This is a genomic window from Yersinia sp. KBS0713, assembly GCF_005937895.2.
GTDB classification, from domain to species: Bacteria; Pseudomonadota; Gammaproteobacteria; order Enterobacterales; family Enterobacteriaceae; genus Yersinia; species Yersinia bercovieri.
Window position 1 is genome coordinate 4081265 of record NZ_CP042173.1, and the last position, 57671, is coordinate 4138935.

Sequence of the window (57671 nt, forward strand, 5' to 3'; positions counted from 1 at the left end):
TTGGCTACGATACTTTTGGCGACTACTCTGAAACCACTGCGTTAGTCTATTTTAGATACTTGTTGGATGGGAAATAATCATGCAAGAGAATAACTATCTTTCAGAACAACAGGATTATTACCGCCAGCGCCAGCATCAATCAGGGTGGCAAAATGTGGTACAAGTCCTATTCTTAGGCATTCAGGCCAATGCTGAAAATGCAGATGCCAGAGCTTTTCTTCACAGCATGGGGGCTAAACTGGCGCAGCAACAGCCATTGCCCCTCAGCCAGACTGTGGGCGAACTTGAAGATAACATTAATCACCTATGGGCCAGCTACCACTGGGGATTTGTGCATATTGATGCCAATGAACAAGAGATAAGATTAACTCACTGTGCCTGGCCAGACACGGATAATAGTGGCGAAAAGAGACAGTGGAAAATAGCCTTTGCCACATTTTTAGCCGGTATTTATAGCGAGTGGCTGAGTCAACAAGGAGGACACCCTGAAGTTAATGCCCAGTGGCTCGATAATGAGATCGAAGGCCCGCTGGTCTTCCGTTACAAGAGTGGTATTTAAGGAAAATCATGCTAATCAAGAGAACAACGAGGCTTGTTTTTACCATCGGTGTCTTATTCGGCCTGCTATTTTCGGCAGCGGTACAGGCACAGGACCCCGGTTGGGAGCAATTCAAAAGTCGTTTTCTTAAATCCGATGGCCGCATTGTAGATAGCGGGAACCACGATGTTAGCCATACCGAAGGGCAAGGTTTTGGTATGCTGCTTGCCGTATTTAATGATGATAAGCCTACATTTGATGAATTATTGGGTTGGACAAATAGGACACTCTATAATGAGGATACCGGGTTATTCTCATGGCGATATGAGCCGAACGCGAAAGTAAAAGTGGCGGATAAAAATAATGCGACGGACGGCGATCTCCTTATTGCCTGGGCGCTATTGTTGGCCGGAGATAAATGGAAAAATAACGACTATATTGCTCAATCTAATCAGATTCAGAGTGCGATTATTAAACATACGGTTATTAGTTTTGCTGGCTACCATATTATGTTACCGGGCGCGAATAGTTTTAATCATACCAGTTATGTTGTCGTGAACCCCTCTTATTATATATTTCCGGCCTGGCAAGCATTCTATCAATATAGTCACTTAAAAATATGGCAAGATCTAAATAATGACGCAATAAAGCAACTATCGGCAATGAAACTTGGGAAAGTTAATCTCCCAACCGATTGGGTCGCATTACAATCTGACGGCAGTTTTGCCCCCGCTAATGGCTGGCCTGCCCGTTTTAGTTTTGATGCCATACGTATTCCACTCTATCTCAGTTGGGGGGAAAATAATAACAGTGCCTTGGCACCTTTTATCCGCTATTGGCAAGGGTTCGCACGGCTGACAACACCCGCCTGGGTGAATGTTGTGACCGGTGCCACCGCCGAGTATCCGCTCACACCAGGTATGCTCGCAATTCGTGATCTGACATTCGGTAATCTGGGTCAATTGACCACCACACTACTGCCAGAGGAGGACTATTACTCATCTTGCTTGCGCCTACTCTCTTGGTGGGCAGCAAAACAGCAGTAAGCGAATAGATTTTTATTGGTAACGCCGATGCCGTGGCGTGACAGCCAGCAGCTCCCGGCAGAATCGCTCCAGGATAGCTGGCAATCACTGTTACAAAAGAGACTTCCCCGCAATAAGCGCCTGTTATATTTACACATTCCCTTCTGCGCCACTCACTGCACCTTCTGCGGCTTCTATCAGAACCCGCTGCAACCCGAGAGTACTGCACGCTATACCGATTACCTGCTGCGTGAACTGAGCATGGAGGCGAACAGCCCGCTGCTGCAAAGCGAGGCCCATGGTCTGGTAATCCGCGCGGACGTCGCACTCCACCTGAGCCAGATGGCTGAGGACACCGCCACATATCATCAGATCTATGCTCTAGTGGAGCCTGGATTAGTGCGTAAATTAAAAATCAATTAACAATAAATATTTCTTGATGTAACATCCACCAATGATTGATAATAATTATCATACTGATACTGATTATCATTACCCTGCTGGTTATATGGACAAACAGTTGAATAAAACGCCAATGCTGAATGACGAAGCTGCTGTCGAGCATCCGACGGCAAGTAAGCCCCTGTCCGTCACCAGCGAGCAACTGCTGGGGGAGCATGGAGTGGCCTTTATCGTCCATCAGGGTGAAAGCTACCAACTGCGCCAGACCAAAGCAGGGAAACTGATACTGACAAAATAATTCGTACACATTATCCAAAGTCACGGACGTGACAGCAAAGCAGCAAGTGCCGCTAACAGCGCTGTAACGTCAAGGATGGAGGGTATAATGCAAGCCACCCAGATGAGTCAATCAAGGCAGCCAGCATCTATCTATTTGTTTTTGCATATAAAATTTTGCATAAAAAATACGGAGAATTGCCGACATGCCTCGTTCCACTTCCGACCGTTTCCGCTGGTCCCCCCTCAGTTTGGCAATCGCTTGCACCCTGCCTTTTGCTGCTCAAGCCGCTGAGACAACAACAGCGCAAACTGCTGACACCACCACAGCTCAAACCACCGCCGCTAAAACCAGTAGCAAAAAGCACAGCACCGACACCATGGTGGTGACAGCAACCGGTAACGAACGTAGCAGTTTTGAAGCACCGATGATGGTGACAGTGATTGAAGGCAACACGCCAACCAGCGAAACTGCCACCAGCGCTGCGGATATGCTGCACAATATTCCAGGGCTGACGGTCACCGGCAGTGGGCGCGTTAATGGTCAGGATGTCACACTGCGCGGCTACGGCAAAAATGGCGTACTGACACTGGTCGATGGCATTCGTCAGGGCACGGATACCGGCCACCTGAACTCCACCTTCCTCGATCCAGCGCTGGTTAAACGCGTTGAAGTGGTACGTGGCCCATCCGCTCTGCTGTACGGCAGTGGTGCATTGGGTGGGGTAATAGCCTATGAGACCATCGATGCCGCTGATCTGCTACTCCCCGGCCAAAACAGCGGTTACCGCGTTTACAGCTCCGCCGCCACCGGCGATCACAGCTTTGGTCTGGGTGCCAGTGCCTATGGCCGCACCGATGATGTCGACGGCATTCTCTCCTTCGGGAGTCGCGATATCGGCAATATCCGTCAGAGCGACGGCTTTAATGCTCCCAATGATGAAACCATCAGCAATGTGATGGCAAAAGGCACCTGGCGCATTGACCAGATTCAATCGTTAAGCGCTAACCTGCGCTACTACAACAACAGCGCACTTGAGCCAAAAAACCCGCAAACCAGCGCAGCATCTAGCAGCAATGTCATGACAGATCGTTCAACGATTCAACGTGATGTCCAACTCAAATACAACATTCAGCCACTGGATCAAGAGTGGCTAAATGCCACGGCGCAAGTTTACTACTCCGAAGTGGAGATCAATGCACGGCCACGAGGCTCAGCAGAAGAGGGTCGCGAACAGACCACCAAAGGCGGGAAGCTGGAAAACCGCACCCGTCTCTTCACCGACAGTTTTGCGTCACACCTGCTGACTTACGGTACTGAGGCCTATAAACAGGAGCAGACACCAAGTGGGGCAACCGAAAGCTTCCCGCAGGCAGATATTCGCTTCAGCTCCGGCTGGCTGCAAGATGAGATAACTCTGCGCGACCTGCCGGTCTCTATTTTGGCGGGTACTCGTTATGACAACTATAAAGGCAGCAGCGAAGGTTACGCCGATGTTGAAGCCGATAAGTGGTCATCACGTGGCGCAATCAGCATTACGCCAACCGACTGGTTAATGCTGTTCGGCTCCTATGCGCAGGCGTTCCGTGCTCCGACCATGGGCGAGATGTACAACGACTCAAAACACTTCTCGATGAATATCATGGGTAACACCCTGACTAACTATTGGGTCCCCAATCCGAACCTGAAACCAGAAACCAACGAAACACAAGAGTACGGTTTTGGCCTGCGCTTTAACGACCTGTTGATGGCCGAGGATGACCTGCAATTCAAAGCCAGCTACTTCGATACCAATGCTAAAGACTATATCGATACCGGTGTCACCATGGACTTTGGGTTCGGGCCGGGTGGTCTGTATTGCAAAACCTGCTCAACCTACTCAACCAATATTGATCGGGCAAAAATCTGGGGTTGGGATGCCACCATGAGCTACCAAACTCAGTGGGTTAACTTGGGTCTGGCCTATAACCGCACCCGTGGTAAAAACCAAAATACCAATGAATGGCTGGACTCCATTAATCCAGATACCGTCACCGGCACTATCGACGTTCCTGTGGCTAGCAGTGGTTTCGCTGTGGGCTGGATTGGGACATTTGCTGATCGCTCTAGCCGAGTTTCCAGCACTGGCTCCCCGCAAGCCGGTTATGGCGTCAATGATTTCTATGTCAGCTATAAAGGCCAGGAGCAGTTGAAAGGCGTGACCACCACCGTGATGCTAGGTAACGCCTTTGACAAAGAGTATTACGCACCACAAGGCGTGCCACAGGATGGCCGCAATGCAAAACTTTTCGTGAGCTATCAGTGGTAACTCATTGGAATAAAAAATAGTCTTAAAATTAACCCGGCACACCCAAAAATAGTATTGCCGGGTTATGATTTAGAATCGTCACCTGCATATAAAAAATCAATAGAATGAGGAACTTATAATGAGCACATCAATATACGAGCAATACTTACAAGCCAAAGCAGATAACCCAGGCAAGTACGCACGCGATTTAGCCACGCTGATGGATATTTCTGAGGCTGAACTGACCCACAGCCGTGTCGGACACGATGCCAAGCGTTTACAGGCAGATGCCCGCACACTGCTGGCGGCATTGGAAGCGGTCGGTGAAGTCAAAGCCATCACCCGCAACACCTATGCCGTGCATGAGCAAATGGGCCGTTACGAGAACCAGCATCTGAATGGTCATGCCGGTTTGATCCTCAATCCACGTGATTTGGATCTGCGTCTGTTCCTCAATCAGTGGGCTAGCGTATTCACCCTGACAGAAGAGACCCGTCACGGTGTCCGCCACAGTATTCAGTTCTTCGACCATCAAGGCGATGCGTTACACAAAGTGTATGTCACTGAACAAACCGACATGCCAGCATGGGAAGCACTACTGGCGAAATTCGTCAGCGCTGAAAACCCAGCACTGCAGCTAGAACCTCTCAGCCCCGCTGAAGTCACCGCACCTACCGCCGATGATGCCACGGTAGATGCCGAATGGCGCGCCATGACCGACGTGCACCAGTTCTTCCAGTTGCTCAAACGCAATAACCTGACCCGTCAGCAAGCATTCCGCGCCGTAGGTGATGATCTCGCTTACCGCGTTGACAACAGCTCACTGACACAACTGCTCAATATTGCCCTGCAAGATCAGAACGAAATCATGATTTTTGTCGGCAACCGTGGCTGCGTACAAATCTTCACTGGTGTGATTGAGAAAGTCACCCCACATCAAGAGTGGATTAATGTGTTCAACAAGCGGTTTACACTGCATCTGATTGAAACCGCCATTGCTGAAAGCTGGATCACCCGTAAGCCAACCAAAGATGGTTTTGTCACCAGTTTAGAGCTGTTTGCCGAAGATGGCACCCAACTCGCTCAGCTTTATGGTCAACGCACTGAAGGGCAACCAGAGCAAAATCAATGGCGTGAGCAGATTGCTCTTCTGATCAATAAGGATATTGCCGCATGAGACTAAGGCTACTGTCACTCCCTTTCATTCTGTCGCTGAGCGCCTGTATTCTGCCGCTAAATACGTTAGCTGCAAATTCGTCGGCTGCGAATACGTCGGCCGCAGAACGTATTGTCACCATTGGTGGTGATGTAACAGAGATAGCCTACGCACTGGGTGCCGGTGGCGAGATTGTGGCCCGTGACAGTACCAGTCTACAACCGCAGGCAGTGCAGAAGCTGCCTGATGTCGGTTACATGCGAATGCTCAATGCCGAAGGCATTCTGGCGATGAAGCCAACCATGCTGCTGGTCAGCGAACTGGCGCAGCCCTCACTGGCGCTGAAACAGGTTGCTGATAGTGGTGTGAAGGTGGTCACCATACCGGGAAAAACGACGCCAGAAAGTGTGACGACGAAGATTAGCGCGGTCGCGGCGGCACTTCATCAGTCAGAGCAAGGGCAACAACTGATTAAAGACTATCAGCAACGGTTAGCCACAGTGAGCAGCACGCCACTGCCGGTCAAAGTGCTGTTTGTCATGAGCCACGGGGGGCTAACCCCAATGGCCGCGGGTCAAAATACCGCCGCAGATGCCATGATCCGTGCTGCCGGTGGCAGTAACGCGATGCAGGGCTTCAGTCGTTATCGTCCACTATCTCAGGAAGGTGTTATCGCCAGTGCACCCGACTTATTACTGATCACCAGTGATGGTGTAAGAGCCTTGGGAGGTAGTGAGGGGATCTGGAAATTACCCGGTATGGCACTGACGCCAGCCGGTAAGCATAAGCGGTTGTTGGTCGTTGATGACATGGCGCTACTCGGTTTTGGTCTGGAAACACCACAAGTGCTGGCGCAACTGCGCAAGGGCATGGAACAAGCACAATGAATGGTCGTGTCCATCCGCGCCTGATGCTAAGCATCTTGCTGATGATCCTGATTATCCTAGCTCTCGGCTCGGCCAATATGGGGGCATTAACCCTCTCGTTTCGCACCCTGTGGCATGCTTCATTAGATGATGCTATGTGGCATATCTGGCTAAATATTCGCCTGCCTCGTGTGCTGTTAGCCGTGGTCGTTGGCTGCGCACTGGCCGTCTCCGGCGCTATCATGCAAGGGCTATTTCGTAACCCGCTGGCTGACCCCGGATTATTGGGTATCAGCAGCGGTGCCGCCCTGTGTGTCGGGCTGATTATCATTATGCCATTCAGCTTGCCACCGCTACTGGCACTTTATAGCCATATGGTAGGGGCTTTTATCGGCAGTTTGGCCATCTCGGCTATTATCTTCACCCTCAGCCGTTGGGGCCATGGCAACTTATCCCGTTTGCTGCTAGCCGGTATCGCCATCAACGCCTTGTGCGGTGCCGCCGTTGGCGTGTTGACCTATATCAGTGATGATCAGCAATTACGCCAGTTTTCACTCTGGAGCATGGGCAGTTTGGGTCAGGCACAGTGGTCAACCCTGATGGTGGCGGCATCACTGATCCTACCCGCTTGCTTGCTGGGCTTAATGCAAGCGCGGCAACTGAATCTGTTACAGCTCGGGGATGAAGAGGCGCACTATCTCGGAGTCAATGTGCGGCAAGCCAAACTGCGTTTACTACTACTCAGCGCTATTCTCATTGGTGCAGCGGTGGCAGTCAGCGGGGTTATCGGTTTTATCGGGCTGGTGGTGCCACATCTGATCCGTATGCGTATCGGGGCTGACCACCGTTGGCTACTGCCCGGTGCCGCACTGGGTGGGGCTTGCTTGTTACTAACTGCCGATACCCTGGCACGAACTCTGGTCGCTCCGGCTGAAATGCCCGTCGGCTTGATCACCAGCCTGCTGGGTGGCCCCTATTTTCTATGGCTGATTTTACGTCAGCGGGAGCAACGTAGTGGTTGATATAACTGGGGCTAATATGATGGAGGTCAATTTAGCTAGTGCGCCTATCGCTAAGGCTGATATGACAAGGGCACCGGCTGCTTTATTGGAGGCGAACCACCTCTCCTACCATGTGCAGGGGCAGCGGCTGATTAATGAGGTCTCGCTGCAAATTGCCAGCGGTGAAATGGTGGCGATTATCGGGCCAAATGGCGCGGGTAAATCTACCCTGCTGCGGTTGTTGACTGGCTATCTGGCCCCCTCTGGCGGTGAGTGTCAGTTACTCGGCAAGAACCTGAATAGCTGGCAGCCACAGGCATTGGCCCGTACCCGTGCGGTGATGCGCCAATACAGTGATCTGGCGTTTCCCTTTAGTGTCAGCGAAGTGATTCAGATGGGCCGCGCACCTTATGGCAAGGCGCAAAACCGTCAGGCGCTGCAAGAAGTTATGGCGCAAACGGACTGTCTGACACTGGCTCAACGTGATTACCGCGCACTCTCTGGCGGCGAGCAGCAACGGGTACAATTGGCTCGCGTGCTGGCACAGTTATGGCAACCAGAACCCTCACCGCGCTGGCTGTTTCTGGATGAACCGACATCCGCATTGGATCTGTATCATCAGCAGCACACACTGCGCTTGCTACGCCAACTGACCAATCAGGAGCCGCTGGCAGTCTGCTGTGTGCTCCACGATCTGAATCTGGCGGCGTTATACGCTGATCGCATTCTGTTGTTGGCGCAGGGTGAATTGGTGGCCTGTGGCACACCAGAGGAGGTGCTCAATGCCGAAACACTGACCCGCTGGTATCAGGCAGATTTGGGGATTTCACGCCATCCAGAAACTGCCTTGCCGCAAATTTATCTGCGCCAATAAATTGCCTTGCATCCCAAATTGAGACCAGCTTATCGCTGGTTTTGCTTTTCCGCTCCCTTAGGCTCACCCGCTGCCAGCAATTCATAAATCGCCTTACCTACTTTTTGCACCGCCCGCTCAATTTCTGCGGTCATTGGCTTGCTGTAGCTAAGCCGCAAGCAATTGCGATACTTCCCCGACGCGGAACTGATCGATCCAGCCGCCACCTGCACTCCCAGCGGCAATAAGCCACGATTAAGGCGCAGGCTATCAAATCCGTGAGGCAGTTCAACCCATAACATAAAGCTACCTTCTGGCCGGCTTAGGCAGGTACTCGGCGGGAAATACTTCATCACCCAGCCGATCATAATGTCGCGATTACGCTGATATTGGCGGCGCATCCGGCGCAAGTGCTGCATGTAATGCCCTTGCTTGATGAACTCTGCCATCGCCAGTTGCGGTAACGTGGCCACTCGTCCGGCAGAAATGTATTTCATATGCAGTGCTTTATCTAAATAGCGCCCCGGTGCAATCCAGCCAATACGTAAACCGGGTGCCACGGTCTTGGAGAAAGAGCTACACAGCAATACCCGCCCGTCGTCGTCAAATGAGGCGATGGTCGGTGGACGCGGATATTGATATGCCAGTGCGCCATACACATCATCTTCAATAATCGCGATGTCGTAGCGCTGGGCTAAAGTCAGCAGGGCTTTTTTGCGCTCATCTGGCATATTATAGCCCAGCGGATTATTGCAGGTCGGCGTCAGTTGAACCGCCTTAATCGGCCATTGATCCAGCGCCATCTCCAAAGCTTCCAGACTGATCCCCGAGATCGGATCGGTTGGGATCTCAATCACCTTCATACCCATCCCTTTCAGGGTTTGCATCGCGCCGTGAAAACAGGGGGAATCCACGGCAACAATATCGCCGGGCTGACAAACCGACCCCAATGCCACCGCCAGCGCCCCATGGCACCCTGAAGTAATGATGATGTTCTCCGCCGATTGATGATTGCCGCTGTCCAACATCAGCCGAGCAATCTGCTCACGTAAAACCGGGGAACCATAAATATTGTCATATTCCAGCACCTCCTCACTCTGATGGAGGCTAATACGGCTAAGTAAGCGGCTGAGTATTTTTAGCCCCGGGGCGGAGATATCAGGCGAACCCACCCCAAGATGGATGACACTCTCTTGATCGCCTCGAGTCAGAAACGCCAGCGTATTCTCCCACTGAGATATCTCTACTGGCCGCTGTGCATGGCTGCATATTGCGGGCAACGAAGGTAAATTTGAGCTGCAACGCACGAAGTAACCCGACTTTGCTCGCGCCTCGATCAGCAGGCACTCCTCCAGTTGCCGATAAGCCTGCTGCACAGTACTGATGCTGACGCCATGCTCGTCACTCAACACTCTGACCGAGGGGAGGCGCTCCCCGGCGATATACAGCCCTTCTTTAATTCGTTGACTCAGAATATCAGCCAGTTGTTGGTAACGTGTCATCGAAATCACCTGATAAATTATTGCACCAGTACAGATGGCCTAAATTTACGCCGTTCAGATCATATATCTCATATCTGTATGGAAATAATAGTCCAAAATTGCATCTGTAATGTTTTTTGCCAAAGCCTCATGCTAATGGCTCACCTAGTGACGGGGAGTCAATAATGAATAATATAATTGAAGATCAAATAGATGAGTGCTGCTCGTCAGCTATGCGGGCAACAAAAAACCGCCACAATATTGTTATTCAGTTATGGCTGAAAACATACAGATACCTATATCAATGGAATGAACGGCGCAAAACAGCCAATACAATGGCGCGCTTGAGTTCAGACCAATTAAGGGATATCGGCTTGACGCGGGAAGATATCAAGCGGGATTACAGCCGTCCATTTTGGCGCTGAGGAGAGATGGTTGGCATCAGGCTGAATGGGCTGGCCCCGACGCAATACCCGTGTCGAGGCCAGCCCTATTTTTTATCAGAAATCGTAACCCACTGTTGCCAATACAGAACGTTCAGCACCCCAGTAGCAATATGAGGTGTTATAGCACGCGGCGATATATTTCTTATCTGCGATATTATTTACATTCAATTGAATAAATGCGCCTTTCAGCGAGGCCGCCCAGGTGCCAAGATCCGCACGAACAGAGGCATCACCCAGAGTATAGGAAGGCACCCGCAAGGTATTGGCATCATCAGCCCACTGTTTGCCAATGTAACGGATACCTGCACCGACATTAATGCCATACCCCGCTTCATATTGCGCCCACAGCGACGCCATATTTGATGGCGCTAACACTGGCGTATTGCCATCATTACCATCAATGGCATCTTTGAATTTAACTCGGTTATAGGTATAGCCGGCGATCACACTTAAGCGATCGCTAATCTGGCTTCTGGCTTCCAGCTCCAGCCCCTGCGAATTCACTTTACCGGCGGGCACATAATAGGTGGCCGGCACGGCGCGGTTCGCCACATCATTTTGTGTCAGATCATATAGAGCGGCGGAGTAAAGTGACGTGCTGCCCGGCGGCTGGTATTTGATACCCACTTCATACTGCTCGCTGGTCATCGGTTTCAGTAATTTTTGCTGCGCATCCGGGAATAGACTTGGCGTGATGGCCTGGCTGTAACTGACATATGGCGAGATGCCGCTATCAAAGCTATAGAGCAAGGCGGCGCGCCCGCTGGCGTGATTATCGGTGCGCTCATCACTGCTATTCGCTGTTTTATCACTATTTTCTGTTTTCATTCGGTCGTAGCGACCAGATAAATTCAGGTGCCAATTATCTAGCGTCATCTCATCTTGCAGATAAACCCCGCTCTGCTCATAGCGGCGGTTTAGGTAAGAGGTGTTGATGCCGGGAGTGGTCAGCAGATAGTCGCGATACAGCGTGCTACCGCCAGACACGCCAGTGTAAGGATTCAGGGTGGTGGCATAGGCACTGTCGCTGCGCAGATTGTTGCTGAACTTCTGGAAGTCAAAGCCCAGCATCACCTTATGGCCAACGGCGGCGGTGGCAAAATCCGCTTCCAGTTGGTTATCCACGGCAAAGGCATTAAGTGAGGAGTCCTCACCGGAGTAATAACGATTCATTAATGTGCGATCGCTATTCCAACCGCCTTGATACACCTGCTCCAGTTGGGTATTGGAGTGGGTGTAGCTGGCATTCTGGCGGAATGACCAGACATCATCGAATTTATGTGAGAATTCAGAACTATAAATTTGCTGCCAGCGCTTAAATACATTGCGGTCACTTTCGCCATCAAAGAAGCCACGACTCAACTTTTGCCCATAGATGCTGCCATCCGCCGGTACTGAGCTGTGGGAACCACCGGAGGGATCTTTTTGCAAATTAGCCCGCAGTAGCAGCGAGGTATTTTCATCCGGTTGCCATAGCAGTGACGGCGCGATCGCATAGCGCTCTTCGCGCTGATGGTCATACATGGTGTCACTGTTGCGAGTAATCCCTGTGAGGCGAAATGCCCAATGCTCAGATATCGCATCGGTATAATCAAAGGCCGCAGATTGTGTATTGTTATTGCCGCCGGTCAGACGGAAATGGCCTTCAGAGGTAAATTGCAGGCGCTTGGATGTCATCATCACCACACCGCCGGGGATGCTCTGACCATATAGCGCCGAAGAGGGGCCTTTGATCACATCAATGCGCTCAAGGAACCAAGGATCCACCTGCAACACATTATAGCTGCCGCCATCACTGAGCAGGCGCAGACCATCGAGGAAAGTATTGTTCACATCCCCGCCGTGAAAACCGCGCAGGGCAATGGTGTCATAGCGGGTCGCGCCACCGGAGAAGTTAGTAAAAACGCCCGGCGTATAATTCAGTGCCTGGTTAACTGTGGCGACATTTTGATCGTCCATCTGCTGGCGGGTAATCACTGAAACCGCCTGTGCCGTCAGAATTAACGGCTGGTCGGTTTTCGTTGCCCCTTTGGTAGTTTTGGCGGTGTAACCCAAGGTGGGTAAATCGGCCGCGTGGCCCGCTTTAGCGGTCACTTCTATCGTATCGTCGGCAACCGACGCTAATGGAATAAATATCGCCAATGAACACAAAACAGCAGAACGCTTGATGATGAAAGCCGAGAGCATCGTTATCTTCCCCAGATAATTAAGCAGATAAAATAGAGGGTTATTAATTAGCTTCCATTGCTATTTCCGCATCGCAAATACCCTTGCTTGCGCGCCACATATTGTGGGGTCCATCAGTGCAGCGGACAATCTATTAAATAGAATCGATAATTACAATGAGAATTATTATCTTTATCATTTGATTTGAGTGCGTAATTATCAGAGTAAGATTATTCAGGAATAGGTGGTGTATGCCACAATGGCCGCCAGACCCTGGGTCTACACTAAATTCTTGGGATAATCGTGGCACTCACTTTCAGGCTAACCGGTTTTATGAAAAAGATTGGGTACGTTGTTTCGCGTCAATACTCTGCGCTGATCTGTCTGCTGCTGGTGCTGGTTTTTACCTCTACAGCCGGAGTAGCCTTTGCCGCCACAGCCGCAGATGCCACATCTGACAGCAGTGAAGAGCCGGCTAAACCGGCGGTGTCGGTGCAGCTAATTAGCTTGCAAAAACAGCTCGATAAACTGAAACAGAGCATCTCTGTCAGCGCCTCCGACAATCAGCTCAGTGTGCTAAATGAAACCGCATTAGCGCTGGTTCGTGATGCCGATATACTGCTCGCCGATCTGAAACCCAAGCGGGAACAACTGCAAGCGCAACTGGATGTGTTAGGCCCGCCCCCAGTTGCCGGTGCATTAGCAGAGACCCCAGTGGTGGCCCAACAGCGGCGGGTACTGAATACTCGGAAAGTCCAGTTAGAGGGGCAGAATGATCAGGCTCAGGCGATTAAAACTAATGCCGAGAACCTGGCCACCCAGATTACCTCGTTACGGCGTACCGCCCTAAAATCACAAATCGCCCTAAATTCCGGCAGCATTCTGGGGGCCAATTTCTGGGCGCCGATTGTCAATCCGAATAGCGATGATGACCAACGCTTAAAAGATTTTATGCAAGAACTTGGCGATGCCTGGAGTGCTGCGTGGGAACCCGAATGGCGGCTTGGTACCTCAATGTACCTGCTGCTGACACTGCTGATCGGCGTATTTGGTTTTAAATCCCTTGATCTCCTGACCGCCTGGTTCTGTACCAAATGCCTGCCGCAAGGCCCGCTACGCCGCAGTTTTATGGCGTCGGCTACCACCTTATCGACCGTGCTGATTACGGTGACGATGGCACAATGCATTACGCAGGCCTTTACCCGCACGCCGGATGTATCACAGGTAGTGATGGATTTTTCGCTGGCTTTTGTTCAGTTGATGTTCTTCTCGGCATTAGTCGCGGGTCTGGGGCGAGCATTTTTATCCAACCAGCGCCCCTCATGGCGTTTACCCGCCATTGCCGATGAAGTTGCCGTCTCACTGAAGCTGTTCCCGCCGCTCTTAGCCAGCTGCATCATGATTTTTGGCGCGATTGATCAGATGAATAACATGATCAATATCAGCGTCTCCGGGGCTATTTTTGGCAATGGCATCTCGGCTCTGTTAATGGCACTCACTGCGGCGATTATTCCGTTACGGGCCAATCGGGTGCGCCGTAATCTGATTATCAATGGCGAAAAACCGGAAGCTTACTCCACCTTAGCGGGGCTGATTCATTTCGCCATTGGTATTACGGCTATCGCCATATTATTGTCACTGTTGGTCGGTTATATCGCGCTCGCAAAATTCTTAAGCTACAAACTGGTGTGGAGTTGTCTGGTTCTTGCCTGCTTATATTTATTAGTCCACCTGTTCGTTGATTCAGCGGAAAGTCTCTTTTCCCCCACCAGCAGCGCCGGTAAAGCCATTAAGCAATCACTGAATATTGATGATCGCCATTTAGCGCAAGCCGCGACATTATTATCCGCCACCAGCAAAGTGCTCCTGATATTGCTGGCGATCATCGCCCTGCTCAACGGCACCTTTGGCTCTACCACCCCGATTTCATTGCTGCAAAAAGCCATGGAGTTGTTAAGCGGCGAAGGGTTGGAAAAATTAAATATTGTTCCCACCAACTTACTAAATGCCGCTATTTGTCTGCTTGTCGGGCTATATATCTTAAAAGCGGCACGCCGCTGGCTAAATAATGATTTCCTGCCCAAAACCCAGATGGATAACGGCATAAAAACCTCAGCGGTCACGCTATTCAGTAATATTGGCTACGTGCTGGTGATTCTGCTGACATTATCGGTGCTCGGCATCCAATGGAATAAGTTAGCCTGGATTGTTAGTGCGCTATCGGTAGGTATCGGTTTTGGTTTGCAGGAGATCGTGAAGAACTTTATTTCCGGGATTATTTTGCTGACTGAGCGGCCGGTTAAGGTGGGGGATTTGATCAGTATCAGTGGGGTGGAGGGTGATATTCGCCGTATCAATGTTCGCGCTACTGAAATCCAGCTCAGTGACCGCTCGACGGTTATCGTGCCCAACTCCCAATTGATTTCGCAAAATGTGCGCAATGCCACCATGGCCAATGCCCAAGGGGTGGTGACCATCGCGCTGACCTTCCCGCTGGATTTGGATGTGGAACTGGCGCAGGCGTTGCTGATAGAAGCCTACGAAGAGCACGAATCAATACTCACGACACCGGCACCCTCGGTGAAATTTAGCCAATTAAGCCCTGACGGCATTGTGCTCAGTGTGACGGGTCTGGTGCCGAGTCCACGGATGGTGAGTGATACAAAAAGTGCCTTATTATTCAGTATATTAACCCGATTGCGGGCGGCGGGCGTCTCGCTGGCGGTCGCGACCAATAGAGCCGCAGCGACGGCGAACTAGCGGTTAGTAAATGCTATTTCTCCAGTGCTACCGTTAGCAGGGTAACAGCGCAGCATCACCCGATGTTGCGCTGAGCCTCATTGACAAAATCAACCATCAATAAGTTAAGCTCTGTGCACAAGGGCTTTTCTGCATCGTTCTCTTTCACCAGCGCCTGATAGCGTTGCTGACTCTGCTCTTCAAGCAATTTATAAGCGGGTACGCTGATGTCCCAATGGCGGGAAACCGCCAGATTCAGCGCTGTTTTTACCAGCACCTCCTCATCAGGTACTTCCATCCGCTGACAATTTTTCTGTAGATAATGCGCCCCGGCAACCAATGCTGATAATTGTTTGATTTGCTGCTGAGCGGTAGGTCGAATCGTTTTATTCACTGGCTGCTGGCAAGCCACTAATAGTACCAAAGGCAAGAGCCAGGGTAATTTACATATAACAGATAACATTGATTAACTCGTTAGCAATAAAAGTAGGACATTTTAAGTCAAGGGGAAAATTCAATACATTCTTATACCCTTATTAGCGAGGGTGAAACATATCCATTTTTCGGAATACTCCACTCCCTTATTATTAAGGCCACTTTAAAAACCTTAAGATGTCCCGCCTCTTCTATAGATGAACGTTATGGGTTTTAACTGCTCCCATGGTGGAGAAAGTTAGGTTTTCGCCGGACTCAAACTAAAGACTTTCGGATTACGCCCCAACCATTGCGCAGCTAGCTCATTGATCTGCTGGAGAGTGACCGCCTTCAACTGCGACTCCTCTTGTGCCAACAGCGCAAAGTTGCCGTCATCACTGGCGACCTGTGCCAGCGCATCAGTCCAATAGCTGGCACTGGTACGGCTGGCGTCCTGCTCAATCCACCACGCTTTTTTCGCCTTCTCCAGCTCCGATGGCGTGACGCCCTCAGCGGCGATTTGCTGCAAAACTTTTTGCGCCATCTGCGCCATCTCCTGCGCCCTTTCAGGGGCTGACGTGAAGTTGAGTCGCGCCAGATAGTAAGGCTGCGGCAGTTTTGCCAGCAGTTGTGAGAAGCCCAAAGTATAGATGCCGCTGGCCTGCTCGCGCATGGCATAACGTAGCCGCAAGGTGACGACTTTATCCAACAGCTGCAGCGCCAACTGATTCGGCTGCGACCATTGCGCCTCGGCCGAGAACTGCATACTGACCATGGTTTTCGGGCTGCTCGCCAGCGGATAGTCGTGGCTCATCGCCTGATTCAGCGGCTTGATCGCCAAATCGCGCCAGTGCAAGCGCTGCTCACTGCGTGGCAGGCCGCCCAACCACTTCTCTACCAGCGGCTGAAGGCGTTTCTCATCCAGCGCACCACTAAGTGTCACCGTCATATCCTGCGTGGTAGCAAACAGCTGGCGGTGGCGCTGTTCAAGCCCTGTCACCGTAAAATCACGCCACGGCCCCGTCGCCGTGACCAGCAGCCGTTCGCCATGTTGATAGCCCACCTCGGTGATGCTATCGAGGAAGCGGCGCTCGACCGGCTGTTTCTCTATCCCTAACGCAAATGACTGTTTTTGCTGCGTAAGTTTATCTGCGGCAAACTGAGGGGCAGTGATTTTTAGGTAGAGCAGTTGCAGCAGCAGCTCCAGCTTGTCAGCCGGTGCCGAGCCGCGCAAACCATGGAACAACATCTCATCATAAGGCGCGATCGCCACCTCGGCTTGCTTGGCTAACTGCGCCAACTGGCGCGGGTTGTACTGGCCGTAACCACTCACTTCGGGTAGTCGCATCGCCCAGTTCACTTCGCCGATCTGCTTATCCTCCTCCAGTGAGCGCCCGCCGGGGATGCGCAGTGATAGCTGCACATCATCTTTTAGGCGGTTATTGGCTTTGATAATCACCCGAATGCCATTGCTCAAGCTCCAGAGCTGGGTATCAGGGATCGGCAAGGTCTGGCGCTGCACCACTTTACCGGCGGTCGGCGGCGTCACCGTCAGAGTGACAGGTTTCGGTTTCAGGGTGAATGCCCCCGGCGCACTCTGACGGATGCTGCTCCACATCGCCGCCAGCTGCTTTTTATCCACCTGCGATTGATCACTGTCAGGGCCAATCAGCGCCAAACGGGCCGTTCCTTTCTCCAGTAATTCAGCCACTTGCGCCTGAACATGTTGTGGGCCAATCGCCTCAAGCCAGCTTTGAGTCATCGCCAATTGCTGCTGTTTGTTGAGCATCGGCAGATCAAATTCAATGGCGGTGGTGAGATTATCCGCCAAATAATCATGCTGATAGCGGCTCTCTCCGGCGGCCTGCTGGCTCAGTTTCGTTAGAATTTGCTGACGCGCCGCCTTCAACTCGGCGTCACTCACCGGCGTGGTCGCCATCCGTTGCAGCTCGGTGAATAGCTGGCGCAGGGTGCCGTTATAGTCGTTGCCTTGTGGTCGGGCAATCATCAGGTGCTGAATGCGGCGGTTATCCAGCAGTGCGCCTTGTTGATTGATGCTCGCTATCGATAACAGATCGTTATCCACCAGCAATGATAGCCGCTGGTTAAAAATGGTCAGCCACAGGGTATCGAGCAGGTCGCGCCACTGCCCATTAGCACTGTTTAGCGGGACCGCCAGATCACGTTGGAGCGCGAGTTGAATAATGCGCGTCCCCTGTTCAGCATCAAATACCGTGCTGAGCAGTAAGCCCGATTGTGGGGTAAAACTCTGCCAGTGGGCATCATCGCGCGCGGGCTGTTGAGGGGCGGGCATCGCAAATAACCTGTTGATCTGCTGGCGCAAACTGTCCGCATCAAACCGCCCCACCACCACCAAGGCCATCCGTTGCGGCTGATACCATTGCTGATAATAGTTGACCGCCTCACTGACCGGCGCTTGCCGCACCACATCCAGCAAACCAATAGGATCACGTTCGCCATAGCGGCTGCCGTGATAACGCAAGCGCTCCAATGCCTGATTGATGCGGAACCCCACCCCCTGACGTAAGCGCCACTCCTCGACAATCACCTGCCGCTCTTTATCAAATGCCGTCGGTTCAAAACTGATACCCTGCGCCCAATCGGCTAAAATCCGCAGCCCCAAGGTGAGCTGTTTTTCATCGGCGTTCGGCAGTGACAGCTTATAGGTGGTGGCATTCAGACTGGTGACAGCATTGACATGGCTCCCCAGTGTAATCCCCTGTTTCTCCAGCGATTTAAAGCTGCTGGTGCCGGGGAAGTGTGTCGTGCCTTTGAAGGCCATATGCTCGACAAAATGCGCCAGTCCGCGCTGCTGTTCGCTCTCTTGTAGCGAGCCGCTGTTGACCAGCAGGCGCAACTCCACGCCGGGTTGGTCACGCGGCAGCAGGTATAACTGCAAGCCATTGTCCAGCGTGAGGTGCTGGAGATCAGCCCGCATCGGCAGTTTTTGCTCCTGCGTCGATGACGTCTCAGCCGCAGACGCGGGCAGACCCCACGCCAACATCACCCACGCCAACAACCGGCAAAGGGCGTGGATTCGTACTAATCGGTTAAGCATGCTGTAGCAACTCCTTGAATCGCATCGGATAAATCATCGAGGCGGTATTGATGGTCGGCGACCTCAGCCAGAAAAGTTTGGTGGCTCACCAGCAGCACTGCGCTGTCGGGCAGTTGTTGGCGCAGTAAACGCAATAGCTGGCAGGCGCTGGCGGCATCCAGTGCCGAGGTGGTTTCGTCCAGTAAAATCAGCCGTGGTTTATTCAGCAATAAGCGGGCAAACATCAGCCGCTGCTGCTCGCCGCCCGATAAGCGCTGCTGCCAGTCAGTGGAGAGGGCCAACTGGTAGTTCAGTTGCGGCAAACCGACCTGCGCCAGCGCCTGCTGGAGTTGTTCGGTGCTGAAATCACTGCGCTGCGCCGGATAGGCGAGCAGATCGTCCAGCCGCTCATGGGGCAGATAGAGGCGCTGGGGGAGCCAACTCACACTGTCACTACGCTGAATTCGGCCCTGATAATGGGGCCAGTGGCCGCTCAGGGTGCGCAGCAAGGTGGATTTGCCAATTCCCGAGCGCCCCTGAATCAGGGTCAGGCTGCCCGCGGCGGCAGTGATCCGAATATTGCTCAGTAGCAGCGCACCATCGGCGGTGTGCAGATCCAGTGTGGCCCGCAGTGGTAACTCCCCCTCCGGCGCACTCGCCACCGGGCTGGTCGGTTCGGCATCCAGCAGCACCACAAAGTTGTATAAGCGAGTCACCGTGGCCTGCCACGCGGCAATTTCTCGATAGGAGAAAATAAACCAGCCCAAGGCCCCCGCCACCTGCGCGAAGGATTGGCGGATCTGCATCAATCCGCCCAGCAGCAATTCACCCGCCAGAAACTTCGGCAGCGCAAAGAAAATCGGCGCCAGCGCACTGAGTTGCTGATAGCCGACAGTGAAGAATGAGAGGTTTTTTTCGTAGCGGATCAGTTGATACCAGTTCTCGGCCACAGCGCGGAAATGCTGCAACAGCGCCCCGCGCTCATGTTGCTCGCCCCGCTGTCCGGCGATGGCATCACTGGCTTCACGACGGGCAATCAGCCCGCTGCGGTAATCCGCCTCACGCCGCTGACGATCCATATTCAGCTGGCGCAGCGGATAACCAATCCAGTGCGTCAGGCCAATGCCAATCAGGGTGTAGAGGATGCAGACCCAGAACATATAGCCGGGCAACGTGAAACTGTGCTGAGCCAGCGAGAAGCTGATGCTGCCGGAGAGTTGCCATAAGATGGTGGCGAATGAAATCAGGGTGAGCAAGGAGTGCAGGAAGGTGATGAGCAAGCGCAGGCTGGACTCAATCAGCAGTCGGACATCTTCGGCAATGCGCTGGTCGGGGTTATCCGGCACCAGTGCATTGATTTTCAATGCATAATGCTGGCCTTTATGGGACAGCCAGCGCGCCAGAATATGCTCGGTCATGCCCGTCCGCCAGCGCATGATGAGCCGCTGTTTCAGGTAATCCGCAAACACCACCACCAGAATCAGGGCGCTGACCAGCAGGATAAAGTGTTGCAGCAAACGATACAGCGCCTGACTATTCAATTGCTGCAATGCATTGTAAAACTCGCCATTCCACTGGTTAAGTTGCACATTAAACCAAACCGAAGAGAGGCTCAGCGCCAGCACCACCAGCAGCAACAGCCAGGCCAGCAGTGCTGAACGAATGCCCCAAAACGGCCTGGCAAGATAATAGAATTGTCTCAGTGTTTTCATCAATAAATTACTTTCATAAATAAATTACTTTCATAAATAAATGGGCTTCATAAATAAGCTGGCGGCATGTGTTCCGCATCGTCAGAACAAAAAGTATCGGGCCGCCATCTGGGCAACCCGATGGTTTAGGTCACTGTTTTATCAATAGGTTAGAGGTCGTAACTCAGTTGCAGCCAGAATTGGCGGCCCGGATCATAGGAGTGCAGCACGCGGTCGCCATACACAAAGGTGTCGGCCACATTGCGTTTATTCAGCAGGTTATTCACCTCAACTGAGATCCCGACGCCATAAGCAAAATCGGGCTGCCAGGTCACTTTACTGTCCCAGATAAAGTTGCTGGCAAAGTGCGTTTTCTCATATTTCAGCATCTGCGTGCCGCTGTTGATGTCGGTGTAATACTCATTCTGATAGCGCACCGCCTGACTGCGCGAACTGCGCCATTGCCACAGGTTATAGAAAGTCAGGTTGTACTCTTGCCACTCACTGGTGAGTTCCAGATTGAGTCGCCATGGCGAGTTAAAGTTGGTCGATGGCAGGTCGGCGGCATTGATCACTTTGCCGTCGTACCACACTTTGTCGGAGTCCAGCTTGGTGTTCGGATCAAAGAAGGCATAGCCCTGATCTTTCGGGGTATTGCTCTTACTTTGCTGCCAGCTCAGTGAGCCAGTAAAGGCATGAGTGGTCGAGGCCAGCTCCCAAGGTTTGCTGTTGCTGACCGAGAGTGAAACGCTGTCGTTGCTGCTGCGCCCACCATTATCAAAGGTGCGGATACGGGCCTGGGCCGCACTATTGGGATTGCGGTATTTAGTGCGGCTGCGCACTTCGTCGTAACCTTCGCGGTGTACGTACTGCAAGCGCCAGACGCTCTGCATCACCTGCTGCTGAAGGGCGAAGCTCAGCTCATCGTTATAAGGGGTCGATAAGCTGTCGATGCCTTCAAAATCTTTCACCCCGTCCCACTCATTTTCTGCTGGGTCCAGCGAGCAGAAGTAGTAGCAGTGTTCCATGCCCGCATTTTGCGCTTCGTACAACGCGTAGGTCAGCATTGAGCGGCCATAATAGCGGTTGGCCCCGGCTATCAGCACGGTATCGCCAGTGCCAAACAGATCGAGGCTACTGCTTAGGCGCGGTGCGATATTGGTTTTCTGAACAAAATCATCGCGATCCAAACGTACGCCGGGGCGAACCGTCAGACGGCCATACTGCATACTGTCATCCAAAAACAGCGCGTAGTTGATGTAGCCCGCTTCATAGTTACCGGCGCGGAAACGGGTGATGTAACTGGCTTCGGTCAGTGACGCAACATCATCTGCTGACCCACTGAATTTGTAGCGGTAGTAGTCGCGATCACGGGTATAGCGGGCGTCAGTTTTGTTGAACTCAAAGCCAAGATTGGGTGAGTGTTGCAGACCCAATGCGGTGAACTCATTAAAGCGCAGCACCCCTTTCGCCGTGGCGCTGTTCTGGCGGGTGGTCAAATCCCCCTGCCCGCCATTGTTATAAAACTGCGGATTACGCCAATCGGTGACGTAATCTTCCAGGGTATAAAAATCTTTCACATCATTGGTGCGTTCGTCAGTCAGTTGCTGATAACCGGCGGTGAAGTCCAGACTGGCGATATCAAAACGGTGCTCCAACTGTAACGTGGTGCTCAAGCCGTTATGGTCATTGTCATAGCCGGAGTTAATCACGCTGCTGGAGAAGAGTGTGCTGGTGTAAGCCGAGTAGTTGGCGGAGAGATGGGCGCTAGTGCGCTCGTTGGCATCCCAGGAGAGCTTGGCAAAATAGTTATCCGACACCCGTTTCTGGCTACGATAGCCCGGCGTCGCGGAGACCACTTCCAGCTCATTATTCGGCCCTAACTGCAAGCCGTCGCCGCCGGAGGTGTAGCTTGGAATATCGGAGAGGCGCTGTGAGGCGGAGAATACGATGCCCATGTTGTCGGTGATGCCAGCTTCAAACCAGCCACCAAAACTTTGCTTATTGTACTTGGGCTGATAGCGCGCAGGGCGGCTGGTGTCGTTTTTCGCACTGTCGAACTGCATATCTGGATCAGTGAAAACCTTGTTCCACGCCGAGCGAGTTTCGCGGTAGTACAGATGCCCGCTGTTCTCGCCACGCCAGCGGCGGCTGGTCACATCCACAGTACCGCCGGTAAAACCGCCATACTCTACTGGAATGTTATTATCGAACACATTCATGCTATCAATCAGACGGCTGTCGATGTACATCCCCTGATCGCCACTGTCGACACGGGTAATGGTTTCGCCGTTGCCGTCGCTGGCGGGATCGATGTCATTATTGAAGCTGACGCCATCCAGTTTGTAGGCGTTTTGATAGCTCGACGAGCCATGAATCGAGATAGCGCCGGGTTTGATTTCGCCCTGCGTCAGACTGGTGTTGCCGCTATTGGAGAATTGAACCGCGGGGTTGGTGCGCAGTAGCTCGGTGATATTGCCGTTACCAGTCGGCCGCTGGCGGATCTCTTCGGAGGTGACCAGCTGCGGGGCTGACATCAGGTTATCTACGGCGGCACGACCAGCAGCCTCGCCCATAACCGAGGTGGTTGGCAGCACCATGCTGCCCCCATTGACACCTGCCGCCAGCATCGGGCGAATCACATACCCCTTGCCACTGGCAATCAGCTCCAGCCCACTGCCCGCCAGCAGTTGCTGCAAGGCGGCTTGCGGGCTGTAGTTGCCGCTTAAGGCTGGCGCACGCAGTTGACGCAACTCAGATTCATCAAAGATAACATGCAGTTGGCCCTGTTTGGCCACATTGGCAATGGCATTCGCCAATGGCTGAGCGGCCAGATTGAGCTGCAAATCCGCAGCCTTGACTCCCTGCGTGACCATTAGCGTTGCCAGCGCCAGAGCCGAGAGAACAGCTATCCCAGAATATTTATTCTTATTTTTTATCATCACGCTATTTCTTCCCTAAGAAATGTCAATGCCATGCCAATCAGCACCAGCATCAGGGAAGACGTGATAATGAGAATTATCCTCACCTATAAATTTAATTATTTTTTACTTTTTACTGCTTTTTATTTAAACCGCGTGAAATCAGCACGTTACCTTTAGCGTCATGAATCACATTCACGGCCAATAGCAGCGGTAGTGAGTCGAGGAACTCATCAGGGTGATGCAAATCCAGTGAACCGGATACCGGTAACTGCGCCAAACTGGCGTCAATAAGCTCAATGTTACCCGGCCGATACCGCCGCAATTCAGCGAGCAACTCACCCAAGGGGCGGTTACGGAACAGCAGTTGCCCGCTACGCCACTCACCAATCTCAGCGACCGGTAACTGACTGAGCAACAGGCGTTTTTTCTCTGGCAACAGTTGCGCACGATCACCGGCGTGTAGCATCACTGCCGCCATATTCGGCCTGCCAGTCATGGCGACAATACCTTGTTTGACGGCCACCGCCACTTCTCCCGCCTCAAAACGCACCTCAAATGCAGTACCCACCACCCTTACCTGACTCTCGCCGGCATACACCAAGAAGGGGCGGGTTTTGTTAGCGGCCACTTGCAGGTAGATTTCACCCTGATCCAGCCAGAGCTGGCGGTTCTCTTTCGCGTAGTGAACACGGATTTGTGAATGGCGATTCACATGGACTCGGGTGCCGTCCGACAGCACGATTTCGCGGCTATTATTGGCGGTTTGCAGCTGGATATCATTGGTCAGTAACAGCGGCAGTTGACTCATTGGCAACAGCAGGGCGAACAGGAAAAATAGCCCGGCGGCACAACTGCGCAGGGGCCGCCAACGGCTGGCGTGCTTTTTGGGTTGCGGGGCGCTGGCGGGGCGGGCAATCAATGCGCAATCACCCCACAGCTGCTGCATCTGGCGAAAAGCCTCGGCATGGGAGGGGGAGCTTTGCAGCCAGGTTTCCAGTTGCCTCTGCTCCTCATTGGTTAAGCGCCGCGCCTGGCTGCGGCTGAACCACAGCGCCGCCTGTTCATCGATTTCACGACTATCACTCATCATGTTGCCCACCCCCCTGTTCAGCAACGTGGCGCTTGCAATGCAGTAACGCGCCCGCGATATGTTTTTCAACCATACTGACAGAAATGCCCATTCTCTCCGCCACCTCAATCTGCGATAGGCCATCAAAGCGATGCATCAAAAAAGCCTCGCGACGGCGCGGACTTAGGCTGTTTAGCGCCTCTTCCAATCGGCTCAACCGCTGCTGCTGCTCCAGCACATGCTGCGGATCTGCGCCAGCCGGTGCCATCTCCGGCTCCGGTGACACCTCTTCATGGCTCTGCGCTAACACTCTGCGCTGCTTGCCCGCGGCTCGCCAATGATCAATCAACACGCGGTGGGCAATCTTAAAGAGAAATGCCCGCGAATGCTCCACTGGCGTCTCTTTCGCCCGCTTTAGCCACAACGCAAAAACATCTTGCGACAGATCCGTGGCGTCACTGGCATTATCCAGCCTTTTGCGAAAGAAGCTGACCAACTGACCATAAGTGCTCTGGTAAGCCAGACTCACTTTGTTTGATGGCGGTTTATCCATGAAGGCATCCGTTAGAGAGTACAGCCTCAGATTGTCGGCGTGCGGGCAGTCACGCAAAAACCTGTGGCATCAGGTACATCAATCCAGTGGCTCACATCTTGCTGGTGAAAAAGAGCAATAAAGAAAAAGAGCAATAAAACAGTGAGTAAAATATGAGGTGAATACCCAACGGCTTCACACTTCTAAGGCTGGCGGTTATAAGCGAAAACGTCGATCAAATGCAAATGATAATCACAATAACTATCAATATGATTATTGATTTGTATAATCTGTCGCTTATTATCTGCGGGGGAATAAATATCTCTGCGAGTAATTGTAAACACAAATAAGAAATTAAAACGTTATTAATCAATATAATAAACTTAACTCACTCATTACCTGCGGAGTCTGTAATGACATTATTTTGCCTGATGGCAGTCAGCGGCACTCTTATGCCGACAGTAGAAAATAGCCAGAATATTAAAATGGGGTTACCCCTTGGGCGGCCCAAAACACGTTGGAGTATCAGCTTATTACTGGGTATCGGCCTGCATATGCTCGCCGCCGCGTTTATGCTCGGTTGGATCACCAAAATGGCCCCACAGGGGGTGCTGCCCCCCGCAGTGATGATCGAATTGACACTCTATCAGCAGGCAAAATCTCTCCCTCTCGATGTGCCGCTCGGGCAACAGCAAAATATGGCAGCACCGGATGAGGCAGCGCCAGAGAAGCTGCCCGAAGAGTTACCCAAACTAACCGCCGCCCCCAATGGCACCCATGCCATCAAGCCGGAAAAGGTGGTGCCGAAGAGGAAAATAACCCCGGTCAAACCACGGACAGACACGCCGTTGCCAGTTGTAGCTGAAAAAGCCGCTCCGACCACCAGCGCCCCACTGTCGGGTGAGAGCCAGAAAAATGCCGCCACATTCTCCAGTGAAGCCTCCGCCGCCATAAGTGGCAAAGCCTCGTGGCAGAGTGATGTACTGGCGCATCTTGCACGCTATAAGCGATACCCACGCGAGGCATTGCGCTATCGTCTGGAAGGGATTAGCCAGATCCGCTTTGTGGTTGATCACCAAGGAAAAGTGTTAACCGCCGAGCTATTTTCCAGCTCGGGTGCCAAGATATTGGATCGCGAAGCCATGGTGCTGATTTCACGCGCCCAGCCTCTGCCCATCCCCCCTGTCGAATTATTAAAAAACGGGGTGATTGAGTTGATAGCGCCCATTGCTTATAACGTGAAGCATTGAGCTAACGTGCAACGTTGAGCGCTATACTCCGGTATTCAGCGCTGAATCAAATAGCGAATAGTCGGGCCGTCTTGCTGGATATCCAGCACGGTATAGCCGTAATTTCGCGCATCCAGCGGAATGTTATTGATGGATTGCGGGCAGTCGCTGATCACCTCCAGAATTTCACCCAGTTTCAGTTGTGGCATCGCTTCCAGCGTCGCCACCGCTGGATATGGGCAGGGTTCGCCCACCATATCCAAACGGTAATCGGGCACGATAGGTTTATCAGGTGAATGACTCATAGTGACTCCTTGACCGAAACAGAGGTGGCGACGTTTTGTTTGCGGGCATTCTGTTGACGGAAGAAACGTTTTTCCCACCACAGCATGGCGGCGAAAGCGGCGGCGAGCATCAGGTAAGTGAGCAGCAATCCGCCCACCGGGCCGAAGGTTTCCAGCAGGTTCACTTTGTCATAGTGGGTTGCCAGCGCAGGGGCGAAATCGTCCCAATAGTAGGCCAAAAGGGTCGCACCGATAATATTGCCCAGCCCCACCCACCAATAGTGAATCTGCCCTTCCACCGCGCGATACATCCAGCCGGTTTCGCACCCCCCTGCCAATACGATGCCAAAACCAAATAGCAGGCCACCAAGCACCGCATTCGGCCCGGCCCATAAGATCTTCGGTGCCACCCCCAGTTGGACATAACTGAAAATGCCGATGGCGCTCACTGCCATGCCCAAAATAATGGCCTTTGCCATATGGGTGCGGCCAGTGATCCACAGATCGCGAAACGCGGAAGTAAAGCAGATCTGCGCCCGCTCAATCAACAGCCCAAAACCGATGCCGCACAACATGGCAATGCCCAGTTTTGGGTGGCGGAATAACTCAATCAGTGACCAACTTAGCGCCAGAACAAATACCACCATGCCGAGGCGAAAACGGCGCGCCGCTCTGGCAGGATGCTGAGTCAGCGGCGAGGCTGCCGTCACTTTTTGTAATTTGACCGGGATACGAAACAGCGGCAACAGGGTGAATTTAGCACCAAAGTAGGAACCGACGGCGGTCGCCAGCGCAAAGAACCAGGCGTGGAGCGAAAACTGTGGAATACCGGTGAAGAAGGCCGCCAGATTGCACCCCATCGCCAAACGCGCACCAAAACCGGCAATAATGCCGCCAATCAGGGCCTGCGCAATGCGAATAGCGTGCTGGGGCTTTCGCAACTTCACGTTGTTGGCCCAGAGCGCGGCGGCGATACACCCAGCAAACATGCCGATGATCATCATGCCATCGATACGATCCAGTGGCGTCCCTGCCAATCCGATAACTTTAAAGTAACCCCACTCTTGTGGATGTGCACCAAACAGCTGCATCAGATGACCACCCCAGCGCGTGAACTCGCCAGTCACCGCCCAAAAAGTGCCGGTTAAACCAAAGTAATAGGTCGAGAGAACACCCGCGGCAATGACCGCCGGCAATGGTGCCCAAAAGCGCACCAGATATTGAGATTTAAACATCTGCCAGCTCACACTGACACCTCCACAATGGATGTTGTCAGCTGCGATATCAGGTTATCTGCAGCGACGGAATAATAGACCTAAATATAATAAGCCAATTACTTCGTCAATGAAGCATCATCGTGCGGTTATTTGGATGTTAATCAAAAGTTAACTCATTAAGCGCACCATAGTCGTGGTAATGCCGCGCTGATCAGGGGTCATCCTCCTGCTGCGGTTGATACTCCAACGCCAAAGCCATGCGTAGAAGGGCGGCTACCGGCTCAAAAAATTGCTCGGGGATGTTCTCGCCACAGGCCACGCCGTGATGCAGCGCCCGCGCCAGGGCAATATTTTCCACCACCGGGGTCCCTTGCTGCTCCGCCAGTTTGATAATCAAGGCCGCCCGCTCACCATGGCCCTTCTCAATCACCACCGGCAGCGGCGCATCCTCAGGGTGATAAAGCAGGCAGACGGCAAAATGGGTGGGGTTACGCACCACCGCCGTGGCGCGCTGGACATTTTTAGCAAAACTGCCACTTTGTACTTCCTGCTGCAACTGGCGGCGCTTCTGCTTAATGTGCGGATCGCCGTCACTCTCTTTATACTCCCGCTTGACCTCCTCGAGAGACATTTTCAGCTGTTTCATGGTGTTGTAGCGCTGAAAAGCATAATCCATCAAAGAGAAAACCATGTAACAAGCAATCAGCGCGCCCAATAGCCAACCCATCAATGTGGCGAATACGGGGATGGCACATTGGCTACCGCAGTAAGCCAGATAACCCAATGAGGCCGCATAGTGCATCAATAAATAGCCAAAAATCAGGGTGAGGACGCCCACTTTCAGCAGTGATTTGGTTAACTCAAACAGACTGCGCAGTGAAAAAAGCTGCTTGGCGTTATTGATGGGATTGATATGTTCGCCTTTAAACTCCACCGCTTTGGTCGCCATCAGCGGCCCGACCTGAGCAAAACCGGAGATAATCGTGATTAAAACCAGTGCGCCACCGAGTATCCCCATAATGTGGAGCAGCACCGCCAGACATTCGCTGCCAATATGGGCCAGCGCCATGGTCAGTGGCTGATGTAACTGCTCGATAGTGTCGCGAATAAGTACCTTGGCCTGTTCCACCAAGGTGTAACCGGTCAGCAGGAAATAGGTGACCAGCACCACCAACTGTAGGCCGGAGGTGATTTCAACACTCTTAATCACCTGCCCTTTTTCTCGCGCCTCTTTCAGGCGCTTTGCCGTCGGCTTTTCGTTCTTCTCGCCGCTCTCACCGCTCATCGGCGGCCTGACTTATCAGTGGGACCAATGTGCTTAATTTCTGCTCGGTGTGGTTAATGCCTACCAAGTAGTGATGTAGCGCGTAAGGGAGGCTAATGAGTAGCAGCAACAGTGCCAGCGCGCTCTTAATCGGCATCGCCAGGAAGAAAACATTCAATTGCTGCGCCGAACGATTGATTAACCCCAAGGATAAATCCGCCAACACCATCACCATCATCGCGGGTAGCGCAAAGCTCAGACACAGCTCATACATCAGTTGCCACTCACTTTGCAGAAATGGCAGCATGGCCGATGAGGGATGAATACCACTGCCTATCGGCAGAGTGTCATAGGAGCCATAGAGCGCGCCCAGCACCAGGTTAAATCCGCCGGAGATCAAAAACAGCACAGTTAATAGCTGGGTAAATAGCACACCAAAAATGGAGGACTCCATGCCCATGCTGGGGTTAAACAGGGTCGACATCGTCGCGCCGCGCAAGGTATCAATCAAAAAGCCCGCCATGTCGATGGCCCAGAAAGGTAAGGCGGCCACAAAGCCAATCATCACCCCAATCAGTAACTCAGTGCAGAGCAGCCCAAACCACGCGGTGAAACTCTCGTGAGTCATGAGTGATGGGCTAAAAAAGAGAGGGGTGATAGGCAGGGCGATGGCGAAAATCAAGGCATTGCGCAATAAAGCACTACCCAAGCTGCGGGCGGTAAAGAGTGGCAATATCAGCAACGTGCCATAGGGGCGCATCATGGCCAACCCCAGCGCCCCTAGCCAGTACACGAAATCATGCATATTAGGTTCGCATACTGGTGATTTGTAAAAAAGTCTGCTGGGTATAATTGAGCAGTGTCGACCCCATCCAGTGATAAGTAATCAGTAATGTGGCGGATACCGCCAGCAACTTAATCAAAAACTGTAAGGTCTGATCCTGAATTTGGGTGAGTGCCTGCAACAGACTGACAACTAACCCGACCACGGAGGCCACCACCACCACCGGCATCGACAGCAGGAGCACTATCCATAGCAACTGGGTCGCCAGATGAATAACAATGGCATTGCTCATTGCGACCGCCTCTGGAGGAGAGTCATAAGTAGGACCCCACCAACTGGCCCATCAGTAGCCCCCAACCATTAACGAGTATGAATATCAATAGCTTAAATGGCAGTGAAATGGTGATGGGTGACACCATCATCATGCCCATCGCCAGCAAAATATTGGAGACGATCAGATCGATCGCCACAAACGGCAGGTAGAGCAACAGGCCAATTTTGAAAGCTTCCGTCAGTTGGCTTAGGGTAAAGGCGGGCATTAATATCAGCAGTGAGCTAGGTTTTACGCTATCGCGCAAACGTTCTGGCCACTTGGTTTGGACGATATCGTTAAAGAAAGTGGCTTGCTCAGCATCAGTATTGCGCTGCAAAAAATCGCGGTATGGCCCCAGCGCATGCTTATCAATATGCTCGAGTAACGCGCCGATCTCATTGGGTAGCGGCTCCTCTTGAAGGCGGGCATGTACATCTAATCCCACCGGCGCCATGATAAATATGGTCAATACCAGTGCCAGACCGTAAATGGCGATATTGGGGGGGACTTGCTGCACCCCCAACGCATTGCGCAGCAATGAAAAGACGATGGATAACTTGAGAAACGACGTCCCCATCACCACCAGCAGGGGCAGCAGTGATAGAAAAAAAAGCAGCAGAATCAATTGAGAGGACGAGTTCAGTAACTCCATAGTCGGTTCCGCAACAGCTGGCCTGTTGAGTTAAAAATGAGTTCCCACAGTATTCTTATTGTCTATCCTCTCAGGAATCAGGTCATAACCTGAAAACACCGCTGTGGCGTCAAGGCCGCAGGGAGTACCCAAAGTCATTGGCGTTACAGCAAGGCAGCAAATGAACAAGTCCCGATGAGCTTACTCCAGTAAGTGATTCGGGCGCGTGAGTGCCGCTAACACCGCTGTGGCGTCAAGGCCGCAGGGAGTACCCAAAGTCATTGGCGTTACAGCAAGGCAGCAAGTGAACAAGTCCCGATGAGCTTACTCCAGTAAGTGATTCGGGCGCGTGAGTGCCGCTAACACCGCTGTGGCGTCAAGGCCGCAGGGAGTACCCAAAGTCATTGGCGTTACAGCAAGGCAGCAAGTGAACAAGTCCCGATGAGCTTACTCCAGTAAGTGATTCGGGCGCGTGAGTGCCGCTAACACCGCTGTGGCGTCAAGGCCGCAGGGAGTACCCAAAGTCATTGGCGTTACAGCAAGGCAGCAAGTGAACAAGTCCCGATGAGCTTACTCCAGTAAGTGATTCGGGCGCGTGAGTGCCGCTAACACCGCTGTGGCGTCAAGGCCGCAGGGTAAGGTGCCATTGATCGATCCTAACCACTAAATCCTCACCACACCGCAACAAACTCCCACTCCCGACCGGCTGTCCATTGAGGCGAATATTGACCTCCCCGTAGACGCTGGTCTGGCAATTTAGTGTTTGTCCGACGGCCAGTTGCTTGATCTCCCCTAGCGGCACTGCTATCCGCCCAATTTCCATTACCAGTGTTTGCGGTAAGTGATCGAGCACCAGGGGTTGCGGCTCCTTAGCTAGCGCGGCGGTATCGAGTGCTAGCAAGTGGTCAATATCGTCATTAATCTGCTGAATGGTCATTTGGTTCCCCTCCTCCAGCTTGATATAAATCTGCGGCGAGGCCATTTGCCATAACCAGCAGTTTCCTTGTTCTAACGCGGCGGCGGCGGTAACCCGCACTCCATCACCGGGTCTGAGTTGCTGCAATTGGCTCAGTGATAAGCGGCACCAGCCCACCAGCAAACTGGCCTGCCACTGCATCTCTTGCGCAGGGGCCTGCTCGCCCTGCCAATCAGATAAAGTGTCCGCCAATGCCGTCAGCGGCCAATCAAGCAGCACCGCACTCAGTGGCTCTCCCTCCAGCTCGAACGTCAGTGTCACCACCCATTGGCTTAACAGTGTCATTGGCTGTGGGAGTCGACTGTGGATCACCAGATCCGGCAGGGGGGTCAACAGCGGGTTGAGTGCCCAATTCGCCATGGCAACCACCAGCTCGCTCGCCAAAACCTGTGGATCGTCCGTCGCCAGTGACGAGGCCAGCCAGTTTTGCCAGCAGGGCCGAGAGAGCCAAATACCGCAGGCTTCACCGCTATAGTGCAGCGGCAGATAGACCCCCTCGCCCTCGGTCAGCATCAGGGTGGCCGTCACCCCAGCACTCTGTCGCCCGCGACCAATCACCGCGCTCAGTTGGCGCAACTCAGCCGTCAGACACGCCAGCATCAGTGACCTCCAGCAAGCAGGGGAAACCCAAGGTATGTAGTTGTCGCTGCCAGCGAGCCTGCATCCGTTGTAAACGTGTAATCAGGTCAGGATTGGTGTGGCTGAGCACAATGTTCAGGCCGTGGGTCGCCAGAGTGACACTGACCCGAGCGCCGGAGAGTGGCCCGCTGACAATGCCGTACTCTGCCTGCATCGGGTTACCGCCCCCCGCCGAGGCAATGGCTTCGGCCATCGTTTGCGAGGATCGCAATCGTGGTGGCAGATAGCCGGCAAACTGCTGCTGTTGCCGCTCACGGCCTAAACCTGGCGGTTCGCCGCTAAAGTGGCTTGCGCTGAGCAGTGATAGTGCGCCTTCAATATCGATTCGACTCATGGTTAATTAGCATCCCTAACTTCTCTTGTTCACGTTGATTACGCCGTAACAGCAGCTGTTGTGCTTCAATTGCGGCCAGTTGTTGCTGCCCCAGCGCGACCCACTCGCCAATCTGTTTTTGCCGCTGTCGCTCCGCCTGATACAACTCATGTTGCCGCTCTCGCTGGGCACTAGCTTGCGCGGGCAGTAAGTTGCCGCGCCACTGCGCCAGTTTTTGTAGCTGCTGACATAGCTGCTGGCGTTCGCGGCGACAATCCGCTAATTGCTGTTCCCGCTGCTGATAGGCCTGCCGCAGGTGGGCCAATTGCTGGCGCAATCGCCGCTCTTTGTGTTGCCGCAGCACTAGCAGGCGCTGCAACATCACTAACTGCGGATTTTTTAGCCCAGCGCCTGTGCGAGTTGCGCGAGTGTGTTGCTGAGGCTGACGGCGTCGGGATTGCACGATAGGCGGTTCTCCTGTTGCAAAAAGGCACAGATGGTGGGGTAGCGCGCGAGTGCCTCATCGGCCTGCGGGTCATCTCCGGCCTGATATTCACCTACCCGCACCAGCAGTTCGATCTCCTGATAGCAGGCTTGCATTTGACGCAGTTTTTGCGCCAGTGCCAAATGTTCGTCAGTGACAATTTGCGGCATGATGCGGCTGACACTGGCGGCAATATCAATCGCCGGATAGTGGCCCGCCCCGGCCAGTTTCCGCGAGAGCACAATGTGCCCATCCAATAGCGAGCGCACCTCATCAGCCACCGGCTCATTCATGTCATCCCCCTCCACCAGCACGGTGTAAAACGCGGTAATGCTGCCCTGTGCGCTATTGCCTGCCCGCTCCAAAAGCCGGGGTAACGCGGCAAAAACACTGGGGGGGAAACTGCCCGCGGCCGGTAGCTCTCCCGCCGCCAGACCAATCTCGCGGGCCGCGCGGGCATAGCGCGTTAGCGAATCTGCCATCAGTAGCACTTTTAGCCCGCGATCGCGGAAATATTCGGCGACTCGGGTGGCGGTATAGATACCTTTTAGTCGCTCCAGCGCCGGACGATCAGAGGTCGCCACCACCACTACCGTGCGGGCGCGCGCTTCGGGTGTCAGCACTTGATCCAGAAACTCCCGCACTTCGCGGCCGCGCTCACCAATCAGCGCCAGCACCATCACCTCCGCGCGGCTGCCAGCACAGAGCATGCTCAGCAAGGTGCTTTTCCCGACGCCTGCGGCGGCAAAAATGCCGATCCGCTGCCCTTCACCGCAGCTCAGAAGGCCATCCACCGCGCGGATCCCGGTAGTGAGTATCTGATCTATCGGCTGGCGAGCCAGCGGATCGGGCGGCGCGCTATCTAGCTCACACCAATGCCCGCGCAGTGGCGGGCCGCTATCGATCGGCACCCCCAAGCCATCCAGAATTCGCCCAAGCAAATCAGGCCCGGTACGGATACGATGGCTATGGCCAAGTGGGCGCACCCACTGCCCGCAGCGCAAGCCCGCAGGGGGGGCAAAAGGGGAGAGCAGCGCCGTTTGTTGCTCAATGGCGACCACTTCCGCTAGCATATCCGGCGCTTCGACCTGGCATAGCTCTCCTAACGCCACGCCGGGCAGATGGGCGCGGACCAGAGTCGGGCCGACATCCAGTATTGGCCCGCGATACACCATGCCATCTGGCGGGGAGAGTGCCAGCTGCAACTGTTGTTGTAACTGGGCGCTTAAATTTGCGATATCAGGTAGTTGCAGCAACTCCACCTCCTAGCCTCTCATCAAGCTCATCGCCAATAAGATCAATGGTATCCACCACCCTGATATTCATCTCATCCCCCAGTTCCTGCCAGGAGAGCACCGGCAGCGTGAAAATATCCCGCTCAACAATTTTGCGCAGAAAACGCCGTATATCGATGGAGGTCAGTAGCACCGCATCACTGTTTTCAGCAAAGGCGGCGGCTATTTTGCTGAGAATCAGTCGTGAGTGTTTATTGTCCAGCGCGGAGTAGGTGCCTGCTGAGGTCTGGCGAATCGACTCGCGGATCAGATTCTCTGCCCCCTCCCCCAGCCGCAATACCGGTAACCAGGCGCTGTTTTTACTGAAGCGGCCACACACATGGCGGCGCAGGGCGATGCGGACATATTCAGTCAGCATCACGTTGTCCTTCTCTTTCGGCGCCCACGCCACCAGCGCACCGAAAATAGTGCGCAAATCGCGGATCGACACATCCTCTTCCACCAGCCGTTGCAGTATTTCAGCCACTTTTCCCACCGGCATCTGGCGCTGTAACTCTTTGACTAATTCACTGTAGCGCCCCTCCATAGCATCCATCAGATAGCGGGTCTCCTGCACGCCGATAAACTCAGCCGTATGGCGCTCAAGCACCCGCGTCAGGCAGTAAAGGGTGCGCTGATTCCCTTGCGCGTAAGGGATACCCAGGGTGCTGGCGTGACTGCCCTGCTCGGCGGCCAGCCACTCAAAGCTGCCCATTTTCGCCCCCAACTTCTGGCTACGTGTGGCTAATTGACTGGTGGGCTGAACCAATAACAGTTCATCGGAGGGGAGGGTCAGGGTCAAAACCGACTCCTGATAGAGGCGGATCGATAAGGTATTTTCAGCCAATGTCGGATCACGACGGATCATCACCTCCGGCAGCGGTACGCCAAGGTGCTCAAACCAGCGCCAGCGCAAACCGTCAATATCTCGCCCCAGTTGGGGATAGTACAAATTGGGGGCGCAACAGAGTATTAGCGGTACTGCACCGGGGGTCATTTTATCAGTTGGTGCCGCCCCGCTCTCTTCGGCACTATCGGCCCCATGACCGCGCCGGGTGGCGTGATTTTTGCGATAGAGTAAGAATGCGGGGGCCGCCACCAGTAGCGCCAGTGTGATAAAAATCAGGAAGGGAAAACCGGGTAGCAGAGCAAAAACCGTCAGGATGCCCGCGGCTAGCCATAGGGCATCAGGTTGACGTCCCACCTGCACCGCCAAGTCTTTCGCCAAACTCTGCTTATGAGCGCCGGGGACGCGGGTCACAATAATCCCAGCGGTGATCGAGATCAGTAGTGACGGGATCTGGGCGCACAGGCCATCCCCCACGGAGAGCACCGCATAGGTGAGCATCGCCTGTTCCGCCGACATATTATGTTGCAGTACACCAATAGTGATGCCACCAAAGATATTCACCAGAATGACAATGATCCCGGCAATCGCATCTCCTTTGACGAACTTCATCGCCCCGTCCATAGCACCAAACAGGCGGCTCTCTTTTTGTACTCGCTCCCGCAACCGCCCCGCTTCGGCAGAGTCGATCACACCAGCGCGCATATCACCATCAATGCTCATCTGTTTGCCCGGCATACCATCAAGCGAGAAGCGGGCGCTGACCTCCGCCACCCGCTCAGAGCCTTTGGTGATCACGATAAACTGAACCACGGTGATGATGGTAAAGATGATCAATCCCACCGCCAGGTTACCGCCGACCACAAACTGACCAAATGCTTCGACGATTTGCCCGGCATCATGCTGTAACAGCACTAAGCGCGTGGTACTGATGGTCAGCGCCAGCCGGTACAGGGTGGTGATCAGTAACAGCGAGGGGAAGACCGAGAATTCGAGCGGGTCGCGCAGATAGATGGAGATCATTAGCAGAATAACCGAGAAGGCCAGATTTATGGCGATCAACACATCGACCATCACTGTCGGCAGTGGCAGGATCATCATAAAGATCGCCACCAGCAGCATCACCGCCAGAAAGATATCCTGCCGCGCAGTGATCATCATCAAACCGCGCTTCAGTGCGGACACCCTCATGGGCACTCTCCCGGCAGTTGGCGCAACAAGGCACACTGTTGGCGATAGAGTTGATACCAAAATTCGGCCCCCGTCTGTGGGGGCGGCGAGCAACTGACCATGATGCCCGTTTTCAACAAGTAGATGCGCTGTGGCACACCATTAAATCGCTCGAGCCGCCAGCACTGCTGAAGCCGCAGTAGGTCATCACTGTTATAGCGCCGATGTTGCAATCCGCAACTCAGCAGCAGGGCGGATGCTCGCCACTCAAGAAAAACCACCCGCTGTGCCAACTGCCACTGCATACGAGCGGTAATTACCGAACAGGGCAACTCCGCCATGCGGATAAATAGCTGGAGATTACGGGTAACAAATAGATCCATCTCCATAACCAGTGCCCCATTGAATCAGATGTCAGTAATTAGCTTAATTTTTTGATAAATAGAGTAATGATAGGATACGAAGCTCGCAGGTTTGCGGCTATCGGGCATTCGCCTGAAGTGTCTAATCAGATCTCCAGCAGTACCGCCAAAATTTGTGCTTGCTGCTCCTCATCATTGAAACACTCGACCGGCATCAGCTTGACCAGCTCATAAAACCGGCGAATAAATCCCCGCTGCAAGTTGGCATCCGGGCCAGTTATTATCGCCACCCGTGGCGCTAGCCAGCTATTAAATAGCCAGGGCTGCCCCACGACGGCCAGCACTTCACTGAGGATGGTATCCCCCGCAACCCCGCAGGCACTCCCCATGCGGCAGCAGTGATCCTCCAACCCAAGAAACATCAACAAGCGGCGTAATTGGTCGAGGGTAGCAGCCAGGCGCTCACCCTGTTTGGGCGGCGGCTGGCTGGCTAAATCAAAGGCCACGGCGCGCATCAAAACGCGGACGCGTTGTTGACGCTGCGGCCAGCGGCTGACTCGCGCGAACCACTCCGCGACCGACACTCCACTCTGATGAATACTCTGCTGAAACAGCTGCTTTAGCGCGCCCAGTGAGCGGCTGCCGGCGCTACCCAACTCCAGCAGACCAAATAGCTCGACCTCCCAGCCCTCACTCTCCAGTAGCGGCCCCAGTAATTGCGATAAACTGCGGCGGCGTAACGGATTGTCTTTGCAATTCGCCAGCAGGGTGGCGAGCAGTAAAATTTGCTGCCCTGCCGATAACCCCCCTTGCTGGAGTTTGCTGACCAGCAAGGCAATATCCAGATCCGGCGGAATGTTCTGCTGCAACAGGGTGTTGGCACTGTCGGATAGCTGAGCTATCAGCTTCACCAGTAACTGTTGACGGCGCTGATTACGCTCCTCGGCCTCAACCGATTTTTGATCTTTCAGCCGCGCCCCCAGACTCAGCCCGATCTCCTCCAGCGTCTCCTCTATGCTCTCACCCAACACCGCCTGGCGGATCTCAAGTAGCTCCTGGCCGGCTAGAGTCATCACCGAGTGAGCGGGGATGACTTCCCCCTGCAAGGTTCCATGTTCCAGCGAGTGCTCAGGAACCGTGGCCGGGGAGATATTATTCGCAGTGATCATGAGTCAGCTCCTGCTGGGGTGGTGGTGCTAGCTGTAGCCAAAGAAAAAGTTGCGCTAAGTGGCGGTGCAGCGAGAAGCTGATTTGCAGCAGAGGTGAGGCTAATTGCGCTTCATCCTCAGCCAGACACTCATCGCCAAGACAAGGTACTCGCCCCCCGAGCGCGACGGTTACTGCCGAAAGATGCTGCGGGTGCACCCGCAAAACCAGGGCATCCTCCTGCGCCAGTGCCTCCACTTGCGCCCCCAGATGCTGAATCAGCATCTGATCCACGGCTTGCTGACCGGCCCACGCGGTGAGCACCGAGGTGATCGCGGTTAAGATCTGCTGGCGAGCCTGAGTCACCAGCGAAGAGGTCAATTGGTCGGCGGTCACTAACCAACGGATATGCTGCGCCAACACATCAGCTTCGATCTGGCTGCGGGTCTGATCAATCAACTGCTCCGCCTGCTGCTCTGCCTGCGCCAACAGTTGCGCTTTCTCAGCGCTGGCTGCCTGTAGTATCTCCGCCGCCTGCCTGTGGGCGTCAGACAACATATCGCGACACTGCGTCATTTTCTGCAACTGCATAGCGGGAATAATCACGCCGGTCGGCAGTGGGTAATCGAACACCTCGACCCTGAGATGAAAAGGATTCACAGCAAACGCTCCAGTCGGGCTAACCAATGTTCAGCCGAGAGCAACAACGCCGCAGGCAATGAGAGCGCACGGGGCTGGGGCGGTAACTGAATAGAGATGGCCCGCCAGACCACTTCGTCATGACGAACCTGATGCGCGAGACGATGCCCAAAGCGCAATGCGACACTGGGCAGTTGCTGCCGGCTTAATCTGGCCGGAAGATGGCCGTGATAGCCCAGCCCCATCAGTTGCTGAATGTTTCTCTCATTCAGCAGCGGCAAAAGCCCCTCGCGGTAGTGGCGCAGGCGCAGATACTCATCACATTGTAAGTGCACCAACCCCAGCGCCAGACAGCGGGATGATAGCTGTTGATGCCCGGCCATTTGGTACTGCTGCTGCTGGCTCAGTGTGGCAGGCAATGGATGTTCGGGAAATTTTCGCTGCCGAATTAGCACGCGATTTAGGGCATTATCCAGCGCGTGACTGCGACCATAGTGGTAATGTTCTGCCTTGACACCCGCTTTTTCCAGCCATAAAGGGTGGGCAAATTTAGCCGGTTGCCAGGCTAACTGGTGTAGATGTCGGATATCAGTCGTGAACGGTAATATCATCGTTTTTTCCTCCATTAGCCACTTATCGGCGCAAATAGCGCACCAAACCGGCTGTCGACAACCCCACCAACAAAATCAGCAACGCACCTAAAACTATCTGCACTATTTCGCCATGACGGAGCAACCATTGCAGCCCCCTCCCCATGCCACTTTGCGCCGGCGGGGTGGCACTAAATCGATAATTAGCGGGCTGCATCACCACGCTAATCTGGGCGTAATCAATACCCGGCACTGCATCGCGGATCAGGTTCTTGATTTGCGGCTGATAAATCAACAAATTGACCTCAGGCGAATACTTGATAAACACTGAGGCGGCATGGGGAACACTGCTTTTTCCGTCGGTTGGTGCGGGCATGGCGATAGTCACATCAGCATGGATCACCCCATCCATATGGCTCAACATGCTCTCCAGTTGCTGCTCTTTCAAATAGACCATTTTGGCCTGCTCCTGGCCGGGTGAGGTCACCAGTTGATTCGAAGGAAACAACTCATCTACCGTGGTGAATTGCTGGCGAGGAAAACCATTTTGCCGCAACAGTTCAACCGCGTTAATAAACTGGTTCTTATCGACACTCAAACTGACCGCACCTCCTTTATCCGACTGTTTTTCGGCCTTAATTTGGTGCAGCATCAGCAACGCCAGCATCTGATTCGCTTCTCCCTCCGAAAGCCCGCTATACAGCTCCATACCACAGCCAGAGAGGGAGACCACAACCAGCCATGTCGCGACCATACGCCGCAGCTGTTTCATTGCATATTGACCAATTTATTGATGTTCTGCCCGACGACTCCGGCTACTTTAGCTGTTAAATCAACCGCTAATGTGGCGTGAGTCCATTGTGACTGCATCACCAGCAATTGATCAGGCGACAGCATGGGAGTCGTGGGTTCAGCTTGTTGCATCAACTGCGTAAATTTGGCTATTTGTTGGCTATTAGCGGGCGGCTGCAATGAGGTACTCAGTGTGGTCGCAGCCTGAATAGCATCAATTTCCATCCAATAATCTCCTGTTGATCAAAATGTTACGACTCGGCACTGTTGTCAGCACCCGTCACTTATTGCCCGTCGCCATACCTTGTTGCAGCAAAACTAGCATCGCCTGCGCCTCCTCTGACCGGGACGTTGCCAGTAATGCCAGTGCATCTTCCTGTTGATGCAGCCCAAATAGCAGCATCGCCTCACAGACTAGGTGCACCGAGGGATCGGGTATTAATTGAGGCAGGACATTCAGGATGTTGCGAGCCTCATCCAGCAAGCTGTGATTCACTCCAGCGAGGGCGGCTTCAACCACTAATTGACGGCAAGCTGCTGAAAGTAAAGTCATATTTTGGCAATGATTCCGCTGGTCATATCTTTAATCCCCTTCATCAAGGCGCTACTAAAATTGATGTAAGACGAATACTGCTGCATAGCAAATTGCATCTTCAACATATGTTCAGGATCAGAAGGGTTGCCCGAGGCCATCTGGCTTTGAAAATCCTGGCCTATCTTATTGATACTCTGCGTTAATTCATTAACTAGCGCGTTTATATCCATCCAATCCCCCTTACTCCATTAGTGAGCGCATATGGGATGGGCACTGCTGAAAACGGCGACGGAAACTATCAGAAAAATGGGCGTGATTGCTAAACCCACACTCCATGGCAATATCTGCCACCCGTAATCGTGTCGAGAGCAGCAGTTCGCAACCTTTTTTCAACCGTTGATCCAGTAACCACTGTTTGGCTGACATCCCGAACTTCTCGTAGAACAGAAAATTCAATTTACGGGTCGAAATCCCCAATTCATCGGCATAACGTGAAACTGTCCATGGGTTGAGGCGATTCTTCTCAAAGAACTCCAATAATTCGTTATTTGTCCCTACGATTGACTCTAATAATCGGGAGAAATAGACAGAATCCAAGCCTAAACAGTAAAGGTAAATAAACCTTAATGCGGTGGTGCGTTGTATATTAAGCAATTGCTCAGTCGCCCCAATAATATCGTGACTTACTGGCAATATTTTGTGGTGATCAGATATCTTACTGGGCAAACGGAACTTATTCGACGACACCATTTGGCTCGCGAGATCTTGATATATGGGTAAAAGATCAATGGAGTGACACAATATTGAGATAGAAGCACTTTGCGAAAAAGCAGATACCGTTGCCTGCTCATCAGCAACAACCAGATTTCCTGCAGATACAGTGTGGCACTCACCTTCATGGCGTAATATTCCCTCTTGCCTAAATAGAATGAATTGTATTGTTTTCATTATATTCCTTAGGATGTTGCTAGCCTTAAGATAAGATTGACAGATATTGAATTAATAGGTATCCGGTTTAGACCTTAACTCTTAACAAGCCCATTGCTACTGATTATTTTAGATAAAATAATTAACTTTACTATCCAGCGATAATAGTTAACTTCCCCTCCAATAAAGCTATTTGACGAACGACTTCCTTTTCATTCTCAATTAGCTTATCTAAGGCATTTTCTATTTCATCATTATTATGATCAATCCATGTGCTAAGTACTCCCGTAGCGGCCGTACTCAGCATAGATGACAATATGGGGGCATAATTCCTGGCGAGTAAACATACGTTACTATTAATCATCGGATGGATAACAAAACCGACGACACCTAACGCAACAAATAATCCCGTTTTAATCAAATACGAAGTGAGGCGGGCAATTTTTTTTGCATTTTCGGGCGATACCTGGGCATTTTTAGCTAAAATAAAAACGACCTGTTGTAGTGCGTCATTACCCATTGTCAGCTCCGGTTTACCTTTGCTGGCGCAATCCCAGTTATGATAAGCACAGGCTAAATTTGCAAGCGATGACACAAGATTCAGCCCTACCAGGACTAATATAGGGGCGGTGGCCCCCCCACTACAAACCGTCATCCCAACACTGACAGTAAATGCAATTAAGGAAACAGCCATCTCAATGACATTGATAAAAAATTGTTTTTTGGCCAGCTTAACTCTGGCACTGCATAATTCAGCTGAATCCTTTTCCTGAAGATCAATAAGATGATTAATTTCTATTTTTGATTCATTGGCAATTTCAAATTTATCGGGAGAGGAGAGAGTTGGCTTGGTACTATTATTTATATCCACCCTCTCTTCTGTTATTGTAGGTGGGGTAATACCTGATTTAGCGGGAAGACAAGGCTCCAAGTTCATATTTTGCTCCTTTAATATTAACCATAACGACTGAGAGTCTGCTTTATATTCTATTCAATAGTCGTAAAGCTTTTTCAGCGGTGGGAGCGTATTCCGGATTCAGATAACTCATTTCAATGGCAGTTTGTAGCGCTTCTCTGGCATCCGCCCCCTTTCCCAGGGCCTGCAAACAGATCGCCATCTGGTAAACAGGATCAGGGTCCGCCGCCGCCAATAGCAATGCACAAGTATAGGCGCTCAGTGCCAGTACATACTCCTGCTGCATTTGCAGTGCTCCCGCTAATGCCAGATGGAATCGTGGCTCTAACGGGCAGTGTAATGTGAGCCAGGAAAAATCTTCGATCGCCGCGATATAGTCATCCGCGAGCCAGGCCTGATAACCGCGCGTATATATCGCCCGCACCTCCGGTTGGCTAACGGGCTGTTGAGTCTCCATCATGTTTGGGTTAATAATACCCTGTTCTTTCAGCACACTATTTATTTGGCTACAGATAGCTTGTAAATCGCCAATACTGGCATCACCCATTTGACCTCCCATACTCTATTTCCTACTGCTGACATCAAATAGTAACCAATCATTACCCTCGATATTTTTACTGAATGCACCTTTCGCCCTTAAAACCTTAATTAACCGATGTCGGATGAGTTGCAGTGTTGGATTGGCGATATTATCAATCACTAACATTCTGATAATTGAAATTTCAGCGGTACATTTACCTAAACAATATAAGAAATTAAAGAGTTTTAAAAAATCACCGGGCAATTCATCTTTAGTTATAACCTCCAGATAACAAATAATAAGCTCGCTATACTCAATACGATAAACCACTCGATAACCATAAAGAGAAAACTCACTGCCTATCTTGATACCGCTATTTTCAAAGTAGGCAGTTTTAACCTCACAACCTTTATCGCGTAACGCGCGAGTAATAGCATCCATACATTATAACTTCATCGCCATGGCGATTTGATTAATGATATTGGTGATATCTTTACTGAACTCCTTCGAACTTTGTCGACTTTCACTCAGACTGTTTTGTAATTCACTGATGCTTTTGGCATAAGATTGTGAGTTACTGTTTTGTAGATCACCGGTCATGCGGGATATTTCGGCATCACGAGCTAAATTGCCCTCTGTAATTTTACAGCCGCCAGCACTTATCCCCCCCAAACCAGAACCGATGTGGCTAGTCAATTCACCGCACTTAACACTCGCGGCTCCACCGCCAAAACTGAAAATACCAGAAACTATATTACCAGCCCCACTGAATGTAGATGCGGCACACGAATCATCAATGGCTTCGCGCTTCTGACTCATTGAATTCACTTGCAGATCCCAACCTAACTCTTGCTGTTTTTGGTTATAGGCATTCAGTAAATCCCGCATTTTTTTAAACAATTCGAACATTTTAAAAATAACATCAGATAAGGAGGTGAGAACATCATCAATATTGCTCTCACGAAAACTCTTCCCATCAACCGATGGCATATTTTGCTCAAGTGATTTTATTTCATGACTGACTGAAATCCCCATCACTACCTCCATTAGATCAATGAACTGGCAATTTTTGTTTGTAACATCCCGTTCTGATGAATGTTATCGTTTAACTGACTCACTGTTTCTTGTGCATCATGAGAAATATCTTTTAACTGTGTCGTTTGTCGCTGCTTATTTTTTTCTACCCAATCATCCATAAATTGGGTGAACTCCTGATTAAGCAGTAACCGTTCAATCTCTTTTTGCAGATCTGCTTTTTGAATAGACAACTGCCCACTATTTATTTGATTGACGCCTTGAGTACATTTTTGAAGAATCAGTAATGGTGAAGTCGTGACATCTTTTATTATTTGTTTGACCATTTCTTTCATAATAGCTTTGGTACATTGCTGTTCAAACTCTTCTGCCGTCAGTATGATACCCTTCTTGATCACCCGCTCCACCAATGCTTTGGTGGCATCCCCCACCAACTTTTCTACACCTGCGTGAGTAAATGATTTGGTGATATTGCGCACCAGAGTCATTTCCGTTTCGATAGCCTGTTTCGCCGCAGCTGAAGCCATGTCACCGGCCTCAGCCATCTCAACCCCCCCCGCCTGCATGGCCACTTCAGTGCTAACTTGCTTGCTGACATCCTTAGCAAACTGTTCGACCAACTGCTCAACCTCTTCGCCAACACCTCGCTTAATCGCATCGAGTAGCACTTCACTGCTACCCGCTTTCAGCACATCGCCAGTGCCTTTGGTGACTACGCGGGCTGCATTGATAGCGCGACCAGCTTGAAGCAGATCAATTGCCATCGCAAAACATTCACAACCTAGCTGTATTTTTCCTGCAACATCAATTACTTCCTGGCATTTCTCTTTCGATGCCCCTAATAGCATCGCTGTTTCCGCCGCCGCTTTGACCAAACCGGCGGTGCCCGCCGCCAGATAGGCAGCACCAGAGGCCAATGCCACCGGATTACCGGTTAACACCCCTTCGGCAACCTTAATTGCGCCATAAATCACCTCAACTGCGCCAACAATCCAATCGCATACTGCATTGAAAATTCCGGCTTTTTTGGCTTTATCGGCCTGTTCGACAGCTTTATCAATCTGTTGTTGATAGTCGGCAACACGTTTATCACGCAGAAAAGTTTGCACATCTGCGGCGTGTTCCATCTGTTTGCCAATTGATTTACACAAATCGGAAAAAACGCCCAGATTCAAATTGCCCGCCATCGCAACAATCAGCTGCATATCGGTGCTCGCGAGTCGATCGAGGTATAATCGGTTCTCCCCCTCTTTTTTTGTAGCGGATTGTGGCAAAGCAACTAGTAAACGATCCAATGCGGCCTGGGCTTTTTGTTGCGTCACTTTGGCTGAGGTTATATTCGTCTCCATTGATGGCGGCAGCCCCGCGATTGCTCGCCAATCGGGCATAGTAGCCGGTGATATAGGTGTAGTTTTCCCTGTTATTGCTATGGCCCCATCAACCGTCGGAGCTGTTTTTAATGAAATAGGGTTAGTCATGTCGCACCTCCAGTAATAAAGCGGCCAAGCCTCGTTCAGCTTGTTGCTTTATATGCGCCAACTTTGGGTTGGTATGGCACCAATTTAATGCTGCTCGGAAAGCTTTTTCAGCATAAGCGGCATTACCACAGGCTAAATAGCACTCTCCTGCCGAGCAAGATGGGCGTGGATTATCTATCTGTATCTGTCCTGCACGGCTGAAACAATAAATTGCCTGATAAAAATCAGCGGTTTGTTGATAGCACAAACCTAATGTCATCCAATAAGCGAAATTCCAATGGTCAAACCGGACCAGCAAATTTAATAATCGCTTGGCACTGTCGAACTCCCCTCCCTGACAAAGCTGTACGGTATATTCATAGAGCAGCGCCAGATCTTGTGGGTCCATATTAGCCAGCATATGCAGCGAACCTCCACGCCGCATAAAATTAAGCACTGCATCACTTGGTTGAATATTCATTTCACACCGTCCTTAAGACTATTATCCCTATAACGGCACTCCTAATTAGCAGAAACTGCGGGCAATAGTCATCAGTAAATCTTTTAAGCCTGCTTGCAATGTGCTGATGTTATTAGCGCAAACGTTATAACTCTGCATCAATTTCTGTAATTGCAACTGATCTTGAGTCATGGTGTCGGTCGCACTGGTCTTCTCGTTATCTAATGCCGCTTTCACTGCCGCTAATTGCCCTTTATCCAATGATGGGCCATTCTTATTTAAATAATCATCGATACTCACACCACCAATTTTGATGCCATTTTCTCGCATAAATTTAATAACTGAATCAGGTAGTGGCTCTCGGGTTTTATCATCACCTTTCGAGGCTTTAGCAATCACTTCATCGACCTGATTAGCATTATCTTGTACGTCACGGGCATATTTTGAGCGGGCCTGCATCCCTTTAAAATCAGTCGAGGCAAGGTTACGAAGTACATCAAGAAATGAGTAGAGGACGTTAAAAGCCAGACTAAAAATATCGTCAGAATCATCATTACTGGCATAAGGAGAGGAGCTTTTTATGACGTCATCACCAGATGACTTGGCCGCATGAGTTGAAAGATATTTTGGGATAGATACTTGATTGATAGTTGACATATATACTCTCCAATCTTCAAAAAATAAATAGCAGAGGAGGGGATTATTAACTACAGGTTTTCACTTGAGTTGATATTTTTAAGTTGTGTCTCCAGCTGCTTAAATTGTATTGCCATTTGTGAAATACAGCCCGCCATTTTTGTTTTTTCCTGCGCCAATCCATTCGGAAAGGCAGCATCTAGGCGGTATAATATTTCCCGTGCGCTAATATCATTATTAGCCCGCTCTTTTAATAGCTCAATTTGCTGTTGGTAGTCTTTGAGTTTACCAAAATCAGAATATAACTTATTATATCTTCCTTGAAGATCAATTAGCATATACTGAATAGGATCATTTTCATTCATAGAACACTCCTTTATATATACATTAAGCCATGTATTTATTCTGGACTATCCATTTCCGTCTGTCTTTTAGATTTACATTATTATTTTAAAAAACAATCATGGAAACAAAATTTAATTATCATAACGAATAGACAATGTATCAATGATGATTTCAGCACTATCCAGCGCCAATTTTACATTATTAAGATATTTATAGTTATCCGGTGTTTGCTGTAGAGATAATTGATAGTCAATAATAAACTTTTCTTTTCTCAATAATTCTTTCTTTTGCTGAATATTTTTGGAGTGAAACTTAATATCATCTTCCAACTCAGTAATATGTTGCATTCGCTTACTCCCCTATTCTTAAAAACCCATTGGTATGTGGATTAATTGGTTAGCTTTTAACAGTGATATACCCTGCTCGCCGATAAAAATCACTTTATAACCATTTGCCAGCATCGTTCCTTGTTGCAAACGCAAGCCATTCGCCAGTTGCACAAAACCTGAATGGCGGTTTCCGCCATAACTGACAATCCCGGCAGGGAGTAGCTGCTCAGTTTGATCTGAAATGGGGATATTCTGATATCTCACCGCAAGGTAATCCGGTTGCTGCTGGGCCAGGGTTTCCAGCATATTCATCAATTGCTGCTGTTGATCAGGTGACAATACACCACTGATGATCACCTCGTTATTACTTTGTCTCATGCTGAGATAACCTAACAGCCCCAGCTTCTTTAAGCGCTCAACTAATAGCGAAATTTGTCCATCGTGAGTATTAACAACTTTCCAGCGCTTTAATCCTGCGACACTAGCCAACGCTTTCTGGACATCTAGCCATTGCGCCCCCATTTCAATCGAGCCATGGAGAATAATATCCCCAGATTTTTCGCCTATTTTAACCTCAACATCTTGGTAGCCGTACTGATGCAATACATCGTTGATACTGGTGATTAAGTGGTCATCACAAACTAACTGATTCTGAAAAACAATATGATTTAACACCAAGAAGTTCTGCAAATTAATAATCGCGGAAGAGGATGTACAGTGACCACTCAGCATCACGCTACCATCTGAGAGCCAACTTCCTTTTACACCCTGTAAAGCCGGTTTTTTTAACTGTTCAGAGAGTTGGGTCGGCATATCTGGGGTAAAATAAGCTTGCAGTTCTTTAGGTTGCTGCATAACCCAAAAGATCAATATGAGTAGCAGTGACAATAGGATTAATGTCACTACCGATAACAACAGCAATAAGTGCGCTCCTGCCCGAGGAGTAATTTTAACGCCACTTAAAACGTCATTTTCCTCGCCGAGGACCAATATCAATCCGGAGGTTTCGATCGCCTGTTTTAGCGGGAGTGCTTGCTGCAAATTATGTCGGAAACCATTAACCCACACCTCGCCAGCGACCTGCATCATTATTTGGTGTTCGCTGATGACCAACGTCAATATTTCTCCCTGCGGTAGGGGCAATAGCACATCACAGCCCTGCTCACCCAGTGTAAATTCCCCCTCAGGGAGTCTCAGTTCACGCCCTTTAAGTTCACCACTTAATAGACGGAGTTTATAGCTTACGGTCATATAACTCCCCCGTATTAACTGGCACCGCTTTAATCAAAAATAACCTAACAACGCTGTGAGATTGCTTATCCGTACTGCGGAATAATCCGCCTAATAACGGGATATCACCCAATAAAGGGATCTTATTTTGCGATTCAATTTGCTTGTCTTGAATAAAGCCACCCAAGAGTAAACTTTGCCCGACACGTAACGTGGCCTGGGTCGAGATATCTGAGTTTTGTATTTCTGGTAACGGCTCGCTATTGCTGATCGGTGCCTGTTGTTGCCCATCCTGAATATTCAGATTGAGCAGCACCTCTTTTTCACCGTCCGCATCAATCATTCTCGGCGTGACCCGCAATAGTGATCCTGATGTAATTGATTCAAGTTTGGCGACTTTGTCACCTTGTAGCTTGGTATAAAAGGTGACATTTTTATCTAAAACCGCTTGAATATTATTCAGGGTCACCACCGAAGGCTGTGATAAAACTCTGGCACGGGAGTTTTTTTGTAAGGCATTCAGGCGCACCATAAAGTTACTAGTATCACCAATAACAGTAGAGAATCCATCAGCACTATTTTTGCCCGTGCCACTACTCCCCGATCCACTATTAAATGAAATTCCTGCCCCGCCAATAGACGTAGACGCTGACCAGTCAATACCCAGTTGGCTGATATCCCCGGCATCAACATCAATAATGGTCACCGAGATCTCTATTTGAATTGGGCGCTGATCCAACTGTGCAATTAAGCTGCGGTAGATCGGCATATTGACCTGACGATCTCGAACAATAATGGCATTTTGCCGAGGATCTGCTGAGAAGAGTGGGGGGCTGATCGGCGAATTTGTTTGTCCTTTTCCACCCACCAGCGGCAAATTATTGGCCATCGTCATTTCCCGTAACACACTGACCAAGCCCGGTAATTTAACTTGTTGATCACGATACTGATAACTTGAGTCCGCCGCAGAGGCATATTTTAGTTGGAAGACGGACACCGTTTCTTTATTTTCATTTTGACTGCGAATTTGTGCAGAAAGCATTTTACTCAATGTGGTCACGCGCTCAATACAGATAGGAACCCCCGTCACTTCAATGGCACCAAGGCGAGAAACCGCTTTGACAACACAATTTTTAGCCGCCGGAACACCACTACTTTGTAGATATTTTATCAGCGTGCTGGTCGATAACCCATCGGGCGATATAAATTCCCGTCGAATGGACTGGGCTTTGTAAAAATAGAGAATGTCTCCGTCGTAGTACCAGGTAATGTTATACAACCCGGCTAGCTCAGACAGTATCTCCGCTGGAGTTTTATCACGGATTTTCCCACTAAAGTGTTCACTTATTTCCGGGCTAACCACTACCGGAATACCATAATTTATCCCTAAATCTTTTAGTAGGTCAGAAACGGCAATACTCCGGCTATAAATAAAGAAAGACTCACCTTGCCAAGGGATCTCTTGCCCCTGGGCCAGTGACGCGAACAAAAGTAATATTGAACCTGCCACTCTTTTCATAAATTCACCCTCATATTTTTCTTATCGGTTTCAATGAAACATCTGTTTTGGGTGAGTTAACTTTGGTAACCAAAGAGTTAAGATGCTGAATAATTGAATGAATTTGTTCTAACTTTATCGATAGCGCCTGATGTTTCTCATCAAGGGTGCCGCGTTCATCGAACGTATATCGGCCCCATAGCCACCAATAACCATCACTAAGCTGCAAGGCAAAGTCTTGCAGCTCCTCAAGAGATACCAACATAAGGGTGATATATCGAATAGTCGCATCAGATATCATTTTTCTGTCTATAAAAAAAACACCAATACAAATTGAGTGCTTATAATCCATTGTCTTAAATGGAATGCCTCTTAAGGTAAAGTGAATAATATTAATATCTGATAAGTTGATATCATTAATTAAAGGCTGCACTTTAAAAATTTCCAGCATCGACAATAACTCCTGCATTACTACAGTTCTATTATCCGCTGTATATCACTATTCGCCACAAGGCGAAAACCTGAATTTCATTTTTATAATTAAATGAATCCATAACGAGGAATGATGAATTCAGTGTAATTCTTGATATCAAATTTTGACTGTGGCGTACTAAAAAAAACAGTTAGGTGACTTTATGGGCAATTCATCATCATGGACAATTCATCATCACTCGTCACTCGATTGACACTCATATTGGGCATCACATTAATGGCCATTTGGTTAATCTCGATTTCGGCTACGGCATTTTTTTCATATGAGGATACACGTCAACGACTGGTGAATGAATTAACACATATGGCGTCATTACGTGCAGATTTAAGCAATTACCAATTTGAAGGGGCTGAACGTGATGCCGCATCGTTAATCAACCACCAGATAAGCTATCAGTCGATCTGGCGGCTCCCGATTCCCCACTTAGAGAGTGATACAGATAACAGCGTCCCTTTTAGCTCAGGGAACTGTAGTGTTATCCAATCCAGGCATAATTACCCCATCACTCAAGCTTACGGCAATTCCGGTCAAACCTATTATCTCGACAGTTTTACCATTAATAGCAAAAATGGAATCACCCTATTCCGACCACAATCTGTATCCATTAATTATTTGAGTCAGCGACGGAAGGAGTTGCTTCTACTGCCAATATTCCCGAGTCACGACAATATTTTCTGGGGTATGCCGACTTATTCTGCGCAAAATGGCTGGCATGTTTCTGTGGCCGCATGTGATCAAAAAGGCTCATTAGCCGGTTTTTCATTAAAACTAAATGAATTATTCACTGATAATCAACCAATAGGACAACGGGACATTAATATATGGCTGGATAAAAATGGCGAGTTATTACCAATATCCCAACAGAATATACCGTTAAGTCAATTACATGACATTGTTCGCCAGCTAAAAAATATTCAGTTACATGATGGCTGGCAGCAGACGTCAGATTATTTAGTCTTGAGAACGCAGTTAAAAGGCCCAGGTTGGCAACAATTAGTGATATATCCCAGAGTCGGTTTTGCCTGGGAAGCGGCCAAGCCCGCCTTACATCAACTGCCCTTTGCCTTCGCTATTTTACTGTTACTCACGCTAGTGCTTTCATTATTGCTGCGTTATTACCTGGCAATTCCCCTCTGGAACTTCGTTAATATTATGGCGGCCACGGGCCCAAAAACTATGGAGCCGCGTTTGCCCGTTAAGCGCATGGATGAGTTAGGACAAATTGCCTGTGCTTACAATCACTTACTAGATGCACTGAATGAGCAATACGACACACTGGAAATGAAAGTCAAGAAACGCACCCTGGCGCTGGCAAAATCAAAGCAGGCTGCCGAGCAAGCTAACCGCCGCAAGCGCATGCATCTGACCACTATTAGTCATGAAATTCGCACCCCCCTAAATGGGGCTTTAGGCGCGGTTGAATTATTGCAAAATACGACTCTAACCACTGAACAATATCAGTTGGCGGAGACAGCTCGCCAGTGTTCACAATCGCTATTGGCAATAATCAATAATCTCTTGGATTTCTCTCGCATTGAGTCGGGCCAAATGACATTGTCTCAGGAGAAAACGGCGCTATTACCTCTATTAGATCAGGCCATGCTGGCGGTTCATAGCCAAGTATTGAGTCAATCAGTGATTCTCTCTACTTATGTCAGCTCAGACGTCCCTCTATCACTTGAATTAGACAGCCAACGATTAAAACAGATTCTGATTAATTTATTGGGCAATGCCATTAAATTTACTCAACAGGGTCATATTAGTCTTAATATCGAACGTCAAGACAAACATCTCTGTTTCACTGTTGAAGATACTGGCTGTGGCATTGATATACAGCATCAGCAGGCGATATTCAGCCCCTTTGTCCAAACGTGTGACCATCGGCATGGCACTGGTTTAGGGCTAACAATTGCAGATAATCTGGCAAGAATGATGGGGGGGGAAATTACGCTGTTCAGTCAATTAGGTCAGGGTAGCCGTTTCACATTAAGTTTGCCGTATCAGGGGATAACCCCAGCCAAGCCTTTTAAAGGCGAATTATTCGCACCACCGTCATTACACCCGCAATTATCTGCCTGGGGTATTACCTGCTTACCAGAAAATAATGAGTCTATACTCTCGCCGTCGGGGCCATTTACTGATAAAGAGCTGAACTATCTACCAGGCCGCTTATATACCAAAGTAGAAAAGTACCTGAGCGACCAGAATTCTCCCGAATTATCTGTGCATGAGATACAGCAAAAACTTCCACTGCAACCTTGGCATATGTCTATATTGCTGGTCGATGATGCAGAAACGAATCGTGATATTACCGGTATGATGCTGCGGCAGTTGGGGCACCAAGTCACATTGGCCGAGAGTGGTGAGGTGGCACTGCATCTTGGTCAAACTCAACGTTTTGATCTGGTATTAATGGATATTCGTATGCCGGGTATGGATGGACTGACAACCACCCGCTGTTGGCGTGAGGATATAATTAATCGTGATAATCGCTGCATGATAACGGCACTGAGTGCCAATACTAACCCTGACGAAAAAATAAAGGCCTATCAAGCGGGGATGAACCACTATCTCTCTAAACCGATCACTATTTGTCAATTGGCAGAAGTGCTCGATCTGGCAGCACAATTTCAACTTGAGCGCGATATCACTCTCTCCCCCCACATCTCAATCCCCAGACCGTTATTAAATGTGGATGATGACTTACTTCGTCTGAAATTATTTCAGTCGCTAAAAGTGCTGGTGCAGCAGGCAAGCGAATCTCTCACTCATATTCCCAGTTTATCGCACATCATCCACACGCTAAAAGGCTGCGCCGGTCAAGCGGGGCTTATTGAATTACAAAATGCAGCCATTCAACTGGAAATAGCCATTGAAGCCAAGGAGACCATTACACAGCAAGATCTCACTCGCCTGGACGAGATAATTCATTCGTTATTAGCTTAGGAGTTCCTACGACTCCATTTCAATCATCAGGTAAAAGGAAGGACTTTATGAAAACGAAATTACTGATCGTCGACGATCATGAACTGATTATTAATGGGATTAAAAATATGCTCGCGGCTTATCCGCGCTATCATATTGTCGGTCAGGCGGAAAATGGGCTAGACGTCTATAATTTATGTCGTCAGGCTGAGCCAGATATGGCAATTATTGATTTAGGTCTACCCGGTATGGATGGTCTTGATGTAATTATTCAGCTTCTTCGCCGCTGGCCAACCATGAAGATTTTGGCACTAACAGCACGTCATGAGGAGCATTACGCCAGCAGAACATTAAGCAGTGGAGCGCTAGGTTATGTTTTAAAGAAAAGCTCGCAGCAGATTCTAATGGCTGCGATTCAAACAGTGTCAGCGGGGAAGCGCTATATTGATCCTGCGCTAAATAGCGAGTTGGTGAGTAAACTGTCGCAAGATACCGAGAACAACCAACCCATTCTCACGCCACGAGAACGGCAAATTCTAAAACTAATTACCGAAGGTGCCTGTAATCGTATTATTGCGGACCGACTTTCGATCAGCCAAAAAACAGTTGAGACTCATCGGCTTAATATGATGAAAAAACTGGATGTGCACAAAGTAGCCGAGCTTATTCATTGGTCATATCGTTTAGGATTAAATGTATAATTACGGCAACTTAACGAGTGCAATATAGATGGCAAAAAACAATTACCCCCTATCAGCATTACTCTGATAGGGGGGTTCGTTGCCGAGCAGCATCGTGCGAAACTTAATGAATCAATGATTCGTTAACTGATGCACGCCTGATATTAACCTTGGCTAACAGGTGTCTGCTTCGGTGCAAATAGCGCTTTTTCATATGCCTTGGCTTTCTTATGGTCAAACTGGTGTTCCCACTTGGCAATAACCAGTACCGCTAACGCATTACCCACCACGTTCAGCGCCGTTCGAGCCATATCCAAAATACGGTCCACACCGGCAATAAAGGCCAAACCTTCCAATGGGATCCCCACGCTGCCTAATGTTGCCAGTAAGACAACAAAAGATACGCCAGGGACACCGGCAATGCCTTTTGACGTCACCATTAAGGTCAGTACCAAAATAATTTCTTGCCCGATGGAGAGTTCAATACCATATAACTGGGCAATAAAGATGGCGGCAATACTTTGGTATAGCGTAGAACCATCGAGGTTAAATGAATAACCTGTCGGCACCACAAAACTGGTGATGGATTTAGGTGCGCCATAGGCTTCCATTTTCTCAATAATTCGCGGCAACACGGTTTCAGAGCTGGCGGTAGAATAGGCTAGAATCAGCTCATCTTTAAGAATGCGAATTAAGGTCCAAATACGCAATTTACACAATCTTGCCACGGTGCCCAGTACCACTAAAGCAAAGAAGAGAATGGCGGCGTAAACCAGAATAACCAACTTGGCAAGAGGAATGAGTGAGGCAAAACCAAAATTGGCTACAGTCACCGAGATCAAGCCAAATACCCCGATAGGCGCATAGCGCATTATCATGTGTGTGACTTTGAACATGCTTTCTGAAACAGCTTTAAAAACATTCAACAGTGGTTCTTTGGTCTCTTTTGGTAATGAAGATAGCCCTAAACCAAACAATACTGAGAAGAAAATAATCGGCAACATATCGCCTTTCGCCATGGAAGCAAAGACGTTCGCTGGGATCAGCGACAAAATAGTGCTCACCAGACTGTGACTACCACTTTGTACTTGTTCCGTGGTTTTTTCGTACTGAGAGATATCCACTACTGTCAGTGCCGACATATCAATGCCATGCCCCGGCTGGAACACATTCGCTAAGGTGATCCCGACAATAATAGCGACAGTCGTAATAACTTCAAAATAGATGATGGTTTTCAGGCCAATGCGCCCGAGTTTCTTTGCATCACCCACACCGGCAATCCCTACGATCAGGGTTGAAATAACAATGGGGACAACAATCATTTTAATTAAGCGGATAAATATATCGCCCGCCGGACTTAAAACGTTACTAACTAACCACTCTCTGGATTCAATTTGATTATGTAGAATCGCACCAACCAAAATACCTAATACCAACGCAATGAGTATTTGCCAGGCCAGACCTATTTTTACACTTTTCATACCCTAAAAATCCCTCAAAGCATGCCATGAAATGCAAGTTACCAAGCATTTCAAATGGAATACTTAATCATTAAATACGGGGCTATAGTTGATGGAGCTTATGGTACGACCTCCCGCCAGCCGTCCACGTTATAAATCAGTATCATTTTTGGGCACGCTTCTGCAAGCCTTGTTTACACCAAGCCGACATCGCGTCGAGATATAATATCAGCACAAAAAACGGCAAAAATGCAGTAAATAATTGTTATTAAAAAAGTAAAATAGCTTGATAGCAAATAATAGCTTGGTGCATCAGTATAAAAAACAAACTAAATTAAATAACAAGAAAAATCCTATTCATGTTCTATTTTTTGATGCATTGTGTTTCTTTCATGTTAAATTCAACTACCACAAGTTTCCGCTCATTTTAGATATTCTACAACTAGATCCCAGTTTTTTTTCAAAGCATAGACTGAAATTGATCTAAAATAGGAAAATATAAAAATGCATACCTATGCTATTCACTTATTTATTTTAATGCCTATATCTCTCTCTGGAATATATATCTCACTTTAATTACCATCCGATATTAAAATAGTATGATACTGCTATTGTAAATTTAATTTCTGTTTTTTGGTTAACCAGTTGCATTGAATTGCATTAATCACACTACGTTAGTGCTCGAGATGATACATGCGCTTAAATATCTCCCTTTCACAGCAAAAATGAGCTGATTAGCACATTTCTTTCCTTTATTGCATGGCCTCAAATTCCTTCTCCTATCATTAAGATATCGATTCACCACGCAGCACGTTAAGTAAGTCTCTAAATCAACATCCTTTATGCGTGATCTGTCGCCCAAAAAAGAAACAAAACGTTCCTTCGCACTATAATTAACCTTTGATTGACATATTATTAACAATCTCAAGGAGAACTATTATGAGCCAAATACATAAACACCCTATTCCAACTGCAATTGCAGCGCATGCCCTGATAAGCCCAGAACAATATCATCAATACTATCAACAATCAGTGCAGAACCCGGATCAATTCTGGGGTGAACATGGCAAGATTATTGATTGGATTAAGCCGTATACCACAGTAAAAAATACCTCCTTTGATCCCGGCCATGTGAGCATCCGCTGGTTCGAAGATGGTACGCTGAATCTTGCCGCCAACTGCCTTGACCGCCATTTAGCTGAACGTGGCGATCAAACCGCGATTATCTGGGAGGGTGATGACCCTAACCAGTCAAAAACCGTCACCTATAAGCAACTTCATCATGATGTCTGCCAGTTTGCCAATGTGCTGAAAAAACTGGGTATCAAAAAAGGTGATGTGGTTGCTATCTATATGCCTATGGTGCCAGAAGCCGCTGTTGCCATGCTGGCTTGCGCACGTATTGGTGCGGTTCACTCTGTTATTTTTGGTGGATTCTCACCAGATGCTGTTGCAGGCCGCATCATCGACTCTAACTCAAAATTGGTGATTACTGCCGACGAGGGCATCCGTGCTGGTCGCGCAATTCCACTGAAAAAAAATGTCGATGAGGCGCTGAAAAACCCAGCTATCACCAGTATCAAAAATGTGGTCGTATTCCAGCGCACCGGTAATGCCAGCTATTGGCAAGATGGGCGCGACTTGTGGTGGCATGACCTGATTAAAGAGGCCTCCGCCGACTGCCCAGCAGAGGAGATGAATGCGGAAGACCCGCTGTTTATCCTTTATACCTCCGGCTCCACGGGCAAACCGAAAGGGGTGTTACATACCACTGGCGGCTATCTGGTCTATGCCGCGCTGACCTTTAAGTATGTTTTCGATTACCACCCCGGCGATATCTACTGGTGTACCGCCGACGTCGGCTGGGTTACCGGCCACAGTTATCTGCTCTACGGCCCACTGGCTTGCGGTGCAATTACACTGATGTTTGAAGGTGTGCCGAACTATCCGGGCGTCAATCGCTTGGGTCAGGTTATCGATAAACATCAGGTTAATATTCTGTATACCGCCCCAACCGCGATCCGCGCCCTAATGGCCGAGGGTGATAAGGCCATCGAAGGAACCAAGCGCGATTCATTGCGCATCATGGGTTCGGTAGGTGAACCCATCAACCCAGAAGCTTGGGAGTGGTACTACAACAAGATCGGCAATAGCAAATGTCCGATTGTCGACACCTGGTGGCAAACGGAAACCGGCGGCTTCATGATAACCCCGCTACCGGGAGCGACTGAGTTGAAAGCCGGTTCTGCGACTCGCCCATTCTTTGGCGTACAACCCGCGATTGTCGACAATCTGGGCAATCCGCTGGAGGGGTCGGCAGAAGGTAATCTGGTCATTACTGACTCT

General features: G+C 50.3%; 56 protein-coding genes and 1 pseudogene (2 of these 57 running past the window's edge). 16 read left to right on the forward strand and 41 right to left on the reverse strand.

The window, feature by feature from the left end:
• From FFE93_RS19340 to FFE93_RS19385, 10 genes and pseudogenes are all read left to right on the forward strand, one after another.
• A protein-coding gene (locus FFE93_RS19340; RefSeq protein ID WP_186367677.1) for a cellulose biosynthesis protein BcsC crosses the window boundary here: on the forward strand, positions 1-77 show its final stretch. The gene continues 3934 nt to the left of window position 1, outside the view; the window shows 77 of its 4011 coding nt (coding positions 3935-4011); its start codon lies off the left edge, out of view; it ends in the stop codon at positions 75-77.
• 2 nt (positions 78-79) lie between these two features.
• A complete protein-coding gene (gene bcsD, locus FFE93_RS19345) occupies positions 80-559 on the forward strand; it encodes a cellulose biosynthesis protein BcsD (RefSeq protein ID WP_005276646.1) in 480 nt (159 codons plus the stop codon).
• Between the two features lie 8 nt (positions 560-567).
• Entirely contained in the window at positions 568-1584 is a 1017-nt protein-coding gene (locus tag FFE93_RS19350) for a glycosyl hydrolase family 8 (protein ID WP_138775812.1), read from the forward strand.
• A gap of 27 nt (positions 1585-1611) precedes the next feature.
• A pseudogene (locus FFE93_RS21605) lies at positions 1612-1851 on the forward strand (heme anaerobic degradation radical SAM methyltransferase ChuW/HutW); the annotation flags it as partial.
• A gap of 220 nt (positions 1852-2071) precedes the next feature.
• A complete protein-coding gene (hemP, locus tag FFE93_RS19360) occupies positions 2072-2263 on the forward strand; it encodes a hemin uptake protein HemP (protein ID WP_080375802.1) in 192 nt (63 codons plus the stop codon).
• Between the two features lie 184 nt (positions 2264-2447).
• On the forward strand, positions 2448-4550 hold the full coding sequence (locus FFE93_RS19365; RefSeq protein ID WP_138775814.1) for a TonB-dependent hemoglobin/transferrin/lactoferrin family receptor: 2103 nt from the start codon (positions 2448-2450) through the stop codon (positions 4548-4550).
• Positions 4551-4668: 118 nt separating this feature from the next.
• Entirely contained in the window at positions 4669-5706 is a 1038-nt protein-coding gene (locus tag FFE93_RS19370; protein WP_138775816.1) for a hemin-degrading factor, read from the forward strand.
• Positions 5703-6572, forward strand: coding sequence for a hemin ABC transporter substrate-binding protein (locus FFE93_RS19375; protein WP_138775818.1), 870 nt, complete (start codon positions 5703-5705; stop codon positions 6570-6572). Before FFE93_RS19370 ends, FFE93_RS19375 begins: the two co-directional genes overlap by 4 nt.
• On the forward strand, positions 6569-7573 hold the full coding sequence (locus FFE93_RS19380; RefSeq protein ID WP_032898364.1) for a FecCD family ABC transporter permease: 1005 nt from the start codon (positions 6569-6571) through the stop codon (positions 7571-7573). The genes FFE93_RS19375 and FFE93_RS19380 overlap by 4 nt, the downstream gene beginning before the upstream one ends.
• 61 nt (positions 7574-7634) lie before the next feature.
• On the forward strand, positions 7635-8426 hold the full coding sequence (locus tag FFE93_RS19385) for a heme ABC transporter ATP-binding protein (RefSeq protein WP_032898372.1): 792 nt from the start codon (positions 7635-7637) through the stop codon (positions 8424-8426).
• 29 nt (positions 8427-8455) lie between these two features.
• On the opposite strand, the gene FFE93_RS19390 is transcribed toward FFE93_RS19385, so the two are convergent.
• Positions 8456-9907, reverse strand: coding sequence for a PLP-dependent aminotransferase family protein (locus FFE93_RS19390; protein ID WP_054872509.1), 1452 nt, complete (start codon positions 9905-9907; stop codon positions 8456-8458).
• Between the two features lie 164 nt (positions 9908-10071).
• Here FFE93_RS19390 and FFE93_RS19395 point away from each other — a divergent pair, with 164 nt between their 5' ends.
• Positions 10072-10311, forward strand: coding sequence for a DUF1127 domain-containing protein (locus FFE93_RS19395; protein WP_049602925.1), 240 nt, complete (start codon positions 10072-10074; stop codon positions 10309-10311).
• A 75-nt stretch (positions 10312-10386) separates the two neighbouring features.
• Here the strand turns inward: FFE93_RS19395 and FFE93_RS19400 are convergent, their stop codons facing one another.
• Positions 10387-12519 (reverse strand): TonB-dependent siderophore receptor, encoded by a 2133-nt coding sequence (locus FFE93_RS19400; RefSeq protein WP_138775821.1) that lies wholly within the window; start codon positions 12517-12519, stop codon positions 10387-10389.
• 282 nt (positions 12520-12801) lie between these two features.
• On the opposite strand from FFE93_RS19400, the gene FFE93_RS19405 reads away from it, so the two are divergent.
• Positions 12802-15258, forward strand: a complete 2457-nt coding sequence (locus FFE93_RS19405; protein WP_186367678.1) for a DUF3772 domain-containing protein — start codon at positions 12802-12804, stop codon at positions 15256-15258.
• 55 nt (positions 15259-15313) lie between these two features.
• Here FFE93_RS19405 and gspS read toward each other — a convergent pair whose 3' ends face one another.
• The 6 genes from gspS to FFE93_RS19435 form a co-directional block, all read right to left on the reverse strand.
• Positions 15314-15700, reverse strand: coding sequence for a type II secretion system pilot lipoprotein GspS (gene gspS, locus FFE93_RS19410; RefSeq protein ID WP_032898366.1), 387 nt, complete (start codon positions 15698-15700; stop codon positions 15314-15316).
• A 210-nt stretch (positions 15701-15910) separates the two neighbouring features.
• The gene (locus tag FFE93_RS19415; protein ID WP_409994327.1) at positions 15911-18730 is read right to left on the reverse strand and encodes a M16 family metallopeptidase; all 2820 of its coding nucleotides are present in this window, start codon (positions 18728-18730) and stop codon (positions 15911-15913) included.
• On the reverse strand, positions 18715-20421 hold the full coding sequence (locus tag FFE93_RS19420) for an ABC transporter ATP-binding protein/permease (protein ID WP_054872506.1): 1707 nt from the start codon (positions 20419-20421) through the stop codon (positions 18715-18717). The genes FFE93_RS19415 and FFE93_RS19420 overlap by 16 nt, the downstream gene beginning before the upstream one ends.
• A 149-nt stretch (positions 20422-20570) precedes the next feature.
• Entirely contained in the window at positions 20571-23342 is a 2772-nt protein-coding gene (locus FFE93_RS19425) for a TonB-dependent receptor (protein ID WP_186367726.1), read from the reverse strand.
• 112 nt (positions 23343-23454) lie between these two features.
• Positions 23455-24414, reverse strand: coding sequence for a FecR family protein (locus tag FFE93_RS19430; protein WP_032898368.1), 960 nt, complete (start codon positions 24412-24414; stop codon positions 23455-23457).
• Entirely contained in the window at positions 24404-24946 is a 543-nt protein-coding gene (locus FFE93_RS19435; protein WP_005276669.1) for an RNA polymerase sigma factor, read from the reverse strand. Before FFE93_RS19435 ends, FFE93_RS19430 begins: the two co-directional genes overlap by 11 nt.
• A 464-nt stretch (positions 24947-25410) precedes the next feature.
• Between FFE93_RS19435 and FFE93_RS19440 the strand changes: the two genes are divergently transcribed.
• Positions 25411-26175 (forward strand): energy transducer TonB, encoded by a 765-nt coding sequence (locus tag FFE93_RS19440; protein WP_049602935.1) that lies wholly within the window; start codon positions 25411-25413, stop codon positions 26173-26175.
• A 35-nt stretch (positions 26176-26210) separates the two neighbouring features.
• Here FFE93_RS19440 and yedF read toward each other — a convergent pair whose 3' ends face one another.
• The 32 genes from yedF to FFE93_RS21610 form a co-directional block, all read right to left on the reverse strand.
• Positions 26211-26459, reverse strand: coding sequence for a sulfurtransferase-like selenium metabolism protein YedF (yedF, locus tag FFE93_RS19445; RefSeq protein ID WP_032898369.1), 249 nt, complete (start codon positions 26457-26459; stop codon positions 26211-26213).
• On the reverse strand, positions 26456-27685 hold the full coding sequence (gene yedE / locus FFE93_RS19450) for a selenium metabolism membrane protein YedE/FdhT (RefSeq protein WP_049602919.1): 1230 nt from the start codon (positions 27683-27685) through the stop codon (positions 26456-26458). Before yedE ends, yedF begins: the two co-directional genes overlap by 4 nt.
• 181 nt (positions 27686-27866) lie before the next feature.
• Positions 27867-28940, reverse strand: a complete 1074-nt coding sequence (locus FFE93_RS19455; protein ID WP_138775829.1) for an EscU/YscU/HrcU family type III secretion system export apparatus switch protein — start codon at positions 28938-28940, stop codon at positions 27867-27869.
• Positions 28930-29724, reverse strand: coding sequence for an EscT/YscT/HrcT family type III secretion system export apparatus protein (locus tag FFE93_RS19460; protein ID WP_049602917.1), 795 nt, complete (start codon positions 29722-29724; stop codon positions 28930-28932). The genes FFE93_RS19455 and FFE93_RS19460 overlap by 11 nt, the downstream gene beginning before the upstream one ends.
• A 1-nt stretch (position 29725) precedes the next feature.
• Complete coding sequence (locus FFE93_RS19465) at positions 29726-29995, reverse strand: EscS/YscS/HrcS family type III secretion system export apparatus protein (protein WP_005276676.1); 270 nt, start codon at positions 29993-29995, stop codon at positions 29726-29728.
• 22 nt (positions 29996-30017) lie between these two features.
• On the reverse strand, positions 30018-30668 hold the full coding sequence (gene sctR / locus FFE93_RS19470; protein ID WP_138775831.1) for a type III secretion system export apparatus subunit SctR: 651 nt from the start codon (positions 30666-30668) through the stop codon (positions 30018-30020).
• A 601-nt stretch (positions 30669-31269) separates the two neighbouring features.
• Positions 31270-32223, reverse strand: a complete 954-nt coding sequence (locus FFE93_RS19475; RefSeq protein ID WP_138775833.1) for a YscQ/HrcQ family type III secretion apparatus protein — start codon at positions 32221-32223, stop codon at positions 31270-31272.
• On the reverse strand, positions 32201-32596 hold the full coding sequence (locus FFE93_RS19480; protein ID WP_138775835.1) for a hypothetical protein: 396 nt from the start codon (positions 32594-32596) through the stop codon (positions 32201-32203). Before FFE93_RS19480 ends, FFE93_RS19475 begins: the two co-directional genes overlap by 23 nt.
• The gene (locus tag FFE93_RS19485) at positions 32577-32957 is read right to left on the reverse strand and encodes a hypothetical protein (RefSeq protein ID WP_005279834.1); all 381 of its coding nucleotides are present in this window, start codon (positions 32955-32957) and stop codon (positions 32577-32579) included. Before FFE93_RS19485 ends, FFE93_RS19480 begins: the two co-directional genes overlap by 20 nt.
• Before the next feature lie 17 nt (positions 32958-32974).
• Positions 32975-34312, reverse strand: coding sequence for an EscN/YscN/HrcN family type III secretion system ATPase (locus FFE93_RS19490; RefSeq protein WP_138776029.1), 1338 nt, complete (start codon positions 34310-34312; stop codon positions 32975-32977).
• Complete coding sequence (locus FFE93_RS19495; protein WP_138775837.1) at positions 34299-36371, reverse strand: EscV/YscV/HrcV family type III secretion system export apparatus protein; 2073 nt, start codon at positions 36369-36371, stop codon at positions 34299-34301. Before FFE93_RS19495 ends, FFE93_RS19490 begins: the two co-directional genes overlap by 14 nt.
• Entirely contained in the window at positions 36368-36739 is a 372-nt protein-coding gene (locus tag FFE93_RS19500; protein WP_005278136.1) for a hypothetical protein, read from the reverse strand. The genes FFE93_RS19495 and FFE93_RS19500 overlap by 4 nt, the downstream gene beginning before the upstream one ends.
• A 119-nt stretch (positions 36740-36858) precedes the next feature.
• Entirely contained in the window at positions 36859-37881 is a 1023-nt protein-coding gene (locus FFE93_RS19505; protein WP_032898679.1) for a TyeA family type III secretion system gatekeeper subunit, read from the reverse strand.
• Positions 37865-38518 carry a type III secretion system stator protein SctL gene (gene sctL, locus FFE93_RS19510; RefSeq protein ID WP_032898681.1) on the reverse strand — a complete coding sequence of 218 codons (654 nt, stop codon included), beginning with the start codon at positions 38516-38518 and terminating at the stop codon, positions 37865-37867. Before sctL ends, FFE93_RS19505 begins: the two co-directional genes overlap by 17 nt.
• Positions 38515-39108, reverse strand: a complete 594-nt coding sequence (locus FFE93_RS19515; protein WP_032898682.1) for a type III secretion system domain-containing protein — start codon at positions 39106-39108, stop codon at positions 38515-38517. Before FFE93_RS19515 ends, sctL begins: the two co-directional genes overlap by 4 nt.
• Positions 39109-39130: 22 nt before the next feature.
• The gene (gene sctJ, locus FFE93_RS19520; RefSeq protein WP_032898684.1) at positions 39131-39859 is read right to left on the reverse strand and encodes a type III secretion system inner membrane ring lipoprotein SctJ; all 729 of its coding nucleotides are present in this window, start codon (positions 39857-39859) and stop codon (positions 39131-39133) included.
• On the reverse strand, positions 39856-40104 hold the full coding sequence (gene sctI, locus FFE93_RS19525) for a type III secretion system inner rod subunit SctI (RefSeq protein ID WP_005278142.1): 249 nt from the start codon (positions 40102-40104) through the stop codon (positions 39856-39858). Before sctI ends, sctJ begins: the two co-directional genes overlap by 4 nt.
• Before the next feature lie 55 nt (positions 40105-40159).
• Positions 40160-40432 (reverse strand): EscG/YscG/SsaH family type III secretion system needle protein co-chaperone, encoded by a 273-nt coding sequence (locus tag FFE93_RS19530; protein WP_049602909.1) that lies wholly within the window; start codon positions 40430-40432, stop codon positions 40160-40162.
• Positions 40429-40644, reverse strand: a complete 216-nt coding sequence (sctF, locus tag FFE93_RS19535; protein WP_005278146.1) for a type III secretion system needle filament subunit SctF — start codon at positions 40642-40644, stop codon at positions 40429-40431. The genes FFE93_RS19530 and sctF overlap by 4 nt, the downstream gene beginning before the upstream one ends.
• A 10-nt stretch (positions 40645-40654) precedes the next feature.
• Entirely contained in the window at positions 40655-41362 is a 708-nt protein-coding gene (locus FFE93_RS19540; protein ID WP_186367679.1) for a helix-turn-helix transcriptional regulator, read from the reverse strand.
• Positions 41363-41492: 130 nt separating this feature from the next.
• Positions 41493-42278 carry a hypothetical protein gene (locus FFE93_RS19545; protein ID WP_138775839.1) on the reverse strand — a complete coding sequence of 262 codons (786 nt, stop codon included), beginning with the start codon at positions 42276-42278 and terminating at the stop codon, positions 41493-41495.
• A 43-nt stretch (positions 42279-42321) separates the two neighbouring features.
• The gene (locus FFE93_RS19550) at positions 42322-42804 is read right to left on the reverse strand and encodes a tetratricopeptide repeat protein (RefSeq protein WP_138776033.1); all 483 of its coding nucleotides are present in this window, start codon (positions 42802-42804) and stop codon (positions 42322-42324) included.
• Positions 42805-42819: 15 nt separating this feature from the next.
• Positions 42820-43218: a pathogenicity island 2 effector protein SseE gene (locus FFE93_RS19555; RefSeq protein WP_138775841.1), complete on the reverse strand. Its 399-nt coding sequence runs from the start codon at positions 43216-43218 to the stop codon at positions 42820-42822.
• Between the two features lie 3 nt (positions 43219-43221).
• Positions 43222-43812 carry a hypothetical protein gene (locus FFE93_RS19560; protein WP_032898686.1) on the reverse strand — a complete coding sequence of 197 codons (591 nt, stop codon included), beginning with the start codon at positions 43810-43812 and terminating at the stop codon, positions 43222-43224.
• 11 nt (positions 43813-43823) lie between these two features.
• A complete protein-coding gene (gene sctE, locus FFE93_RS19565; protein WP_032898687.1) occupies positions 43824-45290 on the reverse strand; it encodes a type III secretion system translocon subunit SctE in 1467 nt (488 codons plus the stop codon).
• Positions 45283-45750, reverse strand: a complete 468-nt coding sequence (locus tag FFE93_RS19570) for a SycD/LcrH family type III secretion system chaperone (RefSeq protein WP_005278159.1) — start codon at positions 45748-45750, stop codon at positions 45283-45285. The genes sctE and FFE93_RS19570 overlap by 8 nt, the downstream gene beginning before the upstream one ends.
• Before the next feature lie 45 nt (positions 45751-45795).
• On the reverse strand, positions 45796-46386 hold the full coding sequence (locus tag FFE93_RS19575; protein ID WP_049602907.1) for a chemotaxis protein: 591 nt from the start codon (positions 46384-46386) through the stop codon (positions 45796-45798).
• Positions 46387-46436: 50 nt separating this feature from the next.
• Positions 46437-46730, reverse strand: coding sequence for a hypothetical protein (locus FFE93_RS19580; RefSeq protein ID WP_005278163.1), 294 nt, complete (start codon positions 46728-46730; stop codon positions 46437-46439).
• Positions 46731-46841: 111 nt separating this feature from the next.
• Positions 46842-47057 carry an EscE/YscE/SsaE family type III secretion system needle protein co-chaperone gene (locus FFE93_RS19585; RefSeq protein ID WP_049602906.1) on the reverse strand — a complete coding sequence of 72 codons (216 nt, stop codon included), beginning with the start codon at positions 47055-47057 and terminating at the stop codon, positions 46842-46844.
• A gap of 18 nt (positions 47058-47075) precedes the next feature.
• Positions 47076-48290 carry a type III secretion system inner membrane ring subunit SctD gene (gene sctD, locus FFE93_RS19590; RefSeq protein ID WP_049602905.1) on the reverse strand — a complete coding sequence of 405 codons (1215 nt, stop codon included), beginning with the start codon at positions 48288-48290 and terminating at the stop codon, positions 47076-47078.
• The gene (locus FFE93_RS19595; RefSeq protein ID WP_049602904.1) at positions 48274-49788 is read right to left on the reverse strand and encodes an EscC/YscC/HrcC family type III secretion system outer membrane ring protein; all 1515 of its coding nucleotides are present in this window, start codon (positions 49786-49788) and stop codon (positions 48274-48276) included. The genes sctD and FFE93_RS19595 overlap by 17 nt, the downstream gene beginning before the upstream one ends.
• Before the next feature lie 10 nt (positions 49789-49798).
• Positions 49799-50218, reverse strand: coding sequence for a hypothetical protein (locus tag FFE93_RS21610; RefSeq protein WP_049602903.1), 420 nt, complete (start codon positions 50216-50218; stop codon positions 49799-49801).
• Positions 50219-50419: 201 nt separating this feature from the next.
• On the opposite strand from FFE93_RS21610, the gene FFE93_RS19605 reads away from it, so the two are divergent.
• On the forward strand, positions 50420-53206 hold the full coding sequence (locus FFE93_RS19605; RefSeq protein ID WP_049602902.1) for a two component system sensor kinase: 2787 nt from the start codon (positions 50420-50422) through the stop codon (positions 53204-53206).
• Between the two features lie 47 nt (positions 53207-53253).
• Entirely contained in the window at positions 53254-53886 is a 633-nt protein-coding gene (locus FFE93_RS19610) for a two component system response regulator (RefSeq protein ID WP_005278190.1), read from the forward strand.
• 143 nt (positions 53887-54029) lie between these two features.
• Here the strand turns inward: FFE93_RS19610 and gltP are convergent, their stop codons facing one another.
• Positions 54030-55346, reverse strand: coding sequence for a glutamate/aspartate:proton symporter GltP (gltP, locus tag FFE93_RS19615; RefSeq protein WP_004874053.1), 1317 nt, complete (start codon positions 55344-55346; stop codon positions 54030-54032).
• 918 nt (positions 55347-56264) lie between these two features.
• On the opposite strand from gltP, the gene acs reads away from it, so the two are divergent.
• Positions 56265-57671 carry the 5' portion of an acetate--CoA ligase gene (gene acs, locus FFE93_RS19620; protein WP_049602900.1) on the forward strand. 552 nt of this gene lie beyond the right edge of the window, so the window shows 1407 of its 1959 coding nt (coding positions 1-1407); it begins with the start codon at positions 56265-56267; the stop codon falls past the right edge of the window.

Coding starts and splice junctions, on each gene's coding strand:
- bcsD (WP_005276646.1), top strand. CDS start 80: ATGCAAGAGAATAACTATCTTTCAGAACAACAGGATTATTACCGCCAG.
- FFE93_RS19350 (WP_138775812.1), top strand. CDS start 568: ATGCTAATCAAGAGAACAACGAGGCTTGTTTTTACCATCGGTGTCTTA.
- hemP (WP_080375802.1), top strand. CDS start 2,072: ATGGACAAACAGTTGAATAAAACGCCAATGCTGAATGACGAAGCTGCT.
- FFE93_RS19365 (WP_138775814.1), top strand. CDS start 2,448: ATGCCTCGTTCCACTTCCGACCGTTTCCGCTGGTCCCCCCTCAGTTTG.
- FFE93_RS19370 (WP_138775816.1), top strand. CDS start 4,669: ATGAGCACATCAATATACGAGCAATACTTACAAGCCAAAGCAGATAAC.
- FFE93_RS19375 (WP_138775818.1), top strand. CDS start 5,703: ATGAGACTAAGGCTACTGTCACTCCCTTTCATTCTGTCGCTGAGCGCC.
- FFE93_RS19380 (WP_032898364.1), top strand. CDS start 6,569: ATGAATGGTCGTGTCCATCCGCGCCTGATGCTAAGCATCTTGCTGATG.
- FFE93_RS19385 (WP_032898372.1), top strand. CDS start 7,635: ATGACAAGGGCACCGGCTGCTTTATTGGAGGCGAACCACCTCTCCTAC.
- FFE93_RS19390 (WP_054872509.1), bottom strand. CDS start 9,907: ATGACACGTTACCAACAACTGGCTGATATTCTGAGTCAACGAATTAAA.
- FFE93_RS19395 (WP_049602925.1), top strand. CDS start 10,072: ATGAATAATATAATTGAAGATCAAATAGATGAGTGCTGCTCGTCAGCT.
- FFE93_RS19400 (WP_138775821.1), bottom strand. CDS start 12,519: ATGCTCTCGGCTTTCATCATCAAGCGTTCTGCTGTTTTGTGTTCATTG.
- gspS (WP_032898366.1), bottom strand. CDS start 15,700: ATGTTATCTGTTATATGTAAATTACCCTGGCTCTTGCCTTTGGTACTA.
- FFE93_RS19415 (WP_409994327.1), bottom strand. CDS start 18,730: ATGCTTAACCGATTAGTACGAATCCACGCCCTTTGCCGGTTGTTGGCG.
- FFE93_RS19420 (WP_054872506.1), bottom strand. CDS start 20,421: ATGAAAACACTGAGACAATTCTATTATCTTGCCAGGCCGTTTTGGGGC.
- FFE93_RS19425 (WP_186367726.1), bottom strand. CDS start 23,342: ATGATAAAAAATAAGAATAAATATTCTGGGATAGCTGTTCTCTCGGCT.
- FFE93_RS19430 (WP_032898368.1), bottom strand. CDS start 24,414: ATGATGAGTGATAGTCGTGAAATCGATGAACAGGCGGCGCTGTGGTTC.
- FFE93_RS19435 (WP_005276669.1), bottom strand. CDS start 24,946: ATGGATAAACCGCCATCAAACAAAGTGAGTCTGGCTTACCAGAGCACT.
- FFE93_RS19440 (WP_049602935.1), top strand. CDS start 25,411: ATGGGGTTACCCCTTGGGCGGCCCAAAACACGTTGGAGTATCAGCTTA.
- yedF (WP_032898369.1), bottom strand. CDS start 26,459: ATGAGTCATTCACCTGATAAACCTATCGTGCCCGATTACCGTTTGGAT.
- FFE93_RS19455 (WP_138775829.1), bottom strand. CDS start 28,940: ATGAGCGGTGAGAGCGGCGAGAAGAACGAAAAGCCGACGGCAAAGCGC.
- FFE93_RS19460 (WP_049602917.1), bottom strand. CDS start 29,724: ATGCATGATTTCGTGTACTGGCTAGGGGCGCTGGGGTTGGCCATGATG.
- FFE93_RS19465 (WP_005276676.1), bottom strand. CDS start 29,995: ATGAGCAATGCCATTGTTATTCATCTGGCGACCCAGTTGCTATGGATA.
- sctR (WP_138775831.1), bottom strand. CDS start 30,668: ATGGAGTTACTGAACTCGTCCTCTCAATTGATTCTGCTGCTTTTTTTT.
- FFE93_RS19475 (WP_138775833.1), bottom strand. CDS start 32,223: ATGCTGGCGTGTCTGACGGCTGAGTTGCGCCAACTGAGCGCGGTGATT.
- FFE93_RS19480 (WP_138775835.1), bottom strand. CDS start 32,596: ATGAGTCGAATCGATATTGAAGGCGCACTATCACTGCTCAGCGCAAGC.
- FFE93_RS19485 (WP_005279834.1), bottom strand. CDS start 32,957: ATGTTGCAGCGCCTGCTAGTGCTGCGGCAACACAAAGAGCGGCGATTG.
- FFE93_RS19495 (WP_138775837.1), bottom strand. CDS start 36,371: ATGAGGGTGTCCGCACTGAAGCGCGGTTTGATGATGATCACTGCGCGG.
- FFE93_RS19500 (WP_005278136.1), bottom strand. CDS start 36,739: ATGGAGATGGATCTATTTGTTACCCGTAATCTCCAGCTATTTATCCGC.
- FFE93_RS19505 (WP_032898679.1), bottom strand. CDS start 37,881: ATGATCACTGCGAATAATATCTCCCCGGCCACGGTTCCTGAGCACTCG.
- FFE93_RS19515 (WP_032898682.1), bottom strand. CDS start 39,108: ATGATATTACCGTTCACGACTGATATCCGACATCTACACCAGTTAGCC.
- sctJ (WP_032898684.1), bottom strand. CDS start 39,859: ATGAAACAGCTGCGGCGTATGGTCGCGACATGGCTGGTTGTGGTCTCC.
- sctI (WP_005278142.1), bottom strand. CDS start 40,104: ATGGAAATTGATGCTATTCAGGCTGCGACCACACTGAGTACCTCATTG.
- FFE93_RS19530 (WP_049602909.1), bottom strand. CDS start 40,432: ATGACTTTACTTTCAGCAGCTTGCCGTCAATTAGTGGTTGAAGCCGCC.
- sctF (WP_005278146.1), bottom strand. CDS start 40,644: ATGGATATAAACGCGCTAGTTAATGAATTAACGCAGAGTATCAATAAG.
- FFE93_RS19540 (WP_186367679.1), bottom strand. CDS start 41,362: ATGAAAACAATACAATTCATTCTATTTAGGCAAGAGGGAATATTACGC.
- FFE93_RS19545 (WP_138775839.1), bottom strand. CDS start 42,278: ATGAACTTGGAGCCTTGTCTTCCCGCTAAATCAGGTATTACCCCACCT.
- FFE93_RS19550 (WP_138776033.1), bottom strand. CDS start 42,804: ATGGGTGATGCCAGTATTGGCGATTTACAAGCTATCTGTAGCCAAATA.
- FFE93_RS19555 (WP_138775841.1), bottom strand. CDS start 43,218: ATGGATGCTATTACTCGCGCGTTACGCGATAAAGGTTGTGAGGTTAAA.
- FFE93_RS19560 (WP_032898686.1), bottom strand. CDS start 43,812: ATGGGGATTTCAGTCAGTCATGAAATAAAATCACTTGAGCAAAATATG.
- sctE (WP_032898687.1), bottom strand. CDS start 45,290: ATGACTAACCCTATTTCATTAAAAACAGCTCCGACGGTTGATGGGGCC.
- FFE93_RS19570 (WP_005278159.1), bottom strand. CDS start 45,750: ATGAATATTCAACCAAGTGATGCAGTGCTTAATTTTATGCGGCGTGGA.
- FFE93_RS19575 (WP_049602907.1), bottom strand. CDS start 46,386: ATGTCAACTATCAATCAAGTATCTATCCCAAAATATCTTTCAACTCAT.
- FFE93_RS19580 (WP_005278163.1), bottom strand. CDS start 46,730: ATGAATGAAAATGATCCTATTCAGTATATGCTAATTGATCTTCAAGGA.
- FFE93_RS19585 (WP_049602906.1), bottom strand. CDS start 47,057: ATGCAACATATTACTGAGTTGGAAGATGATATTAAGTTTCACTCCAAA.
- sctD (WP_049602905.1), bottom strand. CDS start 48,290: ATGACCGTAAGCTATAAACTCCGTCTATTAAGTGGTGAACTTAAAGGG.
- FFE93_RS19595 (WP_049602904.1), bottom strand. CDS start 49,788: ATGAAAAGAGTGGCAGGTTCAATATTACTTTTGTTCGCGTCACTGGCC.
- FFE93_RS21610 (WP_049602903.1), bottom strand. CDS start 50,218: ATGCTGGAAATTTTTAAAGTGCAGCCTTTAATTAATGATATCAACTTA.
- FFE93_RS19605 (WP_049602902.1), top strand. CDS start 50,420: ATGGACAATTCATCATCACTCGTCACTCGATTGACACTCATATTGGGC.
- FFE93_RS19610 (WP_005278190.1), top strand. CDS start 53,254: ATGAAAACGAAATTACTGATCGTCGACGATCATGAACTGATTATTAAT.
- gltP (WP_004874053.1), bottom strand. CDS start 55,346: ATGAAAAGTGTAAAAATAGGTCTGGCCTGGCAAATACTCATTGCGTTG.